51 protein-coding genes, 1 tRNA gene and 1 riboswitch (2 of these 53 only partly in view) are annotated in these 56,868 nt (G+C 58.1%); of the genes, 29 read left to right on the top strand and 23 right to left on the bottom strand.

All coding sequences use genetic code 11. From position 1 onward, the window contains the following. Positions 1 to 789: the 3' portion of a phage late control D family protein gene (locus OXR04_RS11780; RefSeq protein ID WP_267369961.1), read on the top strand. It extends 384 nt beyond the left edge of the window; 789 of the gene's 1,173 nt are visible here — the last part of the coding sequence; the start codon falls outside the window, past its left edge; its stop codon occupies positions 787 to 789. A 69-nt stretch (positions 790 to 858) separates the two neighbouring features. Next, positions 859 to 1,077: an ogr/Delta-like zinc finger family protein gene (locus OXR04_RS11775; RefSeq protein ID WP_010678536.1), complete on the top strand. Its 219-nt coding sequence runs from the start codon at positions 859 to 861 to the stop codon at positions 1,075 to 1,077. 52 nt (positions 1,078 to 1,129) lie between these two features. Here the strand turns inward: OXR04_RS11775 and OXR04_RS11770 are convergent, their stop codons facing one another. Next, entirely contained in the window at positions 1,130 to 1,537 is a 408-nt protein-coding gene (locus tag OXR04_RS11770) for a hypothetical protein (RefSeq protein WP_267369963.1), read from the bottom strand. A gap of 157 nt (positions 1,538 to 1,694) precedes the next feature. After that, positions 1,695 to 1,770 (bottom strand) — tRNA-Ile (locus OXR04_RS11765). 374 nt (positions 1,771 to 2,144) lie between these two features. On the opposite strand from OXR04_RS11765, the gene mug reads away from it, so the two are divergent. After that, positions 2,145 to 2,675, top strand: a complete 531-nt coding sequence (gene mug, locus OXR04_RS11760) for a G/U mismatch-specific DNA glycosylase (protein WP_111208131.1) — start codon at positions 2,145 to 2,147, stop codon at positions 2,673 to 2,675. Positions 2,676 to 2,716: 41 nt separating this feature from the next. On the opposite strand, the gene rpoD is transcribed toward mug, so the two are convergent. The 3 genes from rpoD to rpsU form a co-directional block, all read right to left on the bottom strand. After that, on the bottom strand, positions 2,717 to 4,558 hold the full coding sequence (gene rpoD, locus OXR04_RS11755) for an RNA polymerase sigma factor RpoD (RefSeq protein ID WP_009087305.1): 1,842 nt from the start codon (positions 4,556 to 4,558) through the stop codon (positions 2,717 to 2,719). Positions 4,559 to 4,789: 231 nt separating this feature from the next. Continuing rightward, a complete protein-coding gene (gene dnaG / locus OXR04_RS11750; RefSeq protein ID WP_009087304.1) occupies positions 4,790 to 6,535 on the bottom strand; it encodes a DNA primase in 1,746 nt (581 codons plus the stop codon). 118 nt (positions 6,536 to 6,653) lie between these two features. After that, entirely contained in the window at positions 6,654 to 6,869 is a 216-nt protein-coding gene (gene rpsU / locus OXR04_RS11745; RefSeq protein ID WP_001144069.1) for a 30S ribosomal protein S21, read from the bottom strand. 277 nt (positions 6,870 to 7,146) lie between these two features. Here rpsU and tsaD point away from each other — a divergent pair, with 277 nt between their 5' ends. Further along, complete coding sequence (gene tsaD, locus OXR04_RS11740; RefSeq protein ID WP_267369965.1) at positions 7,147 to 8,160, top strand: tRNA (adenosine(37)-N6)-threonylcarbamoyltransferase complex transferase subunit TsaD; 1,014 nt, start codon at positions 7,147 to 7,149, stop codon at positions 8,158 to 8,160. Positions 8,161 to 8,189: 29 nt separating this feature from the next. Here tsaD and plsY read toward each other — a convergent pair whose 3' ends face one another. Continuing rightward, positions 8,190 to 8,795: a glycerol-3-phosphate 1-O-acyltransferase PlsY gene (gene plsY / locus OXR04_RS11735; protein ID WP_009087302.1), complete on the bottom strand. Its 606-nt coding sequence runs from the start codon at positions 8,793 to 8,795 to the stop codon at positions 8,190 to 8,192. A 108-nt stretch (positions 8,796 to 8,903) separates the two neighbouring features. On the opposite strand from plsY, the gene folB reads away from it, so the two are divergent. Both folB and bacA read left to right on the top strand, forming a co-directional pair. Then, the gene (folB, locus tag OXR04_RS11730) at positions 8,904 to 9,263 is read left to right on the top strand and encodes a bifunctional dihydroneopterin aldolase/7,8-dihydroneopterin epimerase (RefSeq protein WP_010249061.1); all 360 of its coding nucleotides are present in this window, start codon (positions 8,904 to 8,906) and stop codon (positions 9,261 to 9,263) included. 191 nt (positions 9,264 to 9,454) lie between these two features. Beyond that, the gene (gene bacA, locus OXR04_RS11725) at positions 9,455 to 10,273 is read left to right on the top strand and encodes an undecaprenyl-diphosphate phosphatase (protein WP_009087300.1); all 819 of its coding nucleotides are present in this window, start codon (positions 9,455 to 9,457) and stop codon (positions 10,271 to 10,273) included. Positions 10,274 to 10,288: 15 nt separating this feature from the next. On the opposite strand, the gene OXR04_RS11720 is transcribed toward bacA, so the two are convergent. Next, positions 10,289 to 11,521, bottom strand: a complete 1,233-nt coding sequence (locus OXR04_RS11720) for a multifunctional CCA addition/repair protein (RefSeq protein ID WP_267369966.1) — start codon at positions 11,519 to 11,521, stop codon at positions 10,289 to 10,291. 158 nt (positions 11,522 to 11,679) lie between these two features. Beyond that, entirely contained in the window at positions 11,680 to 12,300 is a 621-nt protein-coding gene (locus OXR04_RS11715; protein ID WP_267369968.1) for a TIGR04211 family SH3 domain-containing protein, read from the bottom strand. A 270-nt stretch (positions 12,301 to 12,570) separates the two neighbouring features. Between OXR04_RS11715 and OXR04_RS11710 the strand changes: the two genes are divergently transcribed. The 3 genes from OXR04_RS11710 (at position 12,571) to hldE (ending at position 18,262) form a co-directional block, all read left to right on the top strand. Next, entirely contained in the window at positions 12,571 to 13,881 is a 1,311-nt protein-coding gene (locus tag OXR04_RS11710) for an inorganic triphosphatase (RefSeq protein WP_267369969.1), read from the top strand. 33 nt (positions 13,882 to 13,914) lie between these two features. Then, positions 13,915 to 16,767, top strand: a complete 2,853-nt coding sequence (glnE, locus tag OXR04_RS11705; RefSeq protein ID WP_267369971.1) for a bifunctional [glutamate--ammonia ligase]-adenylyl-L-tyrosine phosphorylase/[glutamate--ammonia-ligase] adenylyltransferase — start codon at positions 13,915 to 13,917, stop codon at positions 16,765 to 16,767. A 70-nt stretch (positions 16,768 to 16,837) separates the two neighbouring features. Next, entirely contained in the window at positions 16,838 to 18,262 is a 1,425-nt protein-coding gene (hldE, locus tag OXR04_RS11700) for a bifunctional D-glycero-beta-D-manno-heptose-7-phosphate kinase/D-glycero-beta-D-manno-heptose 1-phosphate adenylyltransferase HldE (RefSeq protein WP_009087295.1), read from the top strand. Positions 18,263 to 18,301: 39 nt separating this feature from the next. Here hldE and OXR04_RS11695 read toward each other — a convergent pair whose 3' ends face one another. Continuing rightward, positions 18,302 to 18,697 carry an accessory factor UbiK family protein gene (locus OXR04_RS11695; protein WP_009087294.1) on the bottom strand — a complete coding sequence of 132 codons (396 nt, stop codon included), beginning with the start codon at positions 18,695 to 18,697 and terminating at the stop codon, positions 18,302 to 18,304. A gap of 170 nt (positions 18,698 to 18,867) precedes the next feature. Then, positions 18,868 to 19,025, top strand: a riboswitch (FMN riboswitch). A gap of 110 nt (positions 19,026 to 19,135) precedes the next feature. Between OXR04_RS11695 and ribB the strand changes: the two genes are divergently transcribed. After that, positions 19,136 to 19,792 carry a 3,4-dihydroxy-2-butanone-4-phosphate synthase gene (ribB, locus tag OXR04_RS11690; RefSeq protein WP_009087293.1) on the top strand — a complete coding sequence of 219 codons (657 nt, stop codon included), beginning with the start codon at positions 19,136 to 19,138 and terminating at the stop codon, positions 19,790 to 19,792. 156 nt (positions 19,793 to 19,948) lie between these two features. Then, the gene (gene ygiD, locus OXR04_RS11685; RefSeq protein WP_140924923.1) at positions 19,949 to 20,734 is read left to right on the top strand and encodes a 4,5-DOPA dioxygenase extradiol; all 786 of its coding nucleotides are present in this window, start codon (positions 19,949 to 19,951) and stop codon (positions 20,732 to 20,734) included. Between the two features lie 51 nt (positions 20,735 to 20,785). Here the strand turns inward: ygiD and OXR04_RS11680 are convergent, their stop codons facing one another. From OXR04_RS11680 to tolC, 3 genes are all read right to left on the bottom strand, one after another. After that, positions 20,786 to 21,946, bottom strand: a complete 1,161-nt coding sequence (locus OXR04_RS11680) for a glutathionylspermidine synthase family protein (protein ID WP_046102560.1) — start codon at positions 21,944 to 21,946, stop codon at positions 20,786 to 20,788. A gap of 6 nt (positions 21,947 to 21,952) precedes the next feature. Further along, positions 21,953 to 22,624, bottom strand: coding sequence for a DUF1190 family protein (locus OXR04_RS11675; RefSeq protein ID WP_111208167.1), 672 nt, complete (start codon positions 22,622 to 22,624; stop codon positions 21,953 to 21,955). 144 nt (positions 22,625 to 22,768) lie between these two features. Further along, entirely contained in the window at positions 22,769 to 24,238 is a 1,470-nt protein-coding gene (tolC, locus tag OXR04_RS11670; protein ID WP_058956432.1) for an outer membrane channel protein TolC, read from the bottom strand. A 211-nt stretch (positions 24,239 to 24,449) separates the two neighbouring features. Here tolC and nudF point away from each other — a divergent pair, with 211 nt between their 5' ends. The 6 genes from nudF to OXR04_RS11640 all read left to right on the top strand — a co-directional run bounded on the left by nudF (position 24,450) and on the right by OXR04_RS11640 (position 29,904). Then, positions 24,450 to 25,085 carry an ADP-ribose diphosphatase gene (gene nudF / locus OXR04_RS11665; protein ID WP_009087285.1) on the top strand — a complete coding sequence of 212 codons (636 nt, stop codon included), beginning with the start codon at positions 24,450 to 24,452 and terminating at the stop codon, positions 25,083 to 25,085. Beyond that, positions 25,082 to 25,507 carry a DUF1249 family protein gene (locus OXR04_RS11660; RefSeq protein ID WP_009087284.1) on the top strand — a complete coding sequence of 142 codons (426 nt, stop codon included), beginning with the start codon at positions 25,082 to 25,084 and terminating at the stop codon, positions 25,505 to 25,507. The genes nudF and OXR04_RS11660 overlap by 4 nt, the downstream gene beginning before the upstream one ends. A 42-nt stretch (positions 25,508 to 25,549) precedes the next feature. Next, positions 25,550 to 26,377 (top strand): 3',5'-cyclic-AMP phosphodiesterase, encoded by an 828-nt coding sequence (gene cpdA, locus OXR04_RS11655; protein ID WP_009087282.1) that lies wholly within the window; start codon positions 25,550 to 25,552, stop codon positions 26,375 to 26,377. A 3-nt stretch (positions 26,378 to 26,380) separates the two neighbouring features. After that, positions 26,381 to 26,962 (top strand): esterase YqiA, encoded by a 582-nt coding sequence (yqiA, locus tag OXR04_RS11650; protein ID WP_267369974.1) that lies wholly within the window; start codon positions 26,381 to 26,383, stop codon positions 26,960 to 26,962. Positions 26,963 to 27,010: 48 nt separating this feature from the next. Further along, the gene (parE, locus tag OXR04_RS11645; RefSeq protein WP_009087278.1) at positions 27,011 to 28,906 is read left to right on the top strand and encodes a DNA topoisomerase IV subunit B; all 1,896 of its coding nucleotides are present in this window, start codon (positions 27,011 to 27,013) and stop codon (positions 28,904 to 28,906) included. A 98-nt stretch (positions 28,907 to 29,004) separates the two neighbouring features. Continuing rightward, the gene (locus tag OXR04_RS11640) at positions 29,005 to 29,904 is read left to right on the top strand and encodes a LysR substrate-binding domain-containing protein (RefSeq protein WP_267369975.1); all 900 of its coding nucleotides are present in this window, start codon (positions 29,005 to 29,007) and stop codon (positions 29,902 to 29,904) included. Between the two features lie 293 nt (positions 29,905 to 30,197). Here the strand turns inward: OXR04_RS11640 and OXR04_RS11635 are convergent, their stop codons facing one another. Together OXR04_RS11635 and OXR04_RS11630 are read right to left on the bottom strand one after the other, a co-directional pair. Next, positions 30,198 to 30,506: a putative quinol monooxygenase gene (locus OXR04_RS11635; protein ID WP_009087274.1), complete on the bottom strand. Its 309-nt coding sequence runs from the start codon at positions 30,504 to 30,506 to the stop codon at positions 30,198 to 30,200. A 48-nt stretch (positions 30,507 to 30,554) separates the two neighbouring features. Then, positions 30,555 to 31,136, bottom strand: coding sequence for an NAD(P)H-dependent oxidoreductase (locus OXR04_RS11630; protein WP_267369977.1), 582 nt, complete (start codon positions 31,134 to 31,136; stop codon positions 30,555 to 30,557). 157 nt (positions 31,137 to 31,293) lie between these two features. Here OXR04_RS11630 and OXR04_RS11625 point away from each other — a divergent pair, with 157 nt between their 5' ends. The 4 genes from OXR04_RS11625 to ftsP all read left to right on the top strand — a co-directional run bounded on the left by OXR04_RS11625 (position 31,294) and on the right by ftsP (position 36,885). Beyond that, entirely contained in the window at positions 31,294 to 32,058 is a 765-nt protein-coding gene (locus tag OXR04_RS11625) for a transporter substrate-binding domain-containing protein (protein WP_140029535.1), read from the top strand. A gap of 193 nt (positions 32,059 to 32,251) precedes the next feature. Further along, entirely contained in the window at positions 32,252 to 34,525 is a 2,274-nt protein-coding gene (parC, locus tag OXR04_RS11620) for a DNA topoisomerase IV subunit A (protein ID WP_154929159.1), read from the top strand. A 45-nt stretch (positions 34,526 to 34,570) separates the two neighbouring features. Then, on the top strand, positions 34,571 to 35,308 hold the full coding sequence (locus tag OXR04_RS11615; RefSeq protein WP_046102557.1) for a 1-acylglycerol-3-phosphate O-acyltransferase: 738 nt from the start codon (positions 34,571 to 34,573) through the stop codon (positions 35,306 to 35,308). Between the two features lie 146 nt (positions 35,309 to 35,454). Continuing rightward, on the top strand, positions 35,455 to 36,885 hold the full coding sequence (gene ftsP, locus OXR04_RS11610) for a cell division protein FtsP (RefSeq protein ID WP_267369979.1): 1,431 nt from the start codon (positions 35,455 to 35,457) through the stop codon (positions 36,883 to 36,885). An 80-nt stretch (positions 36,886 to 36,965) separates the two neighbouring features. Here ftsP and dkgA read toward each other — a convergent pair whose 3' ends face one another. Further along, positions 36,966 to 37,790 (bottom strand): 2,5-didehydrogluconate reductase DkgA, encoded by an 825-nt coding sequence (gene dkgA / locus OXR04_RS11605; RefSeq protein WP_267369980.1) that lies wholly within the window; start codon positions 37,788 to 37,790, stop codon positions 36,966 to 36,968. A 203-nt stretch (positions 37,791 to 37,993) separates the two neighbouring features. Between dkgA and OXR04_RS11600 the strand changes: the two genes are divergently transcribed. After that, positions 37,994 to 38,902, top strand: coding sequence for an AraC family transcriptional regulator (locus OXR04_RS11600; protein WP_009087257.1), 909 nt, complete (start codon positions 37,994 to 37,996; stop codon positions 38,900 to 38,902). Positions 38,903 to 38,934: 32 nt separating this feature from the next. Here OXR04_RS11600 and OXR04_RS11595 read toward each other — a convergent pair whose 3' ends face one another. Beyond that, positions 38,935 to 39,597 (bottom strand): DedA family protein, encoded by a 663-nt coding sequence (locus OXR04_RS11595; protein WP_009087255.1) that lies wholly within the window; start codon positions 39,595 to 39,597, stop codon positions 38,935 to 38,937. Between the two features lie 171 nt (positions 39,598 to 39,768). After that, positions 39,769 to 40,959: a cystathionine beta-lyase gene (gene metC / locus OXR04_RS11590; protein ID WP_167432265.1), complete on the bottom strand. Its 1,191-nt coding sequence runs from the start codon at positions 40,957 to 40,959 to the stop codon at positions 39,769 to 39,771. 261 nt (positions 40,960 to 41,220) lie between these two features. Here metC and exbB point away from each other — a divergent pair, with 261 nt between their 5' ends. The 3 genes from exbB to OXR04_RS11575 all read left to right on the top strand — a co-directional run bounded on the left by exbB (position 41,221) and on the right by OXR04_RS11575 (position 43,931). Next, on the top strand, positions 41,221 to 41,943 hold the full coding sequence (gene exbB, locus OXR04_RS11585; RefSeq protein WP_009087251.1) for a tol-pal system-associated acyl-CoA thioesterase: 723 nt from the start codon (positions 41,221 to 41,223) through the stop codon (positions 41,941 to 41,943). A gap of 6 nt (positions 41,944 to 41,949) precedes the next feature. Beyond that, on the top strand, positions 41,950 to 42,372 hold the full coding sequence (gene exbD / locus OXR04_RS11580; RefSeq protein ID WP_009087249.1) for a TonB system transport protein ExbD: 423 nt from the start codon (positions 41,950 to 41,952) through the stop codon (positions 42,370 to 42,372). A 236-nt stretch (positions 42,373 to 42,608) separates the two neighbouring features. Beyond that, a complete protein-coding gene (locus OXR04_RS11575; RefSeq protein ID WP_046102555.1) occupies positions 42,609 to 43,931 on the top strand; it encodes an MFS transporter in 1,323 nt (440 codons plus the stop codon). Here OXR04_RS11575 and OXR04_RS11570 read toward each other — a convergent pair. From OXR04_RS11570 to OXR04_RS11550, 5 genes are read right to left on the bottom strand one after another with little or no spacing between them, the layout of a single operon-like run. Next, positions 43,928 to 44,917 carry a spore coat U domain-containing protein gene (locus OXR04_RS11570; protein WP_181161955.1) on the bottom strand — a complete coding sequence of 330 codons (990 nt, stop codon included), beginning with the start codon at positions 44,915 to 44,917 and terminating at the stop codon, positions 43,928 to 43,930. The two genes, OXR04_RS11575 and OXR04_RS11570, sit on opposite strands and share 4 nt — an antisense overlap. Beyond that, on the bottom strand, positions 44,914 to 47,361 hold the full coding sequence (locus OXR04_RS11565; RefSeq protein ID WP_267369983.1) for a fimbria/pilus outer membrane usher protein: 2,448 nt from the start codon (positions 47,359 to 47,361) through the stop codon (positions 44,914 to 44,916). The genes OXR04_RS11570 and OXR04_RS11565 overlap by 4 nt, the downstream gene beginning before the upstream one ends. Before the next feature lie 7 nt (positions 47,362 to 47,368). Further along, complete coding sequence (locus OXR04_RS11560; RefSeq protein ID WP_267369984.1) at positions 47,369 to 48,064, bottom strand: molecular chaperone; 696 nt, start codon at positions 48,062 to 48,064, stop codon at positions 47,369 to 47,371. 25 nt (positions 48,065 to 48,089) lie between these two features. After that, complete coding sequence (locus tag OXR04_RS11555; RefSeq protein ID WP_267369985.1) at positions 48,090 to 48,581, bottom strand: spore coat U domain-containing protein; 492 nt, start codon at positions 48,579 to 48,581, stop codon at positions 48,090 to 48,092. Positions 48,582 to 48,627: 46 nt separating this feature from the next. Beyond that, positions 48,628 to 49,197, bottom strand: a complete 570-nt coding sequence (locus OXR04_RS11550; RefSeq protein WP_009087237.1) for a spore coat protein U domain-containing protein — start codon at positions 49,195 to 49,197, stop codon at positions 48,628 to 48,630. A gap of 544 nt (positions 49,198 to 49,741) precedes the next feature. On the opposite strand from OXR04_RS11550, the gene OXR04_RS11545 reads away from it, so the two are divergent. From OXR04_RS11545 to OXR04_RS11535, 3 genes are all read left to right on the top strand, one after another. After that, positions 49,742 to 51,826 (top strand): bifunctional diguanylate cyclase/phosphodiesterase, encoded by a 2,085-nt coding sequence (locus OXR04_RS11545; RefSeq protein WP_267369987.1) that lies wholly within the window; start codon positions 49,742 to 49,744, stop codon positions 51,824 to 51,826. Positions 51,827 to 51,965: 139 nt separating this feature from the next. Next, entirely contained in the window at positions 51,966 to 54,110 is a 2,145-nt protein-coding gene (locus OXR04_RS11540) for a bifunctional diguanylate cyclase/phosphodiesterase (protein WP_267369988.1), read from the top strand. A gap of 137 nt (positions 54,111 to 54,247) precedes the next feature. Next, entirely contained in the window at positions 54,248 to 55,651 is a 1,404-nt protein-coding gene (locus tag OXR04_RS11535) for a PLP-dependent aminotransferase family protein (RefSeq protein ID WP_009087230.1), read from the top strand. Here the strand turns inward: OXR04_RS11535 and OXR04_RS11530 are convergent. Beyond that, positions 55,648 to 56,130, bottom strand: coding sequence for a YlaC family protein (locus tag OXR04_RS11530; RefSeq protein WP_009087228.1), 483 nt, complete (start codon positions 56,128 to 56,130; stop codon positions 55,648 to 55,650). The two genes, OXR04_RS11535 and OXR04_RS11530, sit on opposite strands and share 4 nt — an antisense overlap. Positions 56,131 to 56,441: 311 nt before the next feature. Between OXR04_RS11530 and OXR04_RS11525 the strand changes: the two genes are divergently transcribed. Next, positions 56,442 to 56,868, top strand: the 5' portion of a protein-coding gene (locus OXR04_RS11525) for a cupin domain-containing protein (RefSeq protein ID WP_009087226.1). It continues 173 nt past the right edge of the window; 427 of the gene's 600 nt are visible here — the first part of the coding sequence; its start codon is at positions 56,442 to 56,444; its stop codon lies off the right edge, out of view.

Below are 56,868 nucleotides of genomic sequence, written 5' to 3'. Positions count from 1 at the left end.
CTGGGCGACATTGTGACGCAGATAGCCGGGCGCAATAACCTAAAGCCCATGCTGGCCGATGGATTCGCCGGAATTGCCGTGGCTCACATCGACCAGACGCAGGAGACTGACGCTAAATTTCTGACGCGGCTTGCCACCCTGTACGGCGCGGTTGCAGCTGTGAAGGCCGGGCGGCTTCTGTTTATAAAGCCCGGTAACGGCGTCACCGCCAGCGGAAAGCCAATCCCGCAGATGACGATCACGCGGCAGGATGGTGACCGGCACAGCTTCAGCATTGCCGACCGTGGCGCATACACTGGCGTCTCGGCAAGCTGGCTGCATACCAAAGACCCTAAGCCCAAGAAAGTTAAGGTAAAGCGCAAGCCGAAAGAAAAGCATTTACGCGCGCTGGAGCACCCGGCGGCTAAAAAGAAAAAGACGACCGCGACCAAAACGCCGGAGGCCAAAGAGGGTGATTATCTGGCGGGGACAGAAGACAACATCTTTACCCTGACGACCGTGTATGCGACGAAAGCAGCAGCGATGCGGGCCGCAAAAGCAAAGTGGGATAAGCTGCAGCGCGGCGTCGCTGAGTTCTCGCTCACGCTCGCGATGGGGCGCGCCGACCTGTATCCGGAGACGCCAGTCAGGGTGAGCGGCTTTAAGTCGGTGATCGATGCGCAGCCGTGGATTATAAGTAAAGTGACGCACAGCCTGAGCGGCAGCGGATATACAACCGCGCTTGAGTTTGAGGTGCTGCTTTCAGATGTGGAGTATGAGGCAGAATCAGACGAAGATGGTTCACAATAAGTGAAAATTAGTTGCTCATTTTGGTATTTAAGAGTATTAAAGCTACGAGCTTACAGGGAGACGCCACCGATGATGCATTGTCCGTTATGCCAGACCGCCGCACACGCTAAAAGCAGCAGATACATTTCAAAAGAAACAAAAGAGCGTTATCACCAGTGCCAAAATATCAATTGCAGCTGTTCTTTCAAAACGCACGAAACGTTAGCGATGATTATTGTAACGCCGGGCCAGGTTAATCGTGTTCCGATCTTCACAGGACATGAATCCCAGCCGTCGTTACTGCACTAATTTGATAGGTCTATAAAACAAAACCCCGCACTGGCGGGGTTTTTTGTGGGCGCTACTTGCTGACCATGAAGACGTGAGTGTTGCCAAGCAGCAGCGCTGCTGCGGGCTTATCCATCAATTTACCCATTTCATTACAGGTCGACAGTGGATTTTCAAAAGAATATCCGCTGGCTTTAAATTTATTTATTACGTTGATTGCCTTGATATTTTTTAGGTAATTAGCCGGTACGTCTTTTGTCCAAATGGGGGAGCATATCCCGCTAGAGGTGATTACTTTATAAGTTTCATCATCAACATTGGCGGCGGGTATCACAATAGTTAGCTGATCTCCTTTTAGGCTGACTTCCGTTGGTTGCCAGGGCTTAAGTTTATTTTTAAGGGTGATGACGTCTGAAGCTTGCGCCGCAGCAACTGAGGAGAATATTAAGGCAGAGCTGATCAGGGCTAAGTGTAATCGCATTATCAAGCGTCCTTTTGAGGTGAGTTTGTCTGGCGAATCGATCGGGGGAAGGCGTTGGCGGTAAAAATGCACCGCCACTTTACCGCCACTCGAAAAGCCAGATGCAAAAAAACCGCTTCTATGAGCGGCTTAAATATATGTTTTTTATGTGGAAATTTGGTGGCCCCTGCTGGGTTTGAACCAGCGACCAAGCGATTATGAGTCGCCTGCTCTAACCACTGAGCTAAGGGGCCAGCGGAGCGGGGATTATAAAGTATCTCTTCAGGGCGATCCAGCACTCCGCCATCGGTTGCTGAAATAAACAGCAGCGATTTACCTGCTGATTTCTATAACAAAACTGATGAACGGCGTTAGCGAAGTTTTAAAACAGCGTGGAAAATGCGACGCCATGCCTTTAGCGAAACTGGACATCAGGCTGCAGTAGCCGTGTGCTGCTTCTGCCACGTCGATAGCGGAACGCGTTGAGTCCTGAAGGCTGGAATGTACTGAGCGTAATCACTACTATCTTAGCCAGAGATTACGTGGCAGAGAGTACAGGACGTTCTATGGAGAAGCAGAGCAGCAGAGCGCTTACGCCACAGCGTAGCGACAGCAGGGCGGGAAAGGCATGAGTGAACACGCTATCCGCGACATTATCACTCCGGGGCTTGATGTGCTGTTCTGCGGCATTAACCCCGGCCAGTCAACTGCCCATCAGGGCTTTCACTTTGCGCATCCCGGTAACCGGTTCTGGAAAGTCATCCATCAGGCCGGATTCACCCGTGAGCAGCTGAAACCGGAAGAGGAGCAGCGCTTAACCGAAACCGGCTGCGGTATCACCATGCTGGTTGAGCGACCCACGGTGCAGGCGAGCCAGCTTGCCACGGATGAACTACGTGAGGGCGGCAGACGCCTGATGGAAAAGGTGCTGAATTACCAGCCCGCCGCGCTCGCCATCCTGGGTAAGGATGCGTTTCGTCACGCCTTTCAGCAGCGCAAAGTGGAATGGGGTAAGCAGCCCGTCTTTATGGGGAAAACCCAGGTGTGGGTGCTGCCAAATCCCAGCGGCCTTAATCGCGCCTCACTGGAGGAGATGGTCGAAGCTTACCGTCAGCTTTACCGGGAGCTGCATCCGGGGGAGAGCAGGGCGGATAAATAGCAGGCATAAAAAACCCCGGCGAACCGGGGTTTTTGTCGGACTCAATCGTCGAGGAAGCTACGCAGCACTTCCGAGCGGCTCGGATGGCGCAGTTTACGCAGGGCTTTCGCTTCAATCTGACGAATACGCTCACGCGTTACGTCAAACTGTTTGCCCACTTCTTCCAGCGTATGGTCGGTGTTCATATCGATACCGAAACGCATGCGCAGCACTTTCGCTTCACGCGCGGTCAGGCCAGCCAGCACGTCATGGGTGGCAGAACGCAGGCTCTCTGAGGTAGCAGAATCCAGCGGCAGCTCCAGCGTGGTGTCTTCGATAAAATCGCCCAGATGTGAATCTTCATCATCACCAATCGGCGTCTCCATCGAGATCGGCTCTTTAGCGATTTTCAGTACTTTGCGAATTTTATCTTCTGGCATCAGCATGCGTTCAGCCAGCTCTTCCGGCGTCGGCTCGCGACCCATCTCCTGCAGCATCTGGCGCGAAATACGGTTGAGCTTGTTGATGGTCTCAATCATATGCACCGGAATACGGATGGTACGTGCCTGGTCCGCGATAGAGCGGGTAATCGCCTGACGGATCCACCAGGTCGCATAGGTCGAGAACTTGTAACCACGGCGATATTCAAACTTATCGACCGCTTTCATCAGGCCGATGTTACCTTCCTGAATCAGGTCGAGGAACTGCAGACCGCGGTTGGTGTATTTCTTGGCAATCGAAATAACCAGACGCAGGTTCGCTTCCACCATCTCTTTCTTGGCGCGACGTGCTTTGGCTTCACCGATCGACATGCGACGGTTGATATCTTTAACCTGCTCAATGGTCAGGCCGGTCTCTTCTTCGACCTGCGCCAGCTTCTGCAGGGAACGCATAACGTCATCCTGCACTTCCAGCAGCTTTTCAGACCACGGCTTGTTCATCGCCAGCGCCGCTTTGAACCAGCTCTCATTGGTTTCGTTGCCGGTGAACAGCGTGATGAAGTTTTTCTTCGGCATTTTGCACAGCTCGATACAGAGCTTCATGATCAGACGTTCCTGAGTACGAACACGTTCCATCATGGTGCGCATGCTGCCTACCAGGTAATCGAACTGCTTCGGTACCAGGCGGAACTGTTTGAAGACGTCAGAGAGGTTCTGGATTTCAGCAACGGCGGCGGCATGGCTGCGACCTTTGCTTTTGATCACGCTACGGGTGGTTTCGTACTGCTTGCGCAGATCGGAGAACTTCTCGCGCGCCAGTTCCGGGTCGATGGAGTTATCGTCCTCGGAGTTGTCGTCTTCGTCTTCGTCTTCGTCTTCGTCGTCGTTACGATCGGCTTCAGACAGCTCGGAGCCCACGTGCGTAGCCGTTGGGGCCAGATCTTCTTCTGCGTTAGGATCGACGAAACCGGTAATCAGATCGGAAAGGCGTGATTCACCTGCTTCAACTTTGTCGTACTGATCCAGCAGGTAAGTAATCGCTTCAGGGTATTCGGCAACGGAACACTGAACCTGGTTGATACCGTCTTCGATACGCTTCGCGATGTCGATTTCGCCTTCGCGCGTCAGCAGTTCAACGGTACCCATTTCACGCATGTACATGCGAACCGGGTCAGTCGTACGCCCGATTTCAGATTCAACGCTGGATAACACCTGAGCGGCAGCTTCCGCGGCATCTTCGTCAGTATCGGAGCTGTTTTCGTTCAGCATCAGATCGTCGGCATCAGGGGCTTCTTCAACCACCTGAATACCCATGTCGTTAATCATCTGGATGATGTCTTCGATCTGATCGGAGTCGACGATATCTTCCGGCAGATGGTCATTGACCTCAGCATAGGTCAGATAGCCTTGCTCCTTACCACGGGTGACAAGAAGCTTGAGCTGTGACTGCGGGTTTTGCTCCATAAGACGGTATCCACACTTCTGTTAATTAGATTGGTGTCGGTCGGCAGCGAGCCAACAATAGCAGTGAAGGCCTTTAATTCTTGCCGCTGCCTTCGTCGCGGCGTGGGCTTTGCCCATCAGTAATCGGCACTTAAGCCGCGTGTTTAAATCGTTGGTGCTACAGGCCTGGCTTAACGCCCACGGCCTTAAAACAGCCACGCCGCCCTCCATCAGAACGGGCAGCGTGCTAAATTATTTTCGGGCAAACGCCTGACTGAGTGTCCAGAGCTCACGGCGCTCGTCGGCGCTCAGTCCCTGGGTGCGTTCACGCGCTATCAGAAACTCCAGACGCTCTTCCAGAGCTGAGTCGTAAACGCTGGCCAGCGAGTCCTGAAACACCGCTTCGGCTTCTTCATCTACTATCATGTGGTTCCAGATCGCCAGTGTTTCAAGCGTCTGACTAAAATTTGTTCCGCGATATAACTCTAGTAGCTGTCCGGTGGTCAATCCAGGATTCTCATTACAGCGACCGACTAATTCAATAAACAGCGGTAAACCCGGCATTTTTGACTCAGACAGCCCGTCAAGCGAAGGCACCATCGACGCCAGCTGCGGGTTCTGAATCAGTAACGCAATCAGCACGCGCATGGTGGTACGCTTAAGCGGCGGGGCGACCGGCGCCGTTCCGCTTGTGGCCAGCTTTGGCATCAGCTTTTCAAGCTGATTGTCATCGAGAATACCTAGTTTATTCCCCAGCTCCTGACGCATATAAATACGTAAGGTCTCACCAGGGATCTGCGTAATCAGCGGTAAAGCCAGCGTACTGAGGCGCGCTTTACCGTCGCGTGAGCTCAGATCCACCTGCGGCAGCAGGCTATCAAACAGAAACGAAGAGAGCGGCATTGCCTGCTCCATCCTCGCCTCGAAAGCGGCTTTACCCTCTTTGCGGACCAGCGTATCCGGATCTTCGCCATCGGGTAAAAACATAAAGCGTAGCTGACGACCATCATTCATGTAAGGCAATGCGGTCTCAAGCGCACGCCATGCTGCTTCACGTCCGGCCCGGTCGCCGTCGTAACAGCAGATCACGGTGTCGGTACTGCGGAACAGCAACTGAATGTGTTCAGCCGTGGTGGAGGTGCCCAGCGACGCAACGGCATAATCGATGCCATACTGCGCCAGCGCAACCACGTCCATGTATCCCTCGACCACTAACAGGCGGGCGGGTTCAGGATGATTTTTTACTGCTTCATACAGGCCATAGAGCTGGCGGCCTTTATGGAAAATCGGTGTTTCCGGCGAGTTCAGGTATTTCGGCGTTTCGTTACTCAGGACACGTCCGCCAAAACCGATGACGCGGCCACGCTTATCGCGAATCGGAAACATGACGCGGTCGCGAAACCGGTCATAGGTACGGCCTTTATCATTGCTGACCAGCATGCCCGCTTCCATCAGTGACTCACGGTCTTCGGATTGCTTGCCAAAACGCTTGAGAACATTGTCCCAGCCGGCGGGGGCATACCCTATCGCAAAGTGATCGATGATTTCGGCGCTCAGACCACGACGATCGAGATAGTCGCGGGCTGGCTGCGCGCTGGACTGCTGCAGGCTCTGCTGATAAAAACCGTTCAGGCTCTCCATCAGCTGATACAGGCTCTGGCGCTGATGGCGTTCCATCTGGCTGGGCCCGCTGCCTGCTTCATAAGGCACGTCTAAACCGTGGGCGGTGGCTAACTCTTCGATACTCTCAACAAACTCCAGACGATCAAAGTTCATCAAAAAGTCGATGGCATTGCCGTGTGCGCCACAGCCGAAACAGTGATAAAACTGTTTTTCGCCGTTTACGGTGAAAGAGGGGGTTTTTTCATTGTGGAAAGGACAGCACGCGTGGAAATTCTTACCCTGCTTTTTCAGCTTAACGCGGGCATCGATAAGATCCACGATATCCGTGCGGGCAAGTAAATCGTTGATAAATACGCGTGGAATTCGTCCAGCCATACGCCCCGGTTTTTCAGCTCATAAACGGCAACAAGCCGCGCTTCCTTTCGGAAAGCACGGCCTTTTACTTGACTCTGTCTGCGTGAATCACGCGGTGGAGGCGGACCTCCGGAACGACTTAGTACAGACGAGTGCGGCGTGCGTTTTCGCGAGCCAGTTTCTTGGCGTGACGCTTAACTGCTGACGCTTTAGCGCGCTTACGTTCGGTAGTCGGTTTTTCATAGAACTCACGACGACGAACTTCAGCCAGAACGCCTGCTTTCTCGCAAGAACGTTTGAAGCGACGCAGTGCTACGTCAAATGGCTCGTTTTCACGTACTTTAATTACCGGCATGTAACTCTCACCTCGATAAAATTCGGTTTTGCTGCTGACTGCGGCGCCAGCACATTTCAAAATGGTGCAGCATTTTACTCCAACCCAGGTTGGTTTGTAAAGCACCATGGACAATTTGAAACCAACAGGAGCGTTTGCCTGTGCGGCTGCCGGTTTTTCCAGGGGCGGGAGTATAGCGCACTCTTTAGCCGACAGAAAATGACTTTTTACGCGGGATGGCCGCGCTGCATCTCCCATTGCTGTGATAAACTGCGCGCCGCAAGAATGAGGTGATGCAATGCGAATTCTGGGTATTGAAACGTCGTGCGATGAAACCGGCATCGCAATCTATGATGACGAGGCCGGATTACTGGCTAACCAGCTCTACAGCCAGGTTAAAGTGCACGCAGATTATGGCGGTGTGGTGCCGGAACTGGCCTCACGCGATCACGTGCGTAAAACCGTGCCGCTGATTCAGGCGGCGCTGAAAGAAGCCGGTCTGGCACCACAGCAGATCGATGCGGTGGCCTACACCGCCGGGCCAGGGCTGGTCGGTGCGCTGCTGGTCGGCGCGACGATTGGTCGCGCACTGGCGTTTGCCTGGAAAGTGCCGGCGGTGCCGGTCCACCATATGGAAGGTCATCTGCTGGCTCCGATGCTGGAAGAGAATCCACCGGCATTTCCGTTTGTCGCGCTGCTGGTGTCGGGCGGACATACTCAGCTGATCAGCGTCACCGGCATCGGTGAATATCTCCTGCTGGGTGAATCGATTGATGATGCGGCAGGTGAAGCCTTTGATAAAACGGCGAAGCTGCTGGGTCTCGACTACCCGGGTGGGCCGATGCTGTCGAAAATGGCGCAGCAGGGCACGGCGGGGCGGTTCACCTTCCCGCGTCCGATGACCGATCGTCCGGGGCTGGATTTCAGCTTCTCCGGGCTGAAGACCTTTGCCGCGAACACCATTCGCGCTAATGCGGATGACGATCAGACCCGAGCCGACATCGCCCGCGCCTTCGAGGATGCGGTAGTGGACACGCTGGCGATCAAATGTAAGCGCGCACTGGATGAGACCGGCTTTAAGAGTCTGGTGATTGCGGGCGGCGTCAGCGCCAACCGGACGCTGCGCGAGCAGATGGCGGTCATGATGCAAAAGCGCGGCGGTGAAGTCTTCTACGCCCGTCCTGAGTTCTGTACCGACAATGGTGCGATGATCGCGTATGCGGGCATGGTGCGACTGAAAGGAGGAACGCGCGGGGGGTTAGGCGTCAGCGTGCGACCGCGCTGGCCGCTGGCGGAACTGCCCGCCATCTGATGTGAAAAAAGCCGGCTTGCCGGCTTTTTTTATGGCTGAGATTTCTTTTTACGCTTCCAGATCTTGCCTTCCTGTCCCCGCCACAGCCGCTGAATATTATCGTGATGACGCAGCAGGATCAGACAGGAGAGCATGGAAACCGGGAAGGTGAACTGCGGTTTGAACCACCAGACGTAAAACGGCGCGATCAGCGCGCTGACGATAGCGCCCAGTGACGAGTAGCCGCTGAGCAGAACCGTTAACAGCCAGGTGCCGGTGACCAGGCCGGTCAGGTCCCAGCCAATGGGCGCGATGGCACCGAATGCCGTCGCCACCCCTTTTCCGCCGCGAAAGCGAAAGAACACCGGATAGATATGACCCAGGCAGGCGGCAATCGCGGTGAGGCCAAGATAAAGCGGGGGAACGTGCATCAGCCAGGCCAGCCAGACCGGCACCATCCCTTTCAGCACATCAAACACTAATACGGTGGCGGCTGCGGCTTTACCGCCCAGGCGCAGCACGTTGGTCGCCCCCGGATTGCCGGACCCGTGCGTGCGGGGATCGGGCAGGCCAGCGACTTTACAGACCAGAATGGCACTGGAAATCGAACCGCAAAGATACGCGAAAATAATCATACCAAGCGCGAAAGCACTCATAACACCGTACCGTTCCCTTCAGGGTCGTTTTGATCTCTTCAACCGTGGATAATACGCATAATCCGCCGGAAGTGGTATCCGGCTTAGCCAAAAACAGAGAGTCTTATCATGGATATCGTATTTATAGAACAACTCACGGTGTTCACCACCATTGGCGTTTACGACTGGGAACAGGGCATACAGCAGAAGCTGGTGCTCGATGTCGAAATGGCCTGGGATAACCGGCTGGCGGCCAGCAGCGACGATGTGAAGGACTGCCTCAGCTATGCCGATGTCTCCTCGGCCATTCTGACGCACCTGACCGGCAGCCGTTTCGCCCTGGTGGAACGGGTTGCTGAAGAAATTGCGGATCTGTTGATGAACCGTTTCAATTCGCCTGGCGTACGCATAAAGGTCAGCAAACCGGGCGCGGTGGCCCAGGCGGCGCAGGTTGGCGTGCGAATCGAGCGCGGGACTATTCCTAAATAAATACGATGTGATTGCCATCACAATGAAACCAAACCAAATTACTGTCTGTCATAGCCTGTACCGATGCGTTACAGCAGGCGAATCGGTTTAGACCTTAAGGTTTACTTCAGGCTAACAGCGGCATGATTTCAGGCGATAGCAGCGCGCTACCGCCTTTTTAATGGTTTTGAAACGGATAGAGGGAACATTTGATGGCAGATATTCATCAGCTTTGGGTAGCTGCAATCCTGGGCGTTGTGGAAGGGCTGACCGAATTTTTACCGGTCTCTTCCACAGGGCACATGATTATAGTGGGTCACCTGCTGGGCTTTGAGGGTGAAAAAGCCGAGACCTTTGAAGTTGTGATCCAGTTAGGATCGATTCTGGCCGTAGTGGTGATGTTCTGGCGCCGTCTGTTCGGGCTGATCGGCATCCACTTTGGCGAAGTGAAACATGAGGGTGTCGGCAGCGGTCGTCTGTCGCTGATCCATATTCTGCTGGGCATGGTGCCGGCAGTCGTTGTGGGTCTGGTGCTGCACGATCAGATTAAAACGCTGTTTAATCCGATCAACGTAATGTACGCGCTGGTGGTCGGGGGTGTGCTGCTGCTGGCCGCCGAGTTCCTGAAGCCAAAACAGCCGAAAGCCGTGGGCGTCGATGATATTACCTATCGTCAGGCGTTTATGATTGGCTGCTTCCAGTGCCTGGCGCTGTGGCCTGGCTTCTCCCGTTCCGGTGCCACTATCTCTGGCGGGATGCTGATGGGCGTCAGCCGTTATGCCGCGTCGGAGTTCTCCTTCATCCTGGCCGTGCCAATGATGATGGGCGCGACCGTGCTGGATATGTACAAGAGCATCGGCTTCCTGACGATGGCCGATTTCCCGATGTTCGCGGTGGGCTTTGTGACGGCATTTATCGTGGCGCTGATTGCGATTAAAGCCTTCCTTGAGCTGATCAAACGCATCTCTTTTGTCTCGTTCGCCATCTACCGCTTTATCGTCGCGGCAGCGGTCTACATGGTCTTCATGTAAACCGCAGGCAGACTGCTAGTCAGTCAGCCCGATCGCCAGACCCTGCGCGACGGCGTCAACCCGTCGTCGCGTTAACTCCTCCCGCACTTCCGCACCTTTAAATCCCGCCTCGATCACGGCTTTAGTGGGAACCGCCTGGGCCAGCGCAAAAGCGCGACGCAGATAGTCACCCTGCGGATAGGCCATACTCTCCAGCCCGGCACGCCCGCGTGCGTCCGCTTCACTGGTCAGCGCCATCTGTTCGACGCGCTGCGGCTTGCGCCACGCATCAATCCGGTCGAACAGCGCCACCAGTGACGCCGCGGATTGCCGCTCAATGGTGTGCACCACGTCATGAAACTCGGTCACGATCAGGGCCAGATCGCGAATCGCGTTGGGCACCCGCAGCCGCTGACACAGCGCCTCAACCAGCGGCACACCCGCCAGACCATGACCATGATGGCTGGGCCACCGCTCAGGCGGCGTCAGTGCCTTACCGACGTCATGGAACAGCGTGGCGAAGCGCACCTCGATCTCTCCGGAGAGCGCGGCAGCCATCGCCAGCGTCATCAGCGTGTGGACGCCGGTGTCAATCTCCGGGTGCCACTTCGCAGGGGCCGGGATGCCAAACAGATTGTCCAGTTCGGGGAAAAGCACCTTCAGCGCACCGCAGTCGCGCAGTACCTGAAAATAGACCTGCGGATTACGGGTGCTCAGGGCTTTTTCCGTCTCCTTCCACACCCGCTCAGCCGTAAGATTTGCCAGCTCTCCGCTCTCCGCCATCTGCTGCATCAGCTGCCGGGTTTCAGGGGCGATACGAAAGTTGAGGTGAGCAAAACGCGCCGCAAAGCGCGCGACCCGCAAAACCCGCAGCGGGTCTTCACTGAAAGCCGCAGAAACATGGCGCAGCAGGCGCTGAGCGATATCACGCTGGCCGTCGTAGGGATCGACCAGTTTGCCATGCTCATCCTGCGCTATAGCGTTAATCGTCAGATCGCGCCGCTGTAAGTCCTGCTCCAGCGTCACGTCGGGAGCAGACCAGGTCACAAATCCGGTATAGCCTTTCCCGTTTTTCCGCTCGGTTCGTGCCAGCGCATACTCTTCGCGGCTGACAGGATGCAGGAAAACGGGAAAATCGCGACCGACCTGCTGATAGCCCTGCTCCAGCATGGCTTCAGGCGTGGCACCGGTCACCACCCAGTCTTTGTCTGTAACCGGCAGATTCAGCAGCGCATCACGCACCGCACCGCCAACAAGAAACGTCTTCACGTAAAACTCCAGAGAAAAAGAAATGATCGGCACGCCGGGCGCATCCCGCGCCTGAAATCAGCGGTGCATCTGGTTTTATTGTTGCACAGATTGCCCGGATTGCAGACATGCCAAAGGGGGGATCGTCTGATCCCCCCTTTAAAACCGGCAGAATGCGGTCAGTTCATCCAGCGATCGCTTTTCTTGCGGCGCGGCAGCATGTGCGGCAGTAACAGACCCAGCAGCAGGCCGACGCCCAGCACGCCGCCGCCATACATAAACCACTGCATGATGATGGTACGCTGCTTGTCATCCAGCTGAACGTTGGCGGCGCTGACTTTCTTCTGCGCGACGATCAGCTCATTTTTCAGCTTCTGATTTTCGTCTTTCAGCCCGTTGATGACACCGTCGCTGCTGGCGACTTTGTTCTGCATCTCGGCGGTGCGCTGGTTCCAGCTGTTGTCGATGTTATCCAGCTTGGCGGTCAGATCTTTGACCTGCTGCTCAAGCTGCGGCACCCGGGTGCGCAGGCTCGGATTTGCGCTGAGCTGCGACAGGGGGATCCAGGTGGTGCGGCCTTGCGAATCGCGGATCTGGCCATAATGAGTATCATTGTTAGTCTGTAACAGCTGCACCTCTTCCCCGGCGTTCAGCTTACCGAGCAGGCGGAACTGGTCGCCGGGGCCGCTGCGCACCCAGGTCGAGAGTTCATCAGAGACATAGCGTTTTTCGTCGGCGTGGGCAGGTGCAAGGGTGCTGAGGGCCAGCAAAGTGATTCCAGCGAGTGTGATTTTTTTCATTCGATTTCGTTTGGCTTAATCTGACTAAAAATTTACCGGCACAGTCTGGAGAGGCCCCGCATAAATCTGAATGAGAACTATCCTGGTCTCATGGGAGTGCGAAAAGGTCTGCAAAGCGCAAAGAAAGCAGAGACAGCGCCGCTTCTGTGCATTAATCTTCGCCTCATAACCCCTTGCCCTCAGGCGACAGCGTAACCAGCCTGCTGATAATCGCCTGAAATATGCAGGAAAAACCCTCTTAAGTGCCAGCGGCGTAGTGAATAAAAAATTATGACCATCGAAATCGAACTAAAGTTCATTGCAACTCCACAAGCGGCCGGGAAACTGGCTGAGTACTTCTCCACTTTGCCGCATCAGCACCAGGCGGCCCGTGAACTGACCAACATCTACTTTGAGACCGATGACAACCAGCTGCGACGCTGGGACATGGGCTTACGCATTCGTGGCATCGATAAACAGTATGAGATGACCCTGAAGGCCGCGGGGCAGACGCTGGGCGGACTGCATCAGCGCCCGGAATACAACGTTGAACTCAGCGAACCGGTGCTCGATATTGCGCGCCTGCCCGCCACGATCTGGCCGCAGGGCACCGATGTCGCGGCGCTCCAGTCGCGCTTACAGCCGCTTTTCACCACCCATTTCCAGCGCGAGATCTGGCTGATTACCTCTGGAAACAGCGAAATTGAAGTGGCGTTTGACCAGGGCGAGGTGTCGGCCGGTGAGTTCAGCGAACCGCTGTGCGAGGTCGAGCTTGAGCTGAAGCGTGGCGAACGTCAGGATCTGCTGACCTTTGCACAGCAGCTGGTGGCGCAGGGGGGACTGCGGATGGGCAGTCTGAGTAAAGCCGCCCGGGGTTATCAGCTGGCGCAGGGGAATCCGCCGCGCCTGATCAAGCCGTTCCCGCTGCTCAAAGCGGGGGCGAAAGCCACCGTGGAGCAGGGGATGGTCGCCGCCATGTCGGCTGGCCTCAGCCACTGGCAGTATCATGAAGAGGTCTGGCTGCGGGGCAATGCGGCAGCACAGGATGCGGTGCGCGAAGCGCTGGATCTGCTGCGCCAGGCGTTCAGCCTGTTTGGTGCGCTGGTGCCACGCAAAGCCAGCAGCGCGCTGCGTCAGCAACTGACCACGCTGGAAGAGACGCTGGTGAATGAAGAGCAGGCCGCTGCTGCCTTCTGTCTCTCTTCACTCTCCGTTGAGACCCAGCTGGCTCTGACGCACTGGCTGGCGGAATCTCAGTGGCGTCAGTGGATCGACGTCAAAGGGGAAACCAAGCTACAGGGCTCCTTTAAACGCTTCAGCGACATCATGCTGAGCCGCGTGAATGCCGATCTGAGAGAGACCTTCAGCACGGTGAAACAGCCGAACGAATATCAGGACAAGGCGACCCGTCTGGCGCGTCAGCTGCTGACGGTTCACCTGCTGGCCGGATCCTACGCGCCTGAAACCGTCGCCAGCTGGCTGGAACCCTGGCAGCAGCTGCTGTCAGCCATTCATGAAAAGCAGGAGTCGGGCTTAGCCTGGCTGGCCTCGCAGGCAATGAAACAGTCGCCGTTCTGGCTCACCAGCGGCACAGGCCGCTAACCGCTTTCAGGTCACGCCATCAAGGAGGGCGTTATGTTGTCAGCACTTCCCGCATTGTTACGCAATCAGGCCGAAGAGGCCGCCCGACAGCTTGGGGTGCCGCTGGCCTCGCTCAGCCCGGAGGAGGCTGCCGGGCTGGCTTTCAGTGATTTCGTGCTGGAAAACCTGCAACAACATCCCGACTGGTGGCAGGCGATACGCGACCAGCCGCCGCAGCCTGATGAGTGGCAACACTATGCCGCATGGCTGAATCAGGCGCTGAGTACGGTTGACAGTGAAGCGAGCCTGATGCGGGAACTGCGGCTGTTTCGTCGTCGTATGCTGGTGCGGGTCGCCTGGATGCAGGCCCTGCAACAGGCCTCGACCGTACAGAGCCTGCAGCAGCTCAGCGTGTTAGCGGAAGTGCTGATCAGCCGGGCGCGTGACTGGGTCTGGCAGGCCTGCTGTCATGATTTCGGCACACCCTGCAATGCCGATGGTGAGGCACAGCCGCTGCTGATCCTGGGGATGGGCAAGCTGGGCGGCGGCGAACTCAATTTCTCCTCTGATATCGACCTGATTTTTGCCTGGCCAGAAAACGGCACCACGCGTGGCGGACGGCGTGAACTCGACAACGCGCAGTTCTTTACCCGTATGGGGCAGCGGCTGATCAAAGTGCTCGATCAGCCCACCATGGATGGCTTTGTTTATCGGGTGGATATGCGGCTGCGCCCCTTTGGCGACAGCGGCCCGCTGGTGATGAGCTTTGCCGCGCTCGAAGATTACTACCAGGAGCAGGGGCGGGACTGGGAGCGCTATGCCATGGTCAAGGCGCGGCTGATGGGCGATGACCAGGATCGCTGGAGCCTTGAGCTGCAGCAGATGCTGCGGCCCTTTGTTTACCGGCGCTATATCGACTTCAGCGTGATCCAGTCGCTGCGTAACATGAAAGGGATGATCAGCCGCGAAGTGCGGCGACGCGGACTGAAAAATAACATCAAACTGGGCGCGGGCGGCATTCGCGAAACCGAATTTATCGTGCAGGTGTTTCAGCTGATTCGGGGCGGACGTGAGCGCTCACTTCAGCTGCGTGCGCTGCTGCCAACGCTGGAGGCGATTAAAACGCTGGCTCTGCTCCCTGCTGAACAGGTCGATGCGCTGCGCGAGGCCTACCTGTTTCTGCGGCGGCTTGAGAATCTGCTGCAGAGCCTGGGCGATGAGCAGACACAGACCCTGCCGGAGGATGCGCTGCATCGCGCCCGGCTGGCATGGGCAATGGATTGTGCCGACTGGACGACGCTGATGACGCAGCTCGACAGTCAGATGGCGGCCGTGCGCACTATCTTTGACGAGCTGATTGGTGAGGACACCCCGGACATCGACGACCAGCGTGAGCTGGCGGAGTTTCAGGTTCTGTGGCAGGACCAGCTGGAGGACAGCGAGCTGGCTCCGCTGGTGCCGCAGCTCAGCGACGATCAGCGGCTGTCACTGCATCAGACGCTGGAAGCTTTTCGTCAGGACATCAGCCGGCGCACCATCGGCCCGCGTGGTCGTCAGGCGCTGGATCAGCTGATGCCGCGGCTGCTGAGCGAAGTCTGCCTGCGCGAAGACGCGGCGGTCACGCTCAGCCGCGTGACGCCGCTGCTGCTTGGCGTGCTGACCCGCAGCACCTATCTGGAGCTGCTCACCGAATATCATGGCGCGCTGCGGCATCTGATCCGGCTGTGTGCCGCCTCACCAATGGTGGCCAGCCAGCTGGCACGTCACCCCTTGCTGCTGGATGAGCTGCTCGATCCCGCCACGCTCTATCAGCCCACCGCCACCGACGCCTATCGTGACGAACTGCGACAGTATCTGCTGCGTATTCCCACTGAGGATGAAGAGCAGCAGCTGGAAGCGGTGCGGCAGTTTAAACAGGCTCAGCATCTGCGTATTGCCGCCGCCGACATCGCGGGCACGCTGCCGGTGATGAAAGTGAGCGATCACCTGACCTGGCTGGCGGAGGCGATTATCGACTCCGTGGTGCGGCAGGCGTGGACGATGATGGTGCAGCGCTATGGCCGCCCCTCGCACCTGACCAGCGAACATGAGCGCGGCTTTGCCGTGCTGGGCTACGGCAAGCTGGGGGGCTGGGAGCTGGGTTACAGTTCTGACCTCGATCTGGTCTTCCTGCATGACTGCCCGGCAGACGTGGTGACGGACGGCGAGCGCAGCATTGATGGCCGTCAGTTCTATCTGCGTCTTGCTCAGCGCATCATGCATCTGTTCAGTACCCGCACCGCCTCCGGCATTCTCTATGAAGTGGATGCACGGCTGCGTCCTTCCGGCGCGGCGGGCATGCTGGTCAGTACCTTTGACGCCTTTGACGACTATCAGCGCAACGAAGCCTGGACCTGGGAGCATCAGGCACTGGTCCGGGCGCGCGTAGTGTTTGGCGAGGCGGCGCTGGGGGAACGCTTCAATGCCATTCGCCGGGCGATCCTCTCGCAGTCGCGCAGCGCGGAAGCCCTGCAGACTGAAGTGCGTGAGATGCGTGAAAAGATGCGCACTCACCTCAGCAACAAGCACAAAGGTCGCTGGGATATTAAAACGGACGCGGGCGGCATCACCGATATTGAATTCATCGCGCAATATCTTGTCTTACGCTACGCCGCTGAGCAGCCTGAACTCACCCGCTGGTCAGATAATGTGCGCATTTTTGAGCTGATGGCGACGTACCACAAAATGGCCGCCGATGAAGCGGAAGCGCTGACGCAGGCTTACGTTACCCTGCGCGACGCCCTGCACCATCGCGCGCTGCAGGAGCTGCCTGGCCACGTGGAGCCAGAGGCCTATGGCGCGGAGCAGCAGACGGTGCTGAGCAGCTGGCAGCGCTGGCTGGTAACGCCTGCGTCTATCCTGGCGTGATGCTGATAGCACAAATCGCAACTGTGCTATCATCCGCGCACTATTTTTAATGCAGTCTGGAGTGTCTGGAATGAAAGTGACTCTGCCCGCGTTCGGTCAAGCCTCAGTGCTGGTCGTCGGCGATGTAATGTTGGACCGCTACTGGTATGGCCCAACCAGCCGTATCTCCCCTGAGGCACCGGTGCCGGTGGTGAAAGTGGACACGGTTGAAGAGCGTCCTGGCGGCGCAGCAAACGTGGCGATGAACATTGCAGCACTCGGTGCCGCGTCACGCCTGATTGGCCTGACCGGCGAAGATGATGCGGCGCGCGTGTTAAGCAGCACGCTGAAAGATGTCAACGTACACTGTGACTTCGTGGCGGTTAAAAGCCATCCGACCATCACCAAACTGCGCGTGCTTTCCCGCAATCAGCAGCTGATCCGCCTCGACTTTGAAGAGGGCTTTGATCAGGTCGATCCGGAACCTATTCATCAGAAGATGCGTGAATCCCTGGTGGCTGCCGGTGCGCTGGTGCTATCCGATTACGCCAAAGGCGCGCTGGAAAGCGTGCAGACCATGATTACTCTGGCGCGTGACGCCGGTGTGCCGGTTCTCATCGACCCGAAAGGCACCGATTTTGCCCGCTACCGTGGCGCGACGCTGCTGACGCCAAACCTTTCAGAATTTGAAGCCGTGGTCGGCAAATGCAAAAGCGAAGAGGAGATTGTCTCGCGCGGCATGCAGCTTATTGCCGATTTCGATCTCTCTGCGCTGCTGGTGACCCGCTCCGAGAATGGCATGACGCTGCTGCAGCCAGGCAAAGCGCCGCTGCATCTGCCGACTCAGGCGCAGGAGGTCTATGACGTGACCGGTGCCGGCGATACGGTCATTGGCGTACTGGCGGCGGCGCTGGCGGCAGGCGATTCACTGGAAGAAGCCTGTTTCCTCGCCAATGCAGCAGCCGGTGTCGTGGTCGGCAAACTGGGAACCTCGACGGTCAGTACCGTTGAGCTGGAAAACGCTATTCATGCCCGACCGGAGCAGGGGTTCGGCATCATGACGGAAGCGCAGTTAAAAGCCGCCGTTGAGATGGCGCGCCGCCGCGGTGAAAAAGTGGTGATGACTAACGGGGTGTTCGACATTCTGCATGCTGGTCATGTCTCTTACCTGGCGAACGCCCGCAAACTCGGCGATCGGCTGATTGTCGCGGTTAACAGCGATGCGTCAACCAAACGTCTGAAAGGGGAGAGCCGTCCGGTCAATCCGCAGGAAAACCGCATGATTGTTCTCGGTGCGCTGGAAGCGGTCGACTGGGTGGTGCTGTTTGAAGAGGATACCCCGCAGCGGCTGATCGCCAGCATTCTGCCTGACCTGCTGGTCAAAGGCGGCGATTACAAGCCGGAAGATATCGCGGGCAGCAAAGAGGTGTGGGCAAATGGCGGCGACGTACAGGTGCTGAACTTCGAAGACGGTATCTCAACCACCAACATCATCAAAACCATCCGCAGCAGCTGACAGCGGTATTAAGCGGGAGCCGTGCTCCCGCTTAACGGCTTATTCTGGCTTGTTATCCGCAGCAGGTTTCACCACATCGGCAGCCGGTGTTGATACCGGTGCTGCCGCAGGGGAAGTTGCTACGGATGACGGCGGGGTAACCGGCGCAGCAGGGGCAACCGGTGCGGTCGCGGTCGGCGGCGTACCTGCTGATGAACCCTGACTTTCCAGCTGGGCCAGACGCTGCTCCAGTGCCGCCATTTTCTCACGCGTACGCAGTAACACCTGCGTCTGCACATCAAACTCTTCACGGTTAACCAGATCCATCCGGGTCAGCTGCGCCTGGAGAACCTGACGAATTTTCTTTTCGACATCATCGCCAAACTCGCGAACGCCTTTAGGCATCGCGTCGTGAACCTGGCGGGCAAGTTGTTCAATTTTTTTCGTGTCGATCATGATGATTTCCTGGTTACGGGAGCTGTGTCAGCGTGTTTACCAACGTAATAAGTGTTAAGTGTAATGCCAGAAATGAAAAGGATAAACCTCAAATCGGTAACGCAGAAAATGCAAAAGCAATTGCGCTATTGATGATTGCCGCTACAAACGATCGGCGTTATAGTTGATTTGCTTATTCTCAGGGCGGGGCGCAATTCCCCACCGGCGGTAAATCAGCCTCGGCTGAAAGCCCGCGAGCGCTTTATTCCACTGAAAAGCGGGGTAAAGGACAGCAGATCCGGTGCAATTCCGGGGCCGACGGTTACAGTCCGGATGGGAGAGGGTAACGACACCTGTCGGACAATTGTGTCTGCATCACGTTATTGCCACGTCTTTTTGACGTCACTCCTAAGCATGCCCTGATTCTGGTAACCCATACATTTTAAGGTTTTTATTACCATGAATCAGACGCTACTTTCTGAATTTGGCACGCCTCAACAGCGTGTAGAACGTGCTATCGCCGCCCTGCGTGAGGGACGCGGTGTGATGGTGCTCGACGATGAAAATCGTGAAAACGAAGGCGATATGATCTTCGCCGCAGAAACCATGACCGTTGAACAGATGGCTCTGACCATTCGTCACGGCAGCGGCATCGTGTGCCTCTGCCTGACCGAAGAACGTCGTCAGCAGCTCGACCTGCCAATGATGGTGGAGAACAACACCAGCTCGTTTGGCACCGGCTTCACGGTGACCATCGAGGCTGCAGAGGGCGTTACCACCGGCGTTTCTGCTCAGGATCGTATTACCACGATCCGTGCGGCGATTGCTGATGACGCTAAACCCACCGATCTGCATCGCCCTGGCCATGTCTTCCCGCTGCGTGCGCGTGAAGGTGGCGTCTTAAGCCGTGGCGGTCATACCGAAGCGACCATCGATTTAGTGACGCTGGCCGGCTTTAAGCCCGCAGGCGTACTGTGTGAACTGACCAACGACGACGGCACTATGGCGCATGCGCCTGAGGCGATTGCGTTCGCGCGTCAGCACAACATGCCGGTGGTGACCATTGAAGATCTGATTGCCTGGCGTCGTGAACACGAGACCCGTCACGCCAGCTAATCGCTGACCGTCAAAAACAGGTCACGCATCGTGACCTGTTTTCCTTTCTGAGTTATTCAAATTTTCTGATAATCATCATCACGCTTATCAGCGTGCTAACGTCGGGAATGCGCGTATCGTAGTGGCTATCACCTAACCGATCCCGGGGGATCACGAATGAGCCAGTTACGCATGCCGGCGCTGTTTTTGGGCCACGGCAACCCAATGAATGCCCTTGAAGAGAACCGTTATACGGCCGCCTGGCGCCATGCAGGTGAGACTCTGCCACGCCCGCGGGCGATTGTGGCGGTCTCTGCGCACTGGTATACGCGCGGTACGGCGGTAACGGCGATGTCCTCTCCCAGAACCATTCATGATTTTGGCGGCTTTCCGCAGGCGCTGTTTGACACCCGCTATCCCGCACCGGGCTCGCCTGAGCTGGCGCAGCAGCTGGTGGAGCAGCTGGCGCCGGTGGCGGTAACGCTGGATCATGAATGGGGGTTTGATCACGGTTCCTGGGGCGTGCTGATTAAGATGTACCCGCAGGCCGATATTCCGGTGGTGCAGCTCAGCATCGACGGCACAAAACCTGCTGCATTTCACTTTGAGATGGGGCAGAAACTGGCCGCGCTGCGCGATCAGGGTGTGATGATCGTCGCCAGTGGTAACGTGGTGCATAACCTGCGTAAGGTGCGCTGGGGAGGCGGAGACGAGGTCTATCCCTGGGCCAGCCGCTTTGAGCAGTTTGTCCGCGATAACCTTGAGGTGCAGAGCGATGCCGCTTCCCATCCGCTGGTGAACTTTATGACGCATCCTGATGCGGCGCTGGCGAACCCGACGCCTGAGCACTATCTGCCGCTGCTCTATGTGCTGGGTGCGCGTCAGCCAGATGACGCCATCACCCTTCCGGTTGAGGGGATGGAGATGGGTGCCATCAGCATGTTGTCGGTTCAGGCAGGTTAGGGCTGCTGAGAAAAAACAGGCCAGAGGCTGGCCTGTTCTTGTCGCGCTGTGTTAACCGATAAACGCGTGCGGATAGAAACGTGAAAGATCCTGAGTGATCAGCTCGCGATCTTCACGCAGGCCGATACCGGCGGGTTGATCGTCAATCAGCCAGCTGCCGATCAGCGTGTAGCTGTCACCAAACTTAGGCAGCGGATGAAACTGCTGGACGATCATTCCCTCTTCACCGTAAGGCCCGTCGACGCGGGCGATCTCCTGACCCTTCTCGATGATGCGGATGTTCGCGCCCTCGCGGGAAAACAGCGGCTTAACCACATACTTTTCCATCGGCGGGACATCATCTTCCGCGAACCAGGCGGGCAGCAGATTAGGGTGATTCGGGAACATCTCCCAGAGCATCGGCAGCAGGGCTTTGTTCGACAGAATGCTCTTCCAGGCCGGTTCGAGCCAGCGCACGCCAGCATCAGCCAGCTTGGTGGAGAACATCTCACGCAGCATGAATTCCCACGGATAGAGCTTAAACAGGTTGCTGATCACCTGATCCTGGGCATCGGTAAACTCGCCTTTTTCTCCCAGGCCAATTTCATCAATGTAGAGAAATTCAACCGGCAGACCCGCTTCGGTCGCGCAGTCCTGAAGATACTGCACCGTGCCGCGATCTTCTTCGGTGTCACGGCAGCAGGCGAAATGCAGCAGGTTAAACCCATGCTGCTGATGCAGGGTGGCAAAGCGCTCGATCAGTTTTTCCTGCAGGCTGTTGAACTGATCGCTGCCAGCCGGGAGCTGTCCGGCATTAAGCTGGTCTTCCAGCCAGAGCCACTGGAAAAAGGCCGCTTCATACAGCGAAGTCGGCGTATCGGCATTGTTCTCCAGCAGCTTGATGTCGCCTTTGCCATCCCAGGCGAGATCGAGGCGCGAATAGAGCGAGGGCTGACGCTGACGCCACGAATCCCGCACAAAATCCCAGGTGTGCCGGGGAATGCGGAAGCGGGTCAGCAGGGCTTCACTGTTGACCACTTTTTCCACCACCTGCAGACACATCTGGTGCAGCTCAGCCGTCACCTCTTCCAGATGATCGATTTGCGCCAGCGTGAACTGGTAGTACGCCTCTTCGCACCAGTAGGGCTCGCCATGCATGGTGTGAAAACGGAAACCGAACTCGGTGGCTTTTTCGCGCCAGCCCGGACGTTCTGAAATGGCAATGCGTTCCATCGGGGATTAGCCTCCCATTGAGCGGCTGGAGGTACCGCTGGCGCTGCTGCGCTGCATGCTGTTCTGCTTCGCCACGGTTTCACCGAAGCCACCACGGGTAATGGTGGAGGTCGTCGCAGGTTTAGGAGCCAGCGCCGTTTTCGGCACGTTCATGGTTTTGCCGGAGGTCGCGGCACCATAATTACGGCCGGAAGCATCCACAAACTGGCCATTTGCCGGACTGCGCGGGTTTTTCGACGAGAAGAGTGGCTGCTGTGCGAAGCCTGCGCCACCGCCCATCATGCGACCCATCATGTAACCGGCCATCAGCGGCATCCAGAAACTGCCGCCATTCTGCTGGGCTTCAGCATTGGTGGTGCCGGCGCCCGCCTGAGCCGGGGTCTGCTGACACTGGTTCTCACCAAATTCAGCGACACAATCTTCACGTGTGGCATATTTTGGCGCGGTGCGCTCCGCCTCTTTTTTGGCTTCATTGAAGGCGGTGGTACATTGCGCACTCTGACCCGGATTGGCTTTAGAACAGTCATCGGCGTTCTGATACATCGAAACCGTTTCATCGTTCTGCTCGCAGCCTGCCAGCATAAATACCGCTGAAACCGCGATAGCAACAGGCGTTAAATGGCGCGCCTGCCAGCTCTTACGAAAAGCGGCATAGCGAATAGATTTTGTGCGTTTCATTATGATTATCCTGTGCCCAAAGGTAGCGCATAGAATAGGGGATGGGGGGGTAAAATTGAAGCTGAAGGCCTGATGCCGCAGGGATCTTTACTTAGTTATACGTTCAACAGAGAGACGGGCCGCAAAGCAGCCCGTCAGTGCTGATTAGTTACCGAAAGGGTTACCGCTTTTCTGGCGGGCAGCGGCAGGACGCGCAGCCTCTGCTGAGCCCGTCGCGACCGGACCGTTGTCCACGCGCGCGGTCTGCTGCGCGTTTTCCGGTGCCACGGTTTCCGGAGAGGTCGGGATCTCTTTACCCAGCTGGCTGTTCAGTTTCTGCAGGCTCTGCTCGTTGAGCGTGCCCAGCGCATAGCTGATGTTCAGCTGGTTAATCAGGTAGCTGTAGCGCGCATCAGAAAGCTGCTGCTTGGCATTGTAGAGTACGGTGGTCGCATCCAGCACGTCGACGATAGTACGTGTACCCACCTGATAACCGGCTTCTGACGCATCGAGTGAACTCTGCGCAGAGACAACGGCCTGTTTATAGGCGTTGATGCTGCTGATCGAGGCGTTCACGTTGTTGAACGATGAGCGCACGGTCTGCACCGCAGTGCGGTGAGCGCTTTCCAGCTGTTCGCTGGCGCTGACGAAACCGTACTGCGCCTGTTTCACCTGAGAGGTCACGCCGCCGCCGCTGTAAAGCGGCAGGGAGAAGCTCAGACCCACCTGGTTTGAACCGGTGATGGAGTCGGTAGAGCCTGCGCTCTGGTTAGCACGGCTGCCGCCATATTTGCTGTTCGACATGCCGGTAGAGGCGGTCAGATCCAGCGTCGGCATATGACCGGTTTCTGCGGAGCGGATCTGCTCACGGGCCAGATCCTGGTTCAGACGTGCAGAGAGCAGCGACAGGTTACGGCTTTCCGCCTGCTTCAGTAGCGCGCTGACCGCTTCCGGCTTATCGGTTCTGAAACGGTCGATGTTCAGCGACGCCAGCGACAGGTAGTCCATGCCGGTGATCTGACGCAGCGTCTCTACGTTGTTATCCAGATTGTTTCGCGCAGTGACTTCGTTAGCCAGTACGCTGTCATACTGCGCGCGGGCGTTCTGAACGTCAGTGATGGCCACCAGGCCGACGTTAAAGCGCTGAGTCGTCTGGTCCAGCTCACGATAGATGGACTGTTTCTGCGCTTCGGTGTAAGAAAGCGTATCAATCGCTTTCAGCACATTGAAGTAGGCGGTGGCGGTGTTCAGAATCAGATCCTGCTGCGCAACCTGATAGGTCACATCCTGAATACCGGCCGCTTTTTCCTGCAGGGTCAGCGCGCGCCATTTCGACATGTCGAAAATGGTCTGGGTTAATTGCAGCGAGCCACTGGTCGTGTTGGAATGGAGTCCGCTGTTATCACGATAACCGCTGTTGTAGGTGTAATCTGCACCCAGGCCGAGCTGTGGTAATAATGGGCTACGCGCTTCGTTGATTTTCTCAAAAGCAGAATCGCGATCGGCTGCGGCGCTGCGCAGATCCGGGTTGCTCAGACGTGCCTGCTGGTAAACCTGCAGCAGATCTTCGGCCTGGCCGGTAAAGCTGAAACCGCCCAGGCTCAGCCCAATAAAAAATGGGAGCAGTTTTTTCATTTGCATTCCTTTTGTTGCAGCAAATTGCAGTGCGTGCGCTGCCGGGTAAGCCAAAAATTATCGCCGATTCTAGCAGAGGGCAACTGTGAGATAAGTTGGCTGAACGTGCCTTCTCCCTCTAATTTACGTAAATAATTCAGAAAGAACACCCTACATGGAGCACGGTCAGAGGCTTTTTTCGCTCCACCCAATCTGCATAAGGAACCTGATGATGCCGGAAGAAAAAAAATCCCCCGTGACTTTCACAAAAAACGATGTAGAAATTATTACACGCGAAACCGTCTATGATGGTTTTTTTTCCGTTGTACGTTACCGCTTCCGCCACCGCCAGTTTAATGGCGAAATGAGCGGCGAAGTGCAGCGCGAAGTTTTTGAGCGCGGACATGCCGCCGTGCTGCTACCTTATGATCCCTTACGCGATGAAGTGGTGCTGATTGAACAGATCCGCATCCCGGCTTATGACAGCAGTGCCTCGCCCTGGCTGCTGGAGATGGTCGCCGGCATTATCGAGCCGGGGGAGTCTGTTGAGCAGGTCGTGCGTCGTGAAGCCGTGGAAGAAGCAGGATTAGAGGTCGGCCGGATTAAGCCTATGCTGAGCTATCTGGCCAGCCCTGGCGGCACCAGCGAACGACTGTCGGTGCTGATCGGGGAAGTGGATGCCAGCCTGGCAGAGGGATGCCATGGTCTGGAGGAAGAGAATGAGGATATTCTTGTCCATGTGGTGAGCCGCGAACAGGCTTATCGCTGGGTGGAAGAGGGGATTATCGATAATGCGGCGTCTGTCATCGCCCTGCAATGGCTGGCGTTGCACCATGAAAAACTACGTGAAGAGTGGATACAAAAATGAAACAGCGCTATACCCCTGATTTCCCCGAAATGATGCGGCTCTGCGAAACCAATTTCGCCCAGTTACGCCGCCTGCTGCCGCGCAGCGATGAGGCGGGTGCATCGGTGATCTATCAGGTGAGTGGCGCCCGTTATCAGCTGACCATCCAGGAGTCGACCCGCTACACCACGCTGGTGGAGATTCGCCAGGTCGCGCCTGCCGTGAGTTACTGGAGCCTGCCTTCGATGTCGGTACGGCTCTATCACGATGCGATGGTCGCTGAAGTGTGTTCAACTCAACAGATCTATCGCTTTAAAGCGCGCTATGATTATCCTAATAAAAAATTGCATCAGCGCGATGAAAAACATCAGATAAACCAGTTTCTCGCAGACTGGCTGCGCTACTGCCTGGCACATGGCGCAATGGCAGTTCCGGTCTGCTGATGCGTATAATGCAGTAAATGGCGTGGAGACGAAGGAAACGCTTTGGATAGCCTGCTAACTCTTCCTGTGGCGAACGGTTCCGAAATCAGGATTTTACAAATCACGGACACCCACCTGTTCGCTGGAAAACATGAGTCGCTACTTGGGGTGAATACCTGGTCGAGCTATGAAGCGGTCGTGGAGGCAATTACTGCGCAGCAGCGCGACTACGACCTGATCATTGCCACCGGCGATCTGGCTCAGGACCACTCAGTGGAGGCCTATCAGCATTTTGCTGAGGGTATCTCACGTTTGCCCCGCCCCTGCGTCTGGCTGCCGGGAAATCACGATTTCCAGCCTGCGATGGTCGATACGCTGGCAGCCGCCCACATCAATGCCCACAAGCAGGTGCTGCTGGGCGATCAGTGGCAGATCGTTCTGCTCGACAGCCAGGTGCCCGGTGTGCCGCACGGCATGCTGAGCGACTACCAGCTGGAGTGGCTCGATAACGCGCTGGCCCGCTTTCCACAACGACATACGCTGGTGCTGTTGCATCACCATCCGCTGGCCTCAGGCTGCACCTGGCTCGACCAGCACAGCCTGCGCAATTCCCATCAGCTTGACGCGGTGCTACAGCGCTATCCGCTGGCCCGGACGCTGGTATGTGGTCACATTCATCAGGAGCTGGATCTGCTGTGGCATGGCCGCCGGGTGCTGGCGACGCCATCGACCTGCGTGCAGTTCAAACCCCACTGCACCAGCTTTGCGATTGATACCGTCGCGCCAGGCTGGCGCTGGTTTACCCTGCATCCGGATGGCGGCGTAGAGACCGAGGTTAACCGGCTCGACACCGACGCTTTTCGTCCCGATTTAGACTCAGAAGGATACTGACGCGTGGCGGCACTGCTCTATCTGCACGGTTTTAACAGCTCGCCGCAGTCGGCGAAGGCGACGCAGTTCCGGCAATGGTTAGAGACGCATCATCCGTCGATTAAGATGATTGTGCCGCAGCTGCCAACCTTTCCGGCGGACGCAGCCGCTCTGCTGGAAGAGCTGGTCCTGAGCCACAGCGGTGAACCCTTGGGGCTGGTCGGCTCGTCGCTGGGGGGCTATTACGCCACCTGGCTGTCACAATGCTTTATGCTGCCGGCGGTTGTCGTCAACCCTGCGGTACGCCCCTTTGAGCTGCTGGCCGATTTCCTCGGCGACAATCAGAATCCCTACACCGGCCAGCAATATGTGTTAGAGTCACGCCACATTTACGATCTGAAAGTGATGCAGATCGAACCGCTGGAAGCGCCCGATTTACTCTGGCTGCTACAACAAACCGGCGATGAAGTTCTCGATTACCGTCAGGCGCTCGACTACTACAGCGCGTGTCGCCACACGGTAGAAGAGGGCGGAAATCATGCATTTACTGGATTCGAGCGCCATTTCCCGCAGATTCTGGACTTTCTTGGTCTGAATCACACCTGAGTAACGCGGAAATCGCACCCCATTTCACCCATCTGACAGACATTTACGATGAGTCAATCAAATTATAACGCGGATGCCATTGAGGTCCTGACTGGCCTTGAGCCTGTTCGCCGTCGCCCGGGGATGTACACCGATACGACGCGGCCCAACCATTTGGGTCAGGAAGTGATTGATAACAGCGTCGATGAGGCGCTGGGCGGCCACGCGAAGCGGGTTGAAGTGATTCTGCACGCCGATCAGTCGCTGGAAGTCATTGATGACGGGCGCGGCATGCCGGTGGATATTCACCCGGAAGAGGGCGTGCCAGCCGTCGAGCTGATCCTCTGCCGCCTGCATGCGGGCGGCAAGTTTTCCAACAAGAACTACCAGTTTTCGGGCGGCCTGCACGGCGTCGGGATCTCGGTCGTTAACGCCCTCTCTAAACGTGTCGAAGTCACGGTGCGCCGTAATGGCGAGATCTATGACATGGCGTTTGAGAATGGCGACAAAGTTCAGGATCTGACCGTGACCGGCACGGTGGCAAAACGCAACACCGGTACGCGCGTCCACTTCTGGCCCGATGAGAGCTTCTTCGACAGCCCGCGTTTCTCGGTTTCGCGCCTTTCACATCTGCTGAAAGCCAAAGCGGTGCTCTGTCCGGGCGTTGAGATAATTTTTAAAGACAAGCTCAACAACACCGAACAGCGCTGGTGCTATGAAGATGGCCTGACCGACTATCTGTGTGAAGCCGTGAACGGCCTGCCTACGCTGCCTGAAAAACCGTTTGTCGGCAGTTTTGCCGGTGATGTGGAGGCGGTGGACTGGGCGCTGTTGTGGCTGCCGGAAGGCGGTGAGCTGTTAACGGAGAGCTACGTCAACCTGATCCCGACCATGCAGGGGGGAACCCATGTTAACGGTCTGCGTCAGGGGCTGCTGGATGCGATGCGTGAGTTCTGCGAATACCGCAATATCCTGCCGCGTGGCGTGAAGCTCTCTGCGGAAGATATCTGGGATCGCTGCGCCTATGTGCTGTCGGTGAAGATGCAGGATCCGCAGTTTGCCGGTCAGACCAAAGAGCGCCTGTCATCACGTCAGTGTGCTGCCTTTGTGTCGGGCGTGGTGAAAGATGCCTTCAGTCTGTGGCTCAACCAGAACATCCAGACGGCAGAACTGCTGGCTGAACTGGCGATCTCCAGCGCCCAGCGGCGTATGCGGGCCGCCAAAAAGGTGGTGCGCAAGAAACTCACCAGCGGGCCGGCGCTGCCGGGCAAGCTGGCGGACTGCACCGCCCAGGATCTGAATAAGACAGAACTGTTCCTGGTCGAAGGGGACTCGGCAGGCGGATCGGCCAAGCAGGCCCGCGATCGTGAATATCAGGCGATCATGCCGCTGAAAGGCAAGATCCTGAACACCTGGGAAGTCTCGTCCGATGAGGTGCTGGCGTCGCAGGAAGTGCATGACATCTCGGTGGCGATCGGTATCGATCCCGACAGCGAAGATCTTTCTCAGCTGCGTTACGGCAAGATCTGCATCCTGGCGGATGCGGACTCGGATGGGTTGCACATCGCCACGCTGCTCTGTGCGCTGTTCGTGAAGCATTTCCGTTCCCTGGTCAAAGGCGGGCACGTCTACGTCGCCATGCCGCCGCTTTACCGTATCGACCTCGGCAAAGAGGTCTACTACGCGCTGGACGAAGATGAGAAAGAGGGCGTGCTGGAGCAGCTGAAACGCAAAAAGGGTAAACCTAACGTACAGCGCTTTAAAGGGCTGGGTGAGATGAACCCGCTGCAGCTGCGTGAAACCACGCTCGATCCCAATACCCGCCGTCTGGTGCAGCTGACCATCAGCGACGAGGATGCGGATCAGACCCTGCGCATGATGGATATGCTGCTGGCGAAAAAACGTTCCGAAGACCGGCGCAACTGGTTGCAGGAAAAAGGCGATATGGCCGACATCGAAGTGTAAAAAGCAGGACGCGAAAGCGTCCTGTTCTTTTATGCCCGACGCATCACCCGTGAACGGTGGCCGGAAAGCCAGTCCACTCAGCAGAGACAGTAACCCTTGTGAAAATTACCCTAGAAGAGCTACGCGCCTGGGTGGCGGTGGTGGACAGCGGCTCGATTACGGCGGCGGCCTCTCAGCTGGCGCAGACCAGTTCCGGTATCAGTCGGGCACTGTCGCGGCTGGAGAGTAAACTGCAGACCACGCTGCTGCATCGCACCACCCGACGGCTGGCACTGACCGAAGAGGGGCAGGTCTTTCTGGAGCATGCGCGCCAGATTCTGGCCTCGGTTGAACAGGCTGAAGAGCAGATTGCCCTGCGGCGTGAAATGCCGTCAGGAAGGCTGCGGGTCAACGCAGCGACGCCCTTTATGCTGCATGTGATCGTGCCGCTGGTGGAGGATTTCCGCGCCCGCTATCCGCTGATCCAGCTTGAGCTGAATACCGACGATATTCTGATCGATCTGCTGGAGCAGCAGACCGACGTGGCCATTCGCATTGGTGAACTGCGCGACTCCACGCTGCGCGCCCGAATGCTGGGCAGCAGCGCGATCCGGCTGATGGCCAGTCCGGCTTATCTGGCGAAGGCGGGCACACCGCAAAGCGTTGCCGATCTGGCGCAGCATCAGACCATTGGCTTCAGTCATCCTGAGATCCATAACCTCTGGCCGGTCTGGCAGGCGGAAGGGGAGTTTATGCGGGTTAAGCCGACGATCGCGGCTTCCAGCGGAGAGACCATCCGGCAGCTGGCGCTGGCAGGACAGGGAATTGCGCGCCTTTCCGACTTTGTCAGTCGGGAAGATTGCGCCGCCGGGCGACTGGTGCCGGTGCTGGCAGCGGAAACCCGCGAGCTGCGGCTGCCGGTGCATGCGGTCTACTACCGAAACACCACGCTCTCTTCGCGCATTGGCTGCTTCCTGGATTTTCTCCGCAGCGAGATCGACCGTCGAAAGCTGCTCTGAGCTGTCTGTCAGAAAGAAAAAACCCCTGTCGCGGGACAGGGGTTCTGATGAGAAATCTGGCCGGATTTGCTGTGATACCGTGCCTGCACAGGGAACAGGGTCAGATCGGAAAGACGCAAAAGCCGCCATCCCTGGCACGCTCGGCCCGCGCCATCCCTGGCGCGGGACGCTTTCCTCTTCTGACCCTGTTCCCTGCGTGTTGCGCTAATCTGTTGCTGCCAGAGGCTCTCTGGTTTACGTAGTCTGCGGTCTTTACAACATCTGACGACCCGGAGCAGAAAGATCAGCAACAATCAGGCGCTGGGTTCCAGCACCAGAATCTTCACATCCACCACGTCATCTTTGATCAGCGCGCGATGGGCATCCATGTGCGGCATCTGCTGATGCTGCTCCAGATGGCGCAGCGTTTCCCACTGTTCCAGCATGAAAATAGAGTCGGGGGAGTTCTGCTTCCACGGCACCTGAGCCTGATGATCCAGCAGCGCGTCATACTGATGGCAGCCATCTTCTGCCAGCACCTGCGGGATCAGCTTGTTCACGGCATCAAGCACGGCCTGACGGCGTCCGGGTTTGACACAAATTTCTGCTACAACAGTTAACATTCGCGAATTCCTCTTTCGTGGGAAAAGTGTAAGTCTTCACCCTCTATCTTAGGCAAAAACCTGGCTAAGATGGTTCCGATAAGCGGCGATGTCGCGTGGCACGTCCGGGGCTTTAATCACGTCGTTGCAGATAAAGGTCGGCAGCGCTTCCATTCCCAGGAACTGATTCGCTTTGTGGAAGTGCAGATAGAGACCATCCACGCCAACGCCTTCAAAGAACTGCTCCGGATCGGTAAAGGCCTGCAGCGGCGCGTTCCAGGTCAGTGACAGCATATATTTTTTGCCCTGCAGCAGGCCGCCGGAACCATACTTTTTCGCAGCATCGGAGCGGGTACGACCATCGCTGGCGTAGAGCGAGCCGTGGCCTTCGGTGAAGACTTCGTCGATGTAACGCTTCACGGTCCAGGGCTCACCCATCCACCAGCCCGGCATCTGATAAATCACCACATCGCTCTCAACGTACTTCTGTACTTCATCCGCTACCACGTAGTCGTTGTCCGCGACGGTGACAGAAACCTCATGTCCCATGTCACGCAACTGACTGGCCGCCACATCGGTCAGGGTGTGGTTCAGTTCGCCTTTAGAGTGGGCAAAGGTTTTGCCACCATCGATAATTAAAATTTTGCTCATCAACTGTTTACCTCATTGTCTGAATATGGGGCTCAGCTTACGCGCGCTGCGGCCGCAGAAAAATGGGACGTTGATCACAAGACTTTTGCTATGACAGCAATAATCGGCCCGTCTATGGCACGATGAGTGGGCAAACTCATCATGAAAAAAAACACCAATGAAAAAAATCGTCTTCGCTTTGCTGCTGGCCAGCGGTGCTGTCCAGGCTCAATCTCATCTCGACACAATCCTCAGTTCTAAAGTCCTGAAGGTCTGTACCACCGGCGACTACAAGCCTTACAGCTTCCTGCGTCCCGATGGTCAGTATGAGGGCCTGGATATCACGATGGCTGACGCGCTGGCGACCTCGCTGAACGCTAAGGTGCAGTGGGTGCCGACCACCTGGAAAACCCTGATGCCCGACTTTCTGGCGAAGCAGTGTGATATCGCCGTCGGGGGCATTTCGGTCACCCTGAAACGCCAGCAGACCGCCTGGTTCGCCCAGCCGCTGGATGTTGATGGCAAAATCCCGCTGGTGCGCTGCGCCGATAAAACGCGCTTTCAGACGATTGAGCAGCTCAACCGTCCCGATGTGCGCCTGATTGAACCGGCAGGCGGCACCAACGAAGCCTTTGTTCACAGCCATCTGCCCAACGCATCACTGACGCTGTTCCACGATAACGTCACCATCTTTCAGCAGCTGGTGGACAACAAGGCGGATGTCATGATCACTGACGCCTCCGAAGCGCGCTATCAGCAGCAGCACTATCCGACGCTCTGTGCCCTGAATGCTGACAAGCCGCTGCAGTATGGTGAGAAGGCGTACATGATTCCGCGTGACGACATCAGTTGGAAGCTCTATGTCGATCAGTGGCTGCACCTCAGCACCGCGACCGGGGAATACCGTGATATTGCCCGCCAGTGGATGGGTGCCGCGCGCTGACCGGCTCCTGCCTGACGACGCGAGGCGTGCCGGTCGCTGACTGGCACGCCTCGGGCGGCTGAAATCGCGCGGGTGCACGGCGCGCAGACCCGCGCTTCCCCTGTGACTAACACCAGCGAATAAGGTACTATCCTCGCCAAACCACCGCCGGGTGTCCCGCCGTTGTGGGCCACGATGTGAGGATGAGAAATTAATGAGTGAACTGACTCAGGATGGTGCAGAGCGTCTTGCCCTGCATACGTTTACCGAGAACGCGTACTTAAACTATTCGATGTACGTCATCATGGACCGCGCCCTGCCTTATATTGGTGACGGGTTAAAGCCGGTCCAGCGCCGTATTGTCTACGCCATGTCCGAACTGGGACTGAACGCCAGCGCAAAATTTAAAAAATCGGCGCGTACTGTCGGTGACGTGCTGGGTAAATACCATCCGCACGGCGACAGCGCCTGCTATGAAGCGATGGTGCTGATGGCGCAGCCTTTCTCCTACCGCTATCCGCTGGTTGATGGCCAGGGAAACTGGGGGGCGCCGGACGATCCCAAGTCGTTTGCCGCGATGCGTTACACCGAATCGCGCCTGTCAAAATATGCTGAAGTGCTGCTGAGCGAGCTGGGGCAGGGAACGGTCGATTATCAGCCGAACTTCGACGGTACGCTGCAGGAGCCGAAGATGCTGCCGGCGCGCCTGCCGAACATTCTGCTCAACGGCACCACCGGTATTGCAGTCGGTATGGCGACCGACATCCCGCCGCACAACCTGCGCGAAGTGGCGCAGGCGGCGATTGCCCTGATCGACTCGCCAAAAACCACGCTGGAACAGCTGCTCGATATTGTTCAGGGGCCTGATTATCCGACCGAGGCGGAGATCATCACGCCGCGTGACGAAATCCGCAAAATCTATCAGTCCGGGCGTGGCTCCATCCGCCAGCGCGCGGTCTGGAAAAAGGAAGAGGGCGAGGTGGTCATCACCGCGCTGCCGCATCAGGTTTCAGGCGCGCGCGTGCTGGAGCAAATCGCGAACCAGATGCGCAATAAAAAGCTGCCGATGGTCGAGGATCTGCGTGATGAGTCGGATCATGAGAACCCGACCCGGCTGGTGATCGTGCCGCGATCTAACCGCGTCGATCTCGATCAGGTCATGAACCATCTGTTCGCCACCACCGATCTGGAAAAAAGCTACCGCGTTAACCTCAACATGATCGGGCTGGATAACCGTCCGGCGGTGAAAAACCTGCATGAGATCCTGACTGAATGGCTGGTGTTCCGTCGCGAAACGGTAAAACGCCGTCTTAACTACCGTCTGGATCGCGTGCTGCGTCGCCTGCATATCCTGGAAGGGTTGCTGGTGGCGTTCCTCAACATCGATGAGGTGATTGAAATCATCCGGACGGAGGATGAGCCGAAGCCGGTGCTGATGTCGCGTTTTGGCATCAGTGAAACTCAGGCCGAATCGATTCTCGAACTGAAGTTACGCCACCTGGCAAAACTGGAAGAGATGAAGATCCGTGGCGAGCAGGCGGATCTGGAAAAAGAGCGCGATCAGCTGCAGGCCACGCTGGCCTCAGAGCGCAAGATGAACACCCTGCTGAAGAAAGAGCTGCAGGCTGACAGCGCCAGCTACGGCGATGAGCGCCGTTCGCCGCTGCGTGAGCGTGAAGAAGCTAAAGCCCTGAGTGAAACCGAGCTGGTGCCGTCTGAGCCGGTCACCATTGTGCTGTCGCAGATGGGCTGGGTACGCAGTGCTAAAGGGCACGATATCGATCCGGCGGGCCTGAGCTACAAAGCGGGTGACAGCTACCTGGCTGCCGCACGCGGCAAGAGCAATCAGCCGGTGGCCTTTATCGACTCCACCGGTCGCAGCTACACCCTGGACCCGACGTCGCTGCCTTCTGCACGCGGACAGGGCGAGCCGCTGACCGGCAAGCTGACGCCGCCGCCGGGCGCAGTAGTTGAACAGGTGCTGATGGAAGCTGATGACCAGCGTCTGCTGATGGCCTCGGATGCGGGTTACGGCTTTATCTGCACCTTCAGCGACCTGGTGTCGCGCAACCGCGCCGGTAAAGCGCTGCTGACGCTGCCGGACAACGCCCGTGTGATGACGCCGATGGCCGTGCATCATGAAGATGACATGCTGCTGGCGATCACGCAGGCGGGACGGATGCTGATGTTCCCGGTCGGAGAGCTGCCGCAGATGTCGAAAGGCAAGGGCAACAAAATCATCTCCATTCCTTCTGCGGAAGCGGCCGCCGGTCAGGACAAACTGGCCTGGCTGATGATCCTGCCACCGGGCAGCGCGATTACGCTGCACGTCGGCAAGCGTAAAATGTTGTTGCGCAGTGAAGAGCTTCAGAAATTCCGCGCCGATCGCGGACGTCGCGGCACGCTGTTACCGCGCGGCCTGCAAAAAATTGATCGTGTTGAACTGGATGCGCCTGCGCGTCCGGCGAGCCCGGATAGCGAAGCGTAAACAACCCGGCTGACCCCGCGTCAGCCGTGGCTCAATGAGGGAACTATGCTACTGATTCTGCGTACCATTATTGTCATCATCTATTCGATTTTGATCTGTGTGTTTGGCTCTGTCTGGTGTCTTTTTTCACCGCGCGATCCGCGTCACGTCGCCACCTTTGGCCATCTGTTTGGCCGCTTATCGACGGTGTTTGGCCTGAAAGTCGAACTGCGTAAACCGGAAGGGGCGGAGAACTACGGGAATGCGATCTACATCGCGAACCACCAGAACAACTACGACATGGTCACCGCCGCCAAAATTGTGCAGCCCTCGACGGTCACGGTCGGTAAAAAGAGCCTGTTGTGGGTGCCGTTTTTTGGCCCGCTCTACTGGCTGACCGGCAACCTGCTGATTGACCGTGACGACCGTGCTAAAGCGCGTGGCACCATTGGTGAGCTGGTGGATCAGTTCAACCGCAAGCGCATCTCCATCTGGATGTTCCCGGAAGGCACGCGCAGTCGGGGCCGTGGCCTGCTGCCGTTTAAAACCGGGGCATTCCACGCTGCTGTCGCGGCGGGCGTGCCGATCATTCCGATTGTGGTCTCCAACACCCATGACAAGATCAACCTTAACCGCCTGAAAAATGGCCTGGTTATCGTTGAGATGCTGCCACCGGTTGACGTAAAGGCGTTCGAATCGGTTTCGGTGCGTAAGCTGGCTACTCACTGTCGCGAACTGATGGCCGCGAAGCTGGAAGAGCTGAACGCCGAAGTGGCCGAGCGCGAAAAAAACGGAAAAATCTGACCGGCGAGCCGTTCGCCGAACTATCCTGCATGGATGCCACACGGCGTGGCAGTGACTGCCCGCCGTCGTGAACGCAGCACAGCAAAAACAGAGCAATAAAAACAGGGTCGGCGCGTTAGCGCCACGCGTAAAGGGTCAGAAGTTTTATGTCTTTCAGCAGACGTCAGTTCATCCAGCTTTCTGCCGGAGTGGCGCTTAGCGCCGGTATCATCCCTCATGCGGCCCGTGCCGCGTCTTCTGCCAGTGGCGACACACCGCTTCCGGTTCCGCCGTTGCTGGAGTCCCGTCGCGGCCAGCCGCTGTTCCTGACGATGCAGCGCAGCCACTGGTCGTTTAATGGCGACAACAACAAAGTACCGGTCTGGGGCATCAATGGCCTCTACATGGGGCCGACCGTCCGGGTTTACAGCGGCGATGACGTTAAGCTGATCTACAGCAACCGGCTGAATGAACCGGTCTCCATGACCGTCAGCGGTCTGCAGCTGCCAGGCGCCCTGATGGGCGGCGCGCCGCGCATGATGTCGGCCGGGGTTGACTGGGCACCGGTTCTGCCGATTCGTCAGGCCGCCTCGACCTGCTGGTATCATGCCAACACGCCAAACCGCATGGCGCCGCATATCTACAATGGACTGGCGGGCATGTGGCTGGTGGAGGATGACGTCAGCAAGCAACTGCCGTTGCCAAAGCACTACGGCGTGGATGACTTCCCGATTATTATTCAGGACAAGCGGCTCGATAACTTTGCTACGCCGGTCTACGACCCGCCGCAGGATGGCGGTTTTCTTGGCGACACGCTGCTGGTGAATGGCGTTCGCAATCCGTACGTCGAGGTGTCACGCGGCTGGGTGCGTCTGCGTCTGCTGAACGCCTCAAATGCGCGACGCTATGAGATGGTGCTCAGCGATAATCGTCCGTTTATGGTTATTGCCAGCGATCAGGGTTTTCTCTCTGCCCCGGTGGCGGTGCAGCGTCTCTCGCTGGCACCCGGTGAACGCCGGGAGGTGCTGATAGACATGTCGCAGGGCGATGAAGTGTCGATTACGGCGGGAACGGCGGCGGGCATCATGGATCGGCTGCGTGGCTTCTTCGAGCCCTCATCGATTCTGACCTCTACCCTGATCCTGACCCTGCGGCCCACCGGTTTACTGCCGCTGGTGACCGATAACCTGCCGATGCGGCTGCTGGCCGATCAGATTCTGGATGGGGCGTCGGTTCGCACCCGCGAATTCCGTATCGGCGACACGATGCCGGGCATCAACGGCGCGCTCTGGGATATGAACCGGATTGATACCACCGCGCAGCAGGGCACCTTTGAGCGCTGGATCCTGCACGCCGACCGGCCACAGGCGCTGCATATTCAGGGCGTCATGTTCCTGATTAAAAGTGTTAATGGCGCACAGCCGATGGGCGAAGATCGTGGCTGGAAAGATACGGTGTGGGTCGATGGCAGTGTGGAACTGATGGTCAGCTTCCCGCAGAGTTCGTCAGACCATTTCCCGTTCGTCTATTACAGCCAGACGCTGGAACTGGCCGATCGTGGCACGGCCGGTCAGCTGGTGGTACAGCCTTCTGCATAACGCACAGGGTCAGGCGGAGAGACCCGCCTGACCCACGCTTTCTGCTCTGCAGCCGCAGAGCGGTCAGTGAGTTACCGGGCTTAGTTAAAGGTTTCCGGGTCCGGCCCCAGACGATTGCCGCTGTCCAGCTTCGCAATATCACTCACTTCATGCTTATCCAGACGGAAGTCGAACACCTTAAAGTTCTCTTCGATACGGGCTGGGGTCACAGATTTCGGGATCACCACCAGGCCACTGTCCAGATGCCAGCGGATGACGATCTGGGCCGGGGTCTTGCCATACTTCTTCGCCAGCGACTTGATGATCTCCTGATCGAACACCCCTTTGCCGCCCTGCGCCAGCGGACTCCAGGATTCGGTCTGAATCTGGTGCATTGCGTTCCAGGCGTGAAGGGTGCGCTGCTGCAGCATCGGGTGCAGCTCAATCTGATTGACCACCGGGGTAACACCGGTTTCATCCATCAGTCGCTTCAGATGCACTTCATGGAAGTTGCAGACGCCGATACTTTTCGTCAGTCCCTGCTGCTGCAGCTCAATCATCTTCTTCCAGGCATCCACATAGTTATCTTTTTCCGGGCAGGGCCAGTGCATCAGGTAGAGATCGACCTGCTCCAGCTGCAGTTTCTGCAGGCTGGTTTCCATCGCCTGCTGAACGTTCTGCTGATCGTCATTCCACAGTTTGGTGGTGACAAAAATCTCTTCACGCGGCACGTCGGTTTCCTGCAGTGCCTGACCAATCGCCTCTTCATTTTTGTAGGCCGCGGCGGTGTCGATTGAGCGATAACCGACTTCCAGCGCTTTCAGCACCGCATGACGTGCATCTTCAATGCTGGCCTGCCACACGCCGAGTCCCAGTTGCGGCATCATATTGCCATCGCGCAGTTTAATAATGGGCTGGTCTGCCATAGTTGCTCCTTTCCGTTGCGGTTAACCCGTGAGATTTCACTGTGCTTAAGTCTAGCCAACAATTTTCAGCCTGCTCAGTGAAGCGCTCCGCCCGCGTTCTGAAGCCCTGCCTGATTCGGTAAAATTCTTGCCTGATTCTCCAGCCCGCTGGTGATTTGCACATCCGTGCGGCACACTGGATTTTTACCCGTAAAGGAGTCGCTATGGCGCACGATGCACTGTGTCACCGGCTGGCACAGCAGGTAGTTAACTTAATGACGCAGGGTCGCGACCGGCTCTGTCAGGTCGAAAATGTGTCGCTGATCTACGCAAATCAGTATCGTCCCCGGACGCCGATGATGTATCAGCCCGGCATTGTCATTTTGTTTCAGGGCAGCAAAACCGGCTACCTTGGCAGCACCGTCTTTCAGTATGACGCCAGCAAATATCTGATGCTCACCGTGCCGCTGCCGGCGGAGTGCGAAACCTGGGCGTCGCCGGAAACCCCGATTGCCGGACTGTGTCTCAATGTGGACACCGCCAGCCTGCAGGATCTGCTGATCGAAATCGGCGATGACGATCAGTTTCAGCCGCAGCCGCTGACCTCCGGTATCCACTCGGCGTGGCTGACGGAGCCGATGCTCTGTGCCGCAGAACGCCTGCTTGATGTGATGACTCAGCCGCGCGAAGCGCGGGTGCTGGGACCACACATTGTGCGGGAGATTATCTATTACGTGCTGACCGGCCCGATTGGCGGCGCGCTGCTCTCACTGGTGAGCCGGCAGACCCAGTTCAGCCAGATCGCGCGTGCGCTGCGCCGGATTGAGAATCACTATGCGGATAACCTCAGTGTCGATGCACTGGCGGCAGAAGTGAACATGAGCGTTTCCGCTTTTCACCATAACTTTAAAGCGGTCACCCAGACGTCGCCTTTGCAGTATCTCAAGCGCTATCGTCTGCATCAGGCGCGGCTGCTGATGTTGCACGATGGGCTGAAAGCGAGCGCGGCGGCGGTGCGGGTTGGCTATGAAAGCCCTTCACAGTTTTCGCGGGAGTTTAAGCGCTACTTTGGCGTAACGCCGGGAGAAGAGGTGAGTCGGGTCAGGCAGACGGTCGCGGATCCGTCCGCCTGAAAGGCGGCAGATCCCGGCACCGCGTGCTGCGATCAGGCCTGTTTCTGCCGACGCTTTTTCCAGATCACCAGAATGCTGCCAAACAGGCCGACCACCAGCAACACCATCGGCAGCACCATCAGGATCGCCATCACCTGATCTTCATGACGCTTGATAAACGGCACCTGGCTGATGCCATAGCCAAAGGCGACCACAATGCCGACCCACAGCACGCCGCTGAGCCAGTTAAAGAGCTGGAAGCGACTGTTCTGCAGGCCCGCAATTCCGGCCATGGTGGGCAGAATGGTGCGGATAAACGCGAGAAAGCGGCCGACCAGCAGCGCCATCAGGCCGTGACGGTTAAACATATTCCAGGCACGCTGATGATACTGCGCGGGCAGATGCATCAGCCAGCTCTTCACCAGACGGGTATTGCCCAGCCAGCGCCCCTGCAGATAACTCAGCCAGCAGCCGAGGCTGGCAGCGGTCGTGAGGATCACCATCGTGGGGACAAAATCCATGACCCCCTTGGCCACCATCGCACCCGCCAGTAACAGCAGGCTGTCGCCCGGCAGGAAGGAGGCAGGTAACAGACCATTTTCCAGAAACAGCGTCAGAAACATCACGCCATATACCACCCATACCACATCCGGATTTGCCAGCGCGGCAAAATCCTGATGCCAGAGCGCCTGGACAATCTCGTGTAAAACACCCATTAGCGATTCCATCACGTCACAAGGAACTATTCGTCTGCATTCCGCGCGCGCAGTGACTGCACTGACACGCTGAACGATACGGGATAAATGTTAACAACAAATCCGTCATAGCCCGGCAAACTCACTTGTCAGCCGCGACCCGGTTTATCTTCTGTTTACTTTTTTCTTTGCTCAGCGCGTCAGACGCGCAAAACCGGCCTCCAGATCGGCGATCAGGTCATCCACATGCTCCAGACCGATGTGCAGCCTCACCAGCGTACCGGTGAAATCCACGCCGCCCGCCGGACGAATCGCGGCCAGTTCTTCAGGCTGATTGGCCAGGATCAGCGATTCATAGCCGCCCCAGGAGTAAGCCATGCTGAAATGATGGAAGTGATCGAGATATTCCGCCAGCTGCGGGGCGCTCAATTTTTCCTGCAGAATGAATGAGAAGAGGCCGCTGCTGCCGTTAAAGTCGCGCTGCCAGAACGTATGGCCTTTGCTCTGCGCCAGCGCAGGATGGTTGACGCGGGCCACCTCTGGCCGTGCTGCCAGCCACTCCGCGACCTGCAGGGCGCTCTCTTCATGCTGACGCAGACGGGTGCCCAGAGTGCGCAGGCCGCGGCTCGCCATATAGGCGGTATCAGCATCGACCATCTGGCCCATCAGATAGGAGTTTTCGCGCAGCTGATCGATGCAGCGCGCATTGGCGACCGCCGTGCCGATCATCGCATCGCTGTGTCCAATCAGATATTTGGTGCCAGCCTGAATCGAGATATCGACGCCGTGCGCCAGCGCATTAAACAGAATACCGGCTGCCCAGGTGTTATCGAGCATGATGATCGCCTCTGGCGCGATGGCGCGCACCGCCGCCACAATCGCCGGAATATCCTGCACTTCCATGGTAATTGAGGCGGGGGACTCCAGAAACACGACGCGGGTGTTGGGCTGGACCAGCGCACCGATTTCGCTGCCGATGCTGTGATCGAACCAGCTGGTCGAGACATTCATCTTCGCCAGAATTCTGGTGCAGAAATCCTGCGTCGGTTCATAGACCGCGCCGCTCATCAGGAGATGATCGCCCGCTTCGACGAAGGCCAGAATCGCATTCGCCACCGCTGCCGCACCGCAGGGGTAGAGCACGCAGCCCGCGCCGCCTTCCAGCTCCGTCATCGCATCCTGCAGCGCGAAGTGCGTCAGGGTGCCACGACGGCCATAAAAGAGTTCACCTTTTGCCCGTCCTGCGGTCGCGCGTTTTTTCTCCGCGACCGTATCAAAAACCAGCGAGGAAGCGCGCTGAATCACGCTGTTCACCGAACCCTGGGTATAACGCTTGCTGCGTCCTGCACTGACGAGCGTGGTATCAATTTTTCTGGTGGTCATGAGTCGCCCTTGCCGCTTCTGACTAAGCTCTCACGTTACCACGAAACGGCCAGCAGGGTTGAGACTCAATGGCGATTATCAGAACAGAGAGCAGGATAAAAAGCGGGTTGAAAGCCGCGCGGGTTACGGCAAAGCGGGCGGTCAGAGTTTGTAAATAGTAATGAGAACTACTATCAATTCGCCATTATTTTGCTATTATTCGCGCTTGTCCCGCATCCCTGTATATGAAGTTGGAGAAGCAGCGTGGTAGCCAGTGATTTGATGCAAACGGATCTCTCCGTTTGGGGCATGTATCAGCATGCCGATATCGTGGTAAAGGTGGTCATGATTGGCCTGTTGTTGGCCTCCGTAGTGACCTGGGCGATATTCTTTGGCAAATATGCCGAACTCAGTGCCGCGAAGCGCCGCCTGAAGCGCGAGCAGCTGGCGCTGGGCGAAGCGCGCAGTCTGAATGACGCCGCCCGCATTGCCCAGTCGTTTACCGATCACAGTCACAGCGTCGTACTGCTGAACGATGCGCAGAATGAACTGACGCTGTCGGCGGGTGTGGAAGATACCAACGGCATTAAAGATCGCACCAGCTTCCGCCTGGAGCGCCGCGTTGCTGCGTTCAGCCGCCACGCCGGACGCGGAAATGGCTTCCTCGCGACCATCGGCTCTGTCGCGCCCTTTATCGGTCTGTTCGGTACCGTCTGGGGCATCATGAACAGCTTTATCGGTATCGCTAAAACCCAGACCACCAATCTGGCGGTGGTGGCACCGGGTATCGCCGAAGCGCTGCTGGCGACCGCGATTGGCCTGGTCGCGGCGATCCCGGCGGTGGTGATCTACAACGTCTTTGCCCGCATGATCGCCAACTACAAAGCCTCGCTGGGTGATGTCGCTGCGCAGGTGATGCTGCTGCAGAGCCGTGACATCGACCTGGGCACCGTGGCCACTGAGGTTCCGCGTCCTGCAGCGGCTCAGAAACTGCGCTTAGGGTAAGTTCTTATGGCAATGCGATTAAACGACGATCTGCAAACCGATGGTGAAATGCATGAGATCAACGTGACGCCGTTTATCGACGTCATGCTGGTGCTGCTGATCATCTTTATGGTGGCCGCGCCACTGGCCACGGTCGACGTGCGCGTCAATCTGCCCGCCTCTACCAGCGCGCCGCAGCCGCGTCCGGAAAAACCGGTTTACCTGTCGATTAAAGCGGATAAGCAGCTTTACGTCGGTAACGACGCGGTGACGCCGGACTCACTGGTGAATGTGCTGACCAGCCAGACTCAGGGCAATAAAGAGACCACCATTTTCTTCCAGGCCGACAAGTCGGTCGATTATGAAACGCTGATGAGCGTGATGGATAAGCTGCGCACGGCGGGCTACCTGAAAATTGGTCTGATGGGTATGGAAACCGTGAAGAAATAGCGGGTTATCCGGCACGATAAAGAGGCGACTGAGACAGTCGCCTTTTTTTATGGCCCTCTGCTGACCAGATGATATCTGGCTGATCCGCCGTGACACCGATCACTTATGCTGGCTGGTCTGTATTGTTAATTTGTTGTTACTTATGTACATAGAATTGTAAAGTGCAATGGTGAGCCAGGTCACATTATTCTCGCGGCAGGCAGGCTAAAACGGCTAAAAAACAACAGGAAGCCGTTATGAGTCACGCCCCGTCTTTACAAAAGCCCCCGAAAAGCGCCGCCCGAACCATCTTCAACGTCACCAGTGGTAACTTCCTGGAGATGTACGATTTCATGGTCTTTGGCTACTACGCCACGGCCATTGCTAAAACCTTCTTCCCCGGCGATGACCCGTTCGCTTCCCTGATGCTGACCCTGATGACCTTTGGCGCAGGCTTTCTGATGCGCCCGCTGGGGGCGATTATTCTGGGCGCGTACATCGACCATCATGGTCGCCGCAAAGGCCTGCTGCTGACGCTGGGCCTGATGGCGATTGGCACCCTGACTATCGCGCTGGTGCCGGGTTACGCCACGCTGGGCGCTGCGGCGCCGATTCTGATCCTGCTGGGACGTCTGCTGCAGGGCTTCTCCGCGGGCGTTGAGCTGGGGGGCGTGTCGGTCTACCTGGCCGAAGTGGCGCCGAAAGGGCGCAAAGGCTTTTTCGTCAGCTGGCAGTCGGGCAGTCAGCAGATTGCGGTGATCTTTGCCGCCCTGCTGGGTCTGATGCTGAACCATCTGCTGGCGAAAGAGGCGGTGACGGAGTGGGGCTGGCGTATCCCGTTTGTGGTGGGCTGTCTGATTGTGCCGTTCCTGTTTTATATCCGCCGCACGCTGGAAGAGACTGAAGCGTTCAGTAAACGCAAGCATCATCCGCGCATGACGGAGATCATGCGCTCGGTCGCCAGCAACTGGGCGCTGGTGCTGGCGGGGATGCTGATGGTGGTCACTACCACGGTGATGTTCTACATGATCACCGCCTTTACCCCGACCTTTGGCAAAACCGTGCTGATGATGAGTGATAAGCAGGCGTTCATGGTGACGCTCTGCGTCGGCGTCTCCAATCTCTTCTGGCTGCCGCTGATGGGGGCGCTGTCGGACCGCATCGGGCGTCGTCCGCTGCTGATCGCCTGTACCCTGCTGATGATTGTCACCACCTGGCCGGTGCTGCACTGGCTGGTCGGTTCAGCCAGCTTCGCCCATCTGCTGGAAGCAGAGCTGTGGCTGTCGTTTCTCTATGCCAGCTACAACGGGGCGATGGTGGTCTATCTGGCAGAGATCATGCCTGCTGAGGTGCGCGCGGCCGGTTTCTCCATGGCGTACAGCCTGGCGACGGCGCTGTTTGGCGGCTTTACCCCTGCCATCTCCAGCTACCTGATCCACGCCACCGGCGACAAGGCGATGCCGGGCGTCTGGCTGACCTTTGCGGCCATCTGCGGGCTGATCGGCACCCTGCTGATTGGCCGGATGGTGAAGCAGTATCAGCTGCGCCACAGCGGTACGCCGGTCAGCGCCTCGCTCTAAAAGGCTAAATCGACCACCACGCTGTCGCTGTAGTTTCCGGCGGGCGGCGTGGCCTGCGTCGTCAGGATGCGCGCGGTGTAGTTAAAGCCGCGCGTCAGCCCATCCGCAGAGACCGCAGTCGAGGTCGTGCTGCTCCAGCGCTCCGTCCCTGAGGCTCCCCAGCGATTGCTGGTCGTGCCTTTGTAGATCTCATAGCTCAGACGATTCGTTCCGCTCGCCATATTCCTCACGCTGCTCACCGGATAGCTGCCGTTACTCAGTCCGACCGTATAGGTGCTGCCCTTGCTGCACAGCACATTGATGGTCTGCGACACCGCAGAGAAGCTGCCGACCAGCGGCGCGCTGCCGAAGCTGATGTTGGGCGAGGTAATGGTGGTGCAGTCATTTGTGAGCGTAGCGGTCACGGTTATCGGGATCACGCCACTGCCGTTCTGTTCGCTTAAGCAGACGTTTCCCACGCTGACACTGGTACAGACACGATACGTCACGGCCATGTTCAGCGTCACCTGGTAGGTGCCGGCGGCCACCACCTGACCGGGAACGGTGCGCAGGTAAACCGGGATAGCGAAGTTGAGGCTGCCCAGTAACCCCGCCAGATTGACCAGCGTCTGTGACCCATAGACGTAGGCCGCGCCGCCAATCGTCAGTTCACTGGCGCAGGCGCTGTCGGTGCAGAGCCGCACCGGCACATTATCGCTGCCGGTGTCACCGCTGCGTTTCAGGGTGCCGCGCGTGCCGCTGACATTCGTCGCGCCGGTCAGCTGAAACGTAATCTGGTTATTACCCAGCAGCGAGAGCGCGCTGCCCGAGCCACAGTTGACGTTGGCGTTGGTGGTGGTGGCGTTCACGGTGGTATTCGCCACAAATGTCGTGAGGGAGCCGAAGCTGGCGGTGGAGGCGGGAAGGGTACAGGCAGCATAACCCAGCGACGGCAGACAGAGCAGCAGGCCCGCAGGGATCAGCCATTTCAGCAGAATTTTTATCATGGTCGCGCTCCGGAAGAGAAAGTATCAGCGGGCGTGGTGGCGCTGCCCGCGGCCGGTGCAGGCAGCGGACAGGTCAGCGGGCCATAGGTTTTCAGCGCCTGCGGCTGACCGTTGGCGATGTGCAGTTCGGTTTCACAGCGTCGGCCGTCGGGCGTGACCACCGCGATCGGATTGCTGACCGTCAGCGCCTCCATCCAGACAATCCCATCCCAGCCCACATACTCCGTGGGACGATCGGGCCGCACGACCTGGCTTGAGACCGGCAGTGGCTGACCCTGCGCATCGACCAGAATCACGCTGGCCGATCGCAGCTTCTCAACCGGGAAGTTGAGCAGATAGCCACTCTGACGCCGGACGGCAACGCGCTGCTCAACCTGCGGCGTGGTCATATCGGCGGGCAGATCCAGGGTGTCGATATCATATTTAGCCGGGTAGTAGCTGCTGATGGTGGGCACCAGCAGATAGCCCTGCTGGTTGGTTCGTCCCATCGACTGATTCTCGTAGCGGACGTTGACGTCCGGGTAGCGGGTTTTCACCAGCACAAAGGCGTCGTTGATGGCGTTGGCGGCAAAGACGCTGTTGTCCATCAGCACCAGCGCGCCGGAGAGATCGGCCCACTGCGTGAGGTTGTCGTCGTCGCCATAAAAGCCTCCCGAGGCGTCAACCTGGTTGTTGCGGTAGCGCAGGCTGCCCTGACGGTAATCGCCGCTGTCACCGCTCTGATTCGCCCAGGAGGCATCCCAGGCGAATCCGCCGTCGCTGGGCATGGCGCGTGAGGCGTAGACGCGCTGGCTGTTGCGGCCGCGCTGGTCGCGTTCGGTGCTGATCGCGGCGCTGCCCTGTTCGCCAAAGGGGATCACCAGTGAGATCGCGCCGGTCCAGCTCTTCTCCTGCTGATCGCGACTGGCGGAGACGTAGAGGCTGCTGTTGCCCCACAGGTTTTTACTCCAGGAGAGATTCCACAGGCGGGTGCGGTCGCCCTGACCGTCGGTAATATCGATAAAGGCGGCGCCGACGCTGCCAAAACGGTTCAGTGAGACGCTGGCGCTGTACTGCGCACTGCGGCGCGACAGCGCGTAGCGGCTATCTGCCTGACTTCCGGCACGGCTGCCGACCAGCGCCAGGTTGCCAAAGTCGCGGCTGCGCCGGGTCTGCTGCGTGCCGAAATTGAACCAGCGGTTGTTGTACTGATAGCCCCAGCTGTATTGCCCGCCGCGCTCGCCATCCAGCTGACTCTGCGCCACCGCGCCGTTTACCACCCCCCAGCTGCCGACGCGCAGCTGGCCGCCCAGCCCGCCCATTGCCAGGTTTTCGCTGCCCTCTGCCTGGCTCTCCAGCGTCAGCCAGTCGGTCATGCCATAACGATACGCGCCGCTGGCGGCGGCCTGTCCGTAATCGAAATTTTTAATGCCGTAGTTCTCGCGGATCGCCCCGGCGGAAAAGGCGTAATCCGACAGTCCCGCTTTCAGCAGGTTACTGGAGACGTAAAAGGGCATGGTCGTGGTGACGCGTCGGCCTGTTGCATCGGTGGTGGTGATCACCGCATCACCCGCGCCGTTGACGAACGGGACATTGGTCAGCGACCAGGGGCCAGGCTGCACGTTCGCCTGGCTGGAGCGATAGCCATTAATAAACAGATCCACGGTGGAGGGGACAGCGGCCTGGCCGGAAAAGGCGGGCAGCGGGTAGGTGACCAGATCGGGCCGGATGCTGAAGTCGCGACCGATGCGGATGCCGCCGAGCCGCACGCTGCTGCCCCAGGCGAGCGAGTCGCTGACCAGATCCCCGACCCGCCAGCTCACCGCCGCATTTTCATCTTCGTTGCTCCACCAGGTGTCGTAGCGGATGTAGCCATCATCCTGATAAGGGGGACTGCCTTCCAGCTGCTGCTGCCAGACGCCGTTGCTGGAGAGATGCCCGGCCTCCCCGAACAGCCGCAGCTCATTCCAGGCGGAGAGGCGGGTGCCGCTGTTGTCGGTGCGGCTGGCGTAAAGATCGTAGTTAAGCAGCGCGCCGCTGCTGGTCCGTCCCGGATAGCGCGGCCCGTTTTTCGCCTCGCCAATCACCTGGCCGGGAAGCCACTCTGGCGGCACGGTCAGCAGCAGCCGCTGCCGCGCAGCATCATAATCCACCCTGACCAGGGGCAGGCTGCTGACATCGACCTGCGGCTGCTGGCCCAGCTTTTCCCGCGGCAGACCGGCACGCTGCAGATCGCCGCTGCGCAGCCAGAAGTGACCGTCGCGCTGCTCTGCCGGTACGATATTGCCCTCTGCCTGCTGATTCACCACCAGCTCCAGCATATATTGCTGGCCGCTGTCGCGGGACTGCAGGCTCGGCGGCGGTGGCAGGGAGGAGTAAGTCTCCGCCAGCACGCTATCCGGCGAGCAGGCGTAGCAGAGGCTGGCAACCGCCAGCGCACAGGGATGAAGCGGGTAGCGTCTCATTCAGCACTTACTTCTGAGCCGCGCTGCGCCACGGGCGCTTGTTAACCTCAGCGCTCAGCTCGCCGCTGACCGGGGAGGTGAGCGGCCAGCGATGCATGCTGTCCGCCAGCACATAGCCATACAATCCTTCCCCCAGCCGGCGACCGCCAATCGTGACATTGCTCAGCCGGGCGTGGCCGCTGCCGCTGTTAGTCAGCTGAAGCCAGCGCTTGCCGCCGTCGCTGACCTGCTGCCAGCGCAGCACCGGCCGGGCGCTGTCGGTGTTCAGCCCGGTGCCATAGACAAATAACGGCACGGAATAGCGCATCTGAAACGTCAGCCCGGCCTGATTCTCACCGGGATTGCGCGGCGCCGGGATCTCATCCAGCACCACCCGATAGGCCAGCTCTTTACCGGCCGCAGGCGGCGTCTGTTTAATCAGCCTGACCAGCTGCTTCTGGCCCGGCTCCATCCGCACCATCGGCGGGCTGGCCACCACCTGCTGCTGAGTCTGATACTGCTCCTGGCCGCTGACCTGCTGCCAGCTGAAGACGCGGATCTGCATCAGCGTGGTGCTGTTACCGCGATTTTCCAGCCAGAGTTCGCTGGCTTTCTCGTCAGGATTAATGGCGGGATCGATGGGCCAGATCATCACCGAGTTAGCGGCGAAGGCCGGAGAGAGCAGGGTGGGGCTCAGCAGCAGCAGAGCGCACAGTGACTTCATGATCATATCCTTGTTTTTTATCGCCTCACCAGCTCAGGGTGACGGTCAGCGTGTCGGTATAAACGCCGGCGCGCGCGGTGCCGGGAAGTTGCAGCTGGCCATAAATCGGCAGCGTAATGTTACCGGCATTGCTGTAGCTCAGCGGCACGGCCTGGTTGACCGGGATCACCGTGGTGCGGCTGGCATTGCTAAAGAGCGTATAGGGAACGGTATTGCTGAAATTGGGCAGCTTCAGGTTGCGGGTGGTGGTGTAGTTATTGCCCTGATTGATGCTCATGCTCAGTGTGGTGCCGGGTGTGCAGGCGAGATTGATGGTCGTGCTCTGCACAAAGCTGGCGTTGACGGTCGCTGTCGCCACGCCAGACTGCGTGCCGAAATTGAGCGTGCCGAAAACGCCGGTATTGGTACCGGATATCACGCAGCCTGCCACGATCGATGCGGAGACCTGAAAGGTGCTGGTGGGCAGCCCCCAGGCGCTGACGCTCCCTGTCAGCAGAGGCAAAGCACGTGCGATCATCAGGCAGGATCGCCAGAGAACCACCCTCATTGACCTGCGGCTGCAGTTAATAATTCACGGCGACGTTAATGGTATCGGTGTAGGTTCCGGCCGGAATCAGCGGGTTAAAGCCGCCGCCGACCACCCGGCCATAGATGGCGTAGTTGGTGCCCAGCGTCGGATCGTTGGTGCCGCTGGCGGCAATCGGCGTATTGTTGGCGATCGCGGTAGTGAAGGAGGCATCGCTGTAGAGGGTATAGGCGATGCCCTGCGCATTGTCCGATCCCAGCAGCAAATAGCGCGGTGACGCAGAGGCGGTGCCATAGATGGTCGCTGGCGCCGCGTTGCTGCTGGTCACCACCACGTTATAGTCCTGACCGGTGGTGCAGCGCACGTAGATGCCGTTACCGGCGGCGCCCACCAGGGTGGCGTTCAGCGTATCAAAGGTGGCGGCGCTGCTACCAAAGTTCAGCGTACCGAAGTTAACGCCTGCCGTGGCGGACTGACCGTTGACCAGGCAACCGGTGGTCAGCGTGAGGGTGGCATTGATGGTCCCGGAGGTGGTTGCCGCCTGGGTTAAGGTCGGAAGTGACAGCGTTAATCCCGCAGCAGCACACAGAAAAAGCTTGAGTTTCATAATATTTCCTTACGGATTATCAGGAGTCAGTGCTTTTTCACCTGGTATTAATTAACGATTCGGCCCAAAAATAAGAAATAAATAAAGCAGTGCCCGCAACGGGGCTGTCTTAAGAAAAATCTTAGACTTAAGGGTGCTGATTTATATCATTTTTACTTACTATAGAACAGTTAACGCGTCTGGCGAAGTGCTCCTGATTATTTTTCACTAATCTAATGGTCACTTCAGCCGATAACCCAGTAATAGCAAGGTGTGTAAGCGTAACGGGAAAGCAGAAATCCCTGTTTTTTTCCTCGCGTACAGGCTTTCCGCTTCGGTAATATGTTGCTGTATCAATCAGACATAATAACGATTTACCGGCTCGCTTAGCGGATGCGGGAACAGGATGCTGCGCATCGTTCTCCAGCGCTGGCGGGCGGGTTTTGCCGGAAATAATTCCTGGCGAAATACCGGCATTAAATAACTTTCACCCCCGCGGGGGTTTTCAGATGACTTATCAGACTTTACACAGCACCCGTTCAGCACGGGTGGTGAGGAGTGGCACATGCTGCATATCACCTGGGATAACGTCCTGATCGGCATTTCGCTGATCGTGGCGTTTGTTGCCTCTTTTACAGCCCTGGATACCGCAGGACGGGTGGCGGTCTCCCAGGGCTGGCCTGCCCGATTCTGGCTGCTGGTCGGCGGCACCGCCATGGGAATTGGCATCTGGGCCATGCACTTTATCGGCATGCTGGCGATGATGATGCCGATGACGATGCGCTATGACGTGCACCTGACGGCAGGCTCGCTGCTGGTGGCGATTCTGGCCGCCATGCTGGCTTTCGGACAGACGGTGGGAGGCGTACATCTCACCCGTTTCCGGCTGCTGCGCGGCAGTCTGATCCTGGGCGCGGGGGTGGTGGTCATGCACTATCTCGGCATGTCTGCGCTGCTGATTGAACCGGGACCTGACTGGAATCCTCTGCTGGTCGCCCTCTCTGTGCTGATCGCCTTTGTGGCCTCTGCGCTGGCGTTGTGGCTGGCGTTTCATCTGCGCCAGGGGGAGCAGCATCTGCTGCTGATGCGCAGTCTGGCTTCCCTGGTGATGGGGATCGCCATCGCCGGTATGCACTACGTGGGCATGGCCGCCGCACGGTTCAGCCCGAGCAGCACCATGCAGCCGCATGGCCTCAGCAATCCGGGGCTGGCGGTATGGGTAACGCTGATTACCCTGCTTATTCTGAGCGTCACGCTGCTGAGTTCCATGCTGGATGCTCAGCTGCGCGCGGCACGGCTGGCGGCGCGGCTCAATCGTGCCAACCAGGAGCTGCGCCAGCTGGCGATGCACGACAACCTGACCGCGCTGCCGAACCGGGTCATGCTGGAGCAGCAGCTCGATCTGGCGATTAAGCAGGCGATGCTGCAGGAGAGCCGCTTTGCCGTGTTCTATATGGATCTGGATGGCTTCAAAGCGGTGAATGACACCTGGGGACATCACGTCGGTGACCGCCTGCTGGTCGCAGTCGCGGAGCGGCTGCGCAGCCAGCTCACGACCACGATGCTGCTGGTGCGTCTGGGCGGCGATGAGTTTGTGCTGATGGCAGAGGCGCTGGATATCACGCCAGCCCGTCAGCTGGCGCAAAAGCTGGTTAAGGTGATCAGCACCCCCTTTGAACTTGACCGCTATGTGCTGCACGTATCACTCAGCGCCGGCATTGCAATCTTTCCGCTGCACGGACGAAACCGGCATGAGCTGCTGTTTAATGCGGATGCGGCGATGTATCACACCAAACACAACGGGCGCAATGGCTGGTGCCTGTTTGAACCGGCGATGAGCGATGCGACTCAGCATCAGCTGGAGCTGGCGAACGATCTGTGGGAGGCGATAGAGCGCCAGCAGATGCGCCTGTTCTATCAGCCCAAATTCAGTTCCGGCGGCACCCTGTTACTGGGATTCGAGGCGCTGCTGCGCTGGCAGCATCCGCTGCGCGGGTTACTGACGCCGGAGCTGTTTCTGCCGCGCGCCGAAAAGACCGGCCAGATCGTCGCGCTTGGCAACTGGGTGATCGAGGAGACCTGCCGCCAGCTGAGAAGCTGGCACAATCAGGGCCACAGTGACTGGACGGTGTCGGTGAACCTCTCCGCCCTGCAGTTTCATCAGCGCGATCTGCTGACCACGCTGACCCGGACGCTGGCGCACTTCCAGCTGCCAGCCAGCGCGCTGATGCTGGAGATCACCGAAACGATAGCCATGCGTGACCCGCTGTTCAGCCAGCAGCGCATCCGCGAACTGCAGCAGGCGGGTATCAGCGTCGCCATTGATAATTTTGGCATCGGCTATGCCAACCTGCTGCATCTCAAAGATCTGGATGCCTGCGAACTCAAAATCGACCGCAGCTTTATCAACTGCCTGCGGCCCGGCAGTGAAGATGCAACGGTGGTCAGCGCCATGCTGACGCTGGCGCAGAGTCTCAACCTGCGGATGGTGGCGGAAGGGGTGGAAACCGAAGAGCAGCAGCATTTACTCACCAGCTTAGGCTTTGATGCCCTGCAGGGGTATCTGCTGGGTAAACCGACCCCGGCGGATCGGGTTGACGCGTTCCGTTTCGCCTCACGGCGACAGCCGGTGGCGTCACTTTCCGGCTGAACGTCACGATAGTTTTCAGCAATCAGAGTAAGTGGAAGCACGCAGCCTGCGCGGCTCATTAACCGCCGGGCGGTGCCGATAACAAAAAGAACACTCTCCTCTGTCTAACCACAAGCACGGCTTTTCGCGGGAATGCACTATGTTAGTGACCTCATACGACTCTTTTATTGTTATCGTCTCGATTCTGGTCGCGATGCTGGCTTCGTTTACCGCGCTGGATATGGCAGGACGGGTGGTGCATTCGACCGGCAAAGTCGCGCTGGTCTGGCTGTTCGGCGGCGGTTTTTCCATGGGGATCGGCATCTGGGCGATGCACTTTATCGGCATGCTGTCGATGAACATGGATATGGTGATGAGCTACAACGCCTCACTGACCGCGCTCTCTGCCGCCATCGCGGTGTGTGCGTCGATATTTGCGCTGTGGCTGGTCTGCCATAGCGATCTGCCCTGGCCGCGGCTGGCGGGCGGCGCGCTGATCCTCGGCAGCGGCGTGGTGGCGATGCACTACACCGGCATGGCGGCCCTGATGTTCTCGCCCGGTATCGTCTGGCAGTGGGGCTGGGTGGGGCTGTCGGTAATCATCGCCCTGGCGGCCTCTGGCGCGGCGCTGTGGCTCGCCTTTAACCTGCGCGAAGGGCAGACCAGCCGGGTCACGCTGCTGCGGATTGGCGCCGCAGTGGTGATGGGGTTTGCCATTGCGGGCATGCACTACACCGGCATGATGGCCGCCGAATTTCCCGCGCACAGTCATTCGGTGGGGCAGGGCGTCAACAGCAACTGGCTGGCGATTCTGGTCACCGTGGTCACCCTCTCTATCCTGGGGATTACCCTGCTGGTCTCCATGCTGGATGCGCGGATGCAGGCGCGCACCTCGATTCTCGCCAGCTCTCTGGCGGAGGCGAATCGCGAGCTGGCCCAGCTGGCGCTGCACGATAACCTGACGCGGCTGCCAAACCGCATCCTGCTGGAAGATCGGCTGGAGCAGGCGATCAACAAAGCGAACCGTGAACAGACGCAGTTCGCCCTGATGTTTATGGATCTGGATGGCTTCAAGGCGGTTAACGACGCCTTTGGTCACCATATTGGTGACAGTCTGCTGGTTGGCGTAACCGAGAGAATGAGTCAGCAGATGACCGGCTACTACACGCTGGCGCGGCTTGGCGGCGATGAGTTCGTGCTGCTGGTGGAGATTGACGATCCCAATGATGCCGCGGCCGTCGCCGATAAGCTGGTCAAAGCGGTGGATCGCCCGTTTGATATTTCCCGCTATGAACTGGTGGTTTCCCTGAGTCTCGGAATTGCCGTCTATCCCGGCGACGGAGTGGATGAGCGGGAGCTGATGTTCAATGCGGATGCGGCGATGTACCACACCAAAAATAATGGCCGCAACGGCTATACCTTCTTTCAGCCCTCCATGAATATTCAGGCACAGAGTCAGCTGCAGCTGAATAACGATCTCTGGCAGGCGCTGGATAATGATGAGCTGCGCCTGTTCTACCAGCCAAAATTCTGCGCCCCGCGTGGTCCGATCCTCGGTTTTGAGGCGCTGCTGCGCTGGCAGCATCCGCAGCACGGCCTGCTGTCGCCCGATAAATTCCTGCCGATGGCGGAAAAGACCGGGATGATTGTCAATATCGGCAACTGGGTGATTCAGGAAGCCTGCCGCCAGCTGCGCCAGTGGCATCTGCAGGGGCACCCGCACTGGTCGGTGGCGGTTAACCTCTCGGCGTTGCAGTTTGAGCAGTCGAATCTGGTGGAGACGGTGGTTGAGGCGCTGGCAAAACATCAGATTCCGGCCGAGCTGCTGACCCTGGAGGTGACAGAAACCACCGCGATGCGCGATCCCGATGAGAGCGTGCGTATCCTGACCGAGCTGACCCGGCTGGGCGTGAAAGCCTCGATTGATGATTTCGGCACCGGTTACTCGAGCCTGCTCTATCTGAAGCGATTACCGGCCAGCGAACTGAAGATCGACCGGGCCTTTGTGAACGAGCTGCAGCATCAGAAAGAGGATGCCACCATCGTGTCGGCCATCGTGGCGCTGGCGCAGTCGCTGCAACTCAAAGTGGTGGCTGAAGGGGTAGAAACCGCCGAACAGCAGGCGTTTCTGACCAGCCTGGGCTGCAATACGCTGCAGGGCTATCTGCTGGGTAAGCCGGTTCCGCCGGAGCGGGTGCCGGAGCTGACCGACTTTGTCGCGGCAGAAATTGAAGAAACGGTGGCCAGCACGGGCCTGATTGCGGATGTCGATCGGCCGCTGACGCCAGAGGTGGCAGCGGTCTGACGCGCGGCGCGTCGGTGCTGAAAAAGCGTCCCGTGCGCGTTGCGTCAGTGCAATGGGGCTGTATAAGCGGTTCATGCCGCCTGTCATTGGCCGCCGCGCGTGGTAAAGTCACGCGGTCAGACAAGGAGAGATGAGCCGTGGCGAAATACCAGCGATTGATGGATGAGATTCAGCAGCAGATAGAGGCCGGCATCTGGCTGCCGGGCACACGCTTACCCTCGTTGCGCCAGCAGGTGGCGCAGCAGGGCGTCAGCCTGATGACGGTGCTGCACGCCTATGAGCTGCTGGAGAGCCAGGGCTGGATCGTCTCCCGTCCCCAGTCGGGATACTACGTCGCGCCCCGCGCGCTGGCACCCGCGCCCATGAGCGTGGCGATCAGCGAGCAGGTGGATATCAACGACTTTGTGTTTGATGTGCTGCAGGCAACGCGCGATCCGGCGATAGTGCCGTTTGGCTCCGCCTTTCCCGACCCCGCGCTGTTTCCGCAGCGTCAGCTGATGCGCTCGCTGGCGAATGTCTCCCATCACCTCACGCCAACCGATGCGCTGCATAACCTGCCGCCCGGTAACGCCACGCTGCGACAGCTGCTGGCGCAGCGCTATGCGCGTCAGGGCATCACGCTGTCACCGGATGAAATTGTCATCACCAGCGGGGCGCTGGAGGCGCTGAACCTCAGCCTGCAATCCCTCACCGAGCCGGGCGATTACGTGGTGATTGAGCATCCCGGTTTTTATGGCGCGCTGCAGGCGATTGAGCGGCTCAAGCTGAAAGCGCTGGCGATCCCGGTGGATGCAAAACAGGGCATCGATCTCGTCCAGCTGGAGGAGGCGCTGCAGCGCTGGCCGGTTAAAGCCTGCTGGCTGATGACCACCCTGCAGAACCCGCTCAGCGTCACCCTGACCCCGGAACGCAAGCAGCAGCTGGTGGCGCTGCTGGCGCGCTATCAGGTGCCGATGATCGAGGATGATGTCTATGCCGAACTCTGGACAGGCGATGTCGCGCCGCTGCCGGCCAAAGCCTGGGATCGTCAGGGCAACGTGCTGCACTGTGGGTCATTTTCAAAATCGCTGGTGGCGGGATTTCGCGTTGGCTGGGTGGCGGCGGGACAGCATGCGCAGCGCATTCAGCGGCTGCAACTGATGAGCACGCTCTCGACCAGCGCGCCCATGCAGCTGGCGCTGGCGGATTTCCTGGCGACACGGCGTTATGACACCCACCTGAAGCGCCTGCGGCAGATCCTGGCGAAGCGGCAACAGATGGTGCGCCAGGCGCTCCTGAAGGTGCTGCCACCTCAGGCCACACTCAGTGAGGCGCTCGGCGGTTATTTTCTCTGGGTGACGCTGCCGGAGCGGATCAATACCACCCGGCTTTATCAGCGCGCGCTGGCGCAGGGGATCAGTATTGCACCGGGACAGTTATTTTCGGCAGGAGAGCAGTTCAGTCACTGCTTCAGGCTGAATACCGCCTGGCCGTGGGACAGCCGGGCCGAGGCGGCAATCGAAACGCTGGGTCGGTTAATGGCGGAAAGCGGGGCTGATTAAACCCGCGCTGCTTCCTGATGGCCCCAAGTCAGGTAGTAGACATCATAAAAATCGACTTCGCCTTTTTGCGACAGCAGACGCTGGATGCCGCTCTTCACCCGTTCCGGCGTCTCGGGCAGCGACAGAATCCGCGACACGGCCTGCTCGCGCACCGGCTGAACGTAATACCACTCGCCGTTGTAGCAGACGCGCAGATCGAGGGCGTCGATATCCTCAAAGCGATATTTCGGGTTGATGTCCATCAGCATCAGCAGGCTCATCACCAGGACAAAGATGGTCGCAAACCAGAAGGCGGGCCAGCCAAGCATCTCGGTCGTGAAAATCAGCGCAACGCACAGGCCATAGCACAGGTACATCACCGCCCAGAGGCCGGGATGGTTTTTCAGAAACGAGAGGCTGAAGCGCGGCAAATTGTCGCGACGTTCTTCGCGGTTAAGCGTGGCGATCTCGTCAATCAGGATTTGTTTAATAGCGTCCATTGGTTACCTCTCTGTGATCTGCTAGCGATTAGAACAGATAACAGTCAAGGATATCAGAAACAGATCTGTGCGATTTTTATATAACAGTTGAACCGTGACCGGCGTCCTGCTCCGGGCGGCCTGACATTTTGCAACATTTTACCGCAGTCAGAACCGCTTCCCGTGGTGGTGCAGGGCGGGTAACACCCTGTAGTTAACGCCGCATTTGGCTTTAGTCAGCAATATCAGTCAATTATCTCAATTCTGTCGCCTGGCGCACATTGCATTGTGGCGCAGGTTTGCCACACTGATAAAAAAAGCGGAGAACCTGCATGCGTACCCCATCCTCCAGTCTGTTATTGATGATGTCTTTTGCCGCTGGCACCTTTTCGGCCGGGGCGTCTGACAATCCTCAGCACCTGATGCTCGCCATTCCGTCGGGCGGCGTGCCGAATAACCCGTTACCTCTGATTATCTGGCCACGCGTGGTGCCGGAAGAGGAGGAGATCGCCGCATGGTTTGAGAAAACCTTCGAAGAAAACGGCTGGCCACCCGCCTGGCGCTATCCGATTTTCCCTTACACCCACTACCACCCCAACACCCATGAGCTGCTGGGTGTGGCTGAAGGCTGGGCGGAAGTGCTGTTTGGCGGTGACAGTGGCCGGATGGTGACGCTGCGCGCCGGCGATGCGGTGCTGATCCCGGCGGGCGTCGGCCACCGGCAGGTCAGCGCCAGTGAAGACTTTATGGTGGTCGGAG

Origin of the sequence: Pantoea sp. GM_Pan_3, from assembly GCF_026541045.1 — a bacterium.
GTDB lineage: Bacteria > Pseudomonadota > Gammaproteobacteria > Enterobacterales > Enterobacteriaceae > Pantoea > Pantoea anthophila.
The sequence above is the reverse complement of the archived record's forward strand: the minus strand, read 5'-3'. Positions and strand labels throughout refer to the sequence as shown.

Excerpts from the sequence above, each read along its gene's own strand:
- exbB (WP_009087251.1), top strand. The coding sequence starts at position 41,221 with ATGCAAACGGATCTCTCCGTTTGGGGCATGTATCAGCATGCCGATATC.
- OXR04_RS11635 (WP_009087274.1), bottom strand. The coding sequence starts at position 30,506 with ATGTTAACTGTTGTAGCAGAAATTTGTGTCAAACCCGGACGCCGTCAG.
- rpoD (WP_009087305.1), bottom strand. The coding sequence starts at position 4,558 with ATGGAGCAAAACCCGCAGTCACAGCTCAAGCTTCTTGTCACCCGTGGT.
- mug (WP_111208131.1), top strand. The coding sequence starts at position 2,145 with ATGAGTGAACACGCTATCCGCGACATTATCACTCCGGGGCTTGATGTG.
- OXR04_RS11600 (WP_009087257.1), top strand. The coding sequence starts at position 37,994 with ATGGCGCACGATGCACTGTGTCACCGGCTGGCACAGCAGGTAGTTAAC.
- tolC (WP_058956432.1), bottom strand. The coding sequence starts at position 24,238 with ATGAAAAAACTGCTCCCATTTTTTATTGGGCTGAGCCTGGGCGGTTTC.
- OXR04_RS11675 (WP_111208167.1), bottom strand. The coding sequence starts at position 22,624 with ATGAAACGCACAAAATCTATTCGCTATGCCGCTTTTCGTAAGAGCTGG.
- OXR04_RS11715 (WP_267369968.1), bottom strand. The coding sequence starts at position 12,300 with ATGAAAAAAATCACACTCGCTGGAATCACTTTGCTGGCCCTCAGCACC.
- OXR04_RS11540 (WP_267369988.1), top strand. The coding sequence starts at position 51,966 with ATGTTAGTGACCTCATACGACTCTTTTATTGTTATCGTCTCGATTCTG.
- rpsU (WP_001144069.1), bottom strand. The coding sequence starts at position 6,869 with ATGCCGGTAATTAAAGTACGTGAAAACGAGCCATTTGACGTAGCACTG.
- nudF (WP_009087285.1), top strand. The coding sequence starts at position 24,450 with ATGCCGGAAGAAAAAAAATCCCCCGTGACTTTCACAAAAAACGATGTA.
- ftsP (WP_267369979.1), top strand. The coding sequence starts at position 35,455 with ATGTCTTTCAGCAGACGTCAGTTCATCCAGCTTTCTGCCGGAGTGGCG.
- OXR04_RS11575 (WP_046102555.1), top strand. The coding sequence starts at position 42,609 with ATGAGTCACGCCCCGTCTTTACAAAAGCCCCCGAAAAGCGCCGCCCGA.
- exbD (WP_009087249.1), top strand. The coding sequence starts at position 41,950 with ATGGCAATGCGATTAAACGACGATCTGCAAACCGATGGTGAAATGCAT.
- OXR04_RS11565 (WP_267369983.1), bottom strand. The coding sequence starts at position 47,361 with ATGAGACGCTACCCGCTTCATCCCTGTGCGCTGGCGGTTGCCAGCCTC.
- OXR04_RS11545 (WP_267369987.1), top strand. The coding sequence starts at position 49,742 with ATGCTGCATATCACCTGGGATAACGTCCTGATCGGCATTTCGCTGATC.
- folB (WP_010249061.1), top strand. The coding sequence starts at position 8,904 with ATGGATATCGTATTTATAGAACAACTCACGGTGTTCACCACCATTGGC.
- OXR04_RS11560 (WP_267369984.1), bottom strand. The coding sequence starts at position 48,064 with ATGAAGTCACTGTGCGCTCTGCTGCTGCTGAGCCCCACCCTGCTCTCT.
- OXR04_RS11595 (WP_009087255.1), bottom strand. The coding sequence starts at position 39,597 with ATGGGTGTTTTACACGAGATTGTCCAGGCGCTCTGGCATCAGGATTTT.
- OXR04_RS11680 (WP_046102560.1), bottom strand. The coding sequence starts at position 21,946 with ATGGAACGCATTGCCATTTCAGAACGTCCGGGCTGGCGCGAAAAAGCC.
- OXR04_RS11625 (WP_140029535.1), top strand. The coding sequence starts at position 31,294 with ATGAAAAAAATCGTCTTCGCTTTGCTGCTGGCCAGCGGTGCTGTCCAG.
- ribB (WP_009087293.1), top strand. The coding sequence starts at position 19,136 with ATGAATCAGACGCTACTTTCTGAATTTGGCACGCCTCAACAGCGTGTA.
- OXR04_RS11550 (WP_009087237.1), bottom strand. The coding sequence starts at position 49,197 with ATGAAACTCAAGCTTTTTCTGTGTGCTGCTGCGGGATTAACGCTGTCA.
- OXR04_RS11695 (WP_009087294.1), bottom strand. The coding sequence starts at position 18,697 with ATGATCGACACGAAAAAAATTGAACAACTTGCCCGCCAGGTTCACGAC.
- metC (WP_167432265.1), bottom strand. The coding sequence starts at position 40,959 with ATGACCACCAGAAAAATTGATACCACGCTCGTCAGTGCAGGACGCAGC.
- glnE (WP_267369971.1), top strand. The coding sequence starts at position 13,915 with ATGTTGTCAGCACTTCCCGCATTGTTACGCAATCAGGCCGAAGAGGCC.
- hldE (WP_009087295.1), top strand. The coding sequence starts at position 16,838 with ATGAAAGTGACTCTGCCCGCGTTCGGTCAAGCCTCAGTGCTGGTCGTC.
- OXR04_RS11630 (WP_267369977.1), bottom strand. The coding sequence starts at position 31,136 with ATGAGCAAAATTTTAATTATCGATGGTGGCAAAACCTTTGCCCACTCT.
- parC (WP_154929159.1), top strand. The coding sequence starts at position 32,252 with ATGAGTGAACTGACTCAGGATGGTGCAGAGCGTCTTGCCCTGCATACG.
- parE (WP_009087278.1), top strand. The coding sequence starts at position 27,011 with ATGAGTCAATCAAATTATAACGCGGATGCCATTGAGGTCCTGACTGGC.
- OXR04_RS11770 (WP_267369963.1), bottom strand. The coding sequence starts at position 1,537 with ATGCGATTACACTTAGCCCTGATCAGCTCTGCCTTAATATTCTCCTCA.
- OXR04_RS11555 (WP_267369985.1), bottom strand. The coding sequence starts at position 48,581 with ATGATCGCACGTGCTTTGCCTCTGCTGACAGGGAGCGTCAGCGCCTGG.
- OXR04_RS11530 (WP_009087228.1), bottom strand. The coding sequence starts at position 56,130 with ATGGACGCTATTAAACAAATCCTGATTGACGAGATCGCCACGCTTAAC.
- ygiD (WP_140924923.1), top strand. The coding sequence starts at position 19,949 with ATGAGCCAGTTACGCATGCCGGCGCTGTTTTTGGGCCACGGCAACCCA.
- OXR04_RS11615 (WP_046102557.1), top strand. The coding sequence starts at position 34,571 with ATGCTACTGATTCTGCGTACCATTATTGTCATCATCTATTCGATTTTG.
- OXR04_RS11710 (WP_267369969.1), top strand. The coding sequence starts at position 12,571 with ATGACCATCGAAATCGAACTAAAGTTCATTGCAACTCCACAAGCGGCC.
- OXR04_RS11660 (WP_009087284.1), top strand. The coding sequence starts at position 25,082 with ATGAAACAGCGCTATACCCCTGATTTCCCCGAAATGATGCGGCTCTGC.
- bacA (WP_009087300.1), top strand. The coding sequence starts at position 9,455 with ATGGCAGATATTCATCAGCTTTGGGTAGCTGCAATCCTGGGCGTTGTG.
- tsaD (WP_267369965.1), top strand. The coding sequence starts at position 7,147 with ATGCGAATTCTGGGTATTGAAACGTCGTGCGATGAAACCGGCATCGCA.
- dnaG (WP_009087304.1), bottom strand. The coding sequence starts at position 6,535 with ATGGCTGGACGAATTCCACGCGTATTTATCAACGATTTACTTGCCCGC.
- plsY (WP_009087302.1), bottom strand. The coding sequence starts at position 8,795 with ATGAGTGCTTTCGCGCTTGGTATGATTATTTTCGCGTATCTTTGCGGT.
- dkgA (WP_267369980.1), bottom strand. The coding sequence starts at position 37,790 with ATGGCAGACCAGCCCATTATTAAACTGCGCGATGGCAATATGATGCCG.
- OXR04_RS11775 (WP_010678536.1), top strand. The coding sequence starts at position 859 with ATGATGCATTGTCCGTTATGCCAGACCGCCGCACACGCTAAAAGCAGC.
- OXR04_RS11570 (WP_181161955.1), bottom strand. The coding sequence starts at position 44,917 with ATGATAAAAATTCTGCTGAAATGGCTGATCCCTGCGGGCCTGCTGCTC.